General features: G+C 41.8%; 27 protein-coding genes and 5 pseudogenes (1 of these 32 only partly in view). 25 read left to right on the plus strand and 7 right to left on the minus strand.

Features of this window, described 5'->3' with window-relative positions; genetic code table 11:
• The coding region (locus ACFFAP_RS00090; RefSeq protein ID WP_375509307.1) for a peptidoglycan-binding protein at nt 1-672 on the plus strand (672 nt) is incomplete at its 5' end.
• 90 nt (nt 673-762) lie between these two features.
• On the opposite strand, the gene sbcC is transcribed toward ACFFAP_RS00090, so the two are convergent.
• Nucleotides 763-3,789 carry an exonuclease subunit SbcC gene (sbcC, locus tag ACFFAP_RS00095; RefSeq protein ID WP_375509308.1) on the minus strand — a complete coding sequence of 1,009 codons (3,027 nt, stop codon included), beginning with the start codon at nt 3,787-3,789 and terminating at the stop codon, nt 763-765.
• Nucleotides 3,790-4,137: 348 nt separating this feature from the next.
• Nucleotides 4,138-4,359 carry a hypothetical protein gene (locus ACFFAP_RS00100; protein ID WP_375509309.1) on the minus strand — a complete coding sequence of 74 codons (222 nt, stop codon included), beginning with the start codon at nt 4,357-4,359 and terminating at the stop codon, nt 4,138-4,140.
• Between the two features lie 161 nt (nt 4,360-4,520).
• Here ACFFAP_RS00100 and ACFFAP_RS00105 point away from each other — a divergent pair, with 161 nt between their 5' ends.
• Nucleotides 4,521-4,886, plus strand: a complete 366-nt coding sequence (locus ACFFAP_RS00105) for a hypothetical protein (protein WP_375509310.1) — start codon at nt 4,521-4,523, stop codon at nt 4,884-4,886.
• Here ACFFAP_RS00105 and ACFFAP_RS00110 read toward each other — a convergent pair.
• Nucleotides 4,855-5,526, minus strand: a complete 672-nt coding sequence (locus tag ACFFAP_RS00110; protein WP_375509361.1) for an MFS transporter — start codon at nt 5,524-5,526, stop codon at nt 4,855-4,857. The two genes, ACFFAP_RS00105 and ACFFAP_RS00110, sit on opposite strands and share 32 nt — an antisense overlap.
• Here ACFFAP_RS00110 and ACFFAP_RS00115 point away from each other — a divergent pair.
• Nucleotides 5,518-5,835 (plus strand): annotated as a pseudogene (locus tag ACFFAP_RS00115) (transposase); the annotation flags it as partial. The gene ACFFAP_RS00110 and the pseudogene ACFFAP_RS00115 sit on opposite strands and share 9 nt — an antisense overlap.
• Before the next feature lie 333 nt (nt 5,836-6,168).
• On the opposite strand, the gene ACFFAP_RS00120 reads toward ACFFAP_RS00115, so the two are convergent.
• The 4 genes from ACFFAP_RS00120 to ACFFAP_RS00135 all read right to left on the minus strand — a co-directional run bounded on the left by ACFFAP_RS00120 (nt 6,169) and on the right by ACFFAP_RS00135 (nt 12,288).
• Nucleotides 6,169-7,467 (minus strand): MFS transporter, encoded by a 1,299-nt coding sequence (locus ACFFAP_RS00120; RefSeq protein WP_375509311.1) that lies wholly within the window; start codon nt 7,465-7,467, stop codon nt 6,169-6,171.
• 609 nt (nt 7,468-8,076) lie between these two features.
• Entirely contained in the window at nt 8,077-10,683 is a 2,607-nt protein-coding gene (locus tag ACFFAP_RS00125) for a TonB-dependent siderophore receptor (RefSeq protein ID WP_375509312.1), read from the minus strand.
• Between the two features lie 50 nt (nt 10,684-10,733).
• Entirely contained in the window at nt 10,734-11,897 is a 1,164-nt protein-coding gene (locus tag ACFFAP_RS00130) for a PepSY-associated TM helix domain-containing protein (protein ID WP_375509313.1), read from the minus strand.
• 148 nt (nt 11,898-12,045) lie between these two features.
• Nucleotides 12,046-12,288 (minus strand): hypothetical protein, encoded by a 243-nt coding sequence (locus ACFFAP_RS00135; RefSeq protein WP_375509314.1) that lies wholly within the window; start codon nt 12,286-12,288, stop codon nt 12,046-12,048.
• Nucleotides 12,289-13,110: 822 nt separating this feature from the next.
• Between ACFFAP_RS00135 and ACFFAP_RS00140 the strand changes: the two are divergent.
• The 22 genes and pseudogenes from ACFFAP_RS00140 to ACFFAP_RS00245 all read left to right on the plus strand — a co-directional run.
• A pseudogene (locus tag ACFFAP_RS00140) lies at nt 13,111-16,515 on the plus strand (condensation domain-containing protein); the annotation flags it as partial.
• 203 nt (nt 16,516-16,718) lie between these two features.
• Nucleotides 16,719-17,768 (plus strand): TauD/TfdA family dioxygenase, encoded by a 1,050-nt coding sequence (locus tag ACFFAP_RS00145; protein ID WP_375509315.1) that lies wholly within the window; start codon nt 16,719-16,721, stop codon nt 17,766-17,768.
• Nucleotides 17,769-17,791: 23 nt separating this feature from the next.
• Nucleotides 17,792-21,073 (plus strand): amino acid adenylation domain-containing protein, encoded by a 3,282-nt coding sequence (locus ACFFAP_RS00150; RefSeq protein WP_375509316.1) that lies wholly within the window; start codon nt 17,792-17,794, stop codon nt 21,071-21,073.
• A gap of 15 nt (nt 21,074-21,088) precedes the next feature.
• On the plus strand, nt 21,089-22,366 hold the full coding sequence (locus ACFFAP_RS00155; RefSeq protein WP_375509317.1) for a glycosyltransferase: 1,278 nt from the start codon (nt 21,089-21,091) through the stop codon (nt 22,364-22,366).
• A 43-nt stretch (nt 22,367-22,409) separates the two neighbouring features.
• A complete protein-coding gene (locus tag ACFFAP_RS00160) occupies nt 22,410-23,291 on the plus strand; it encodes a hypothetical protein (protein WP_375509318.1) in 882 nt (293 codons plus the stop codon).
• A 58-nt stretch (nt 23,292-23,349) separates the two neighbouring features.
• Complete coding sequence (locus ACFFAP_RS00165) at nt 23,350-24,243, plus strand: TauD/TfdA dioxygenase family protein (protein WP_375509319.1); 894 nt, start codon at nt 23,350-23,352, stop codon at nt 24,241-24,243.
• Nucleotides 24,244-24,291: 48 nt separating this feature from the next.
• Nucleotides 24,292-25,749, plus strand: a complete 1,458-nt coding sequence (locus tag ACFFAP_RS00170) for an aspartate aminotransferase family protein (protein WP_375509320.1) — start codon at nt 24,292-24,294, stop codon at nt 25,747-25,749.
• Nucleotides 25,739-28,936, plus strand: a pseudogene (locus ACFFAP_RS00175) (beta-ketoacyl synthase N-terminal-like domain-containing protein); the annotation flags it as partial. The gene ACFFAP_RS00170 and the pseudogene ACFFAP_RS00175, both read left to right, overlap by 11 nt.
• 219 nt (nt 28,937-29,155) lie before the next feature.
• Nucleotides 29,156-29,800 carry an FkbM family methyltransferase gene (locus ACFFAP_RS00180; protein ID WP_375509321.1) on the plus strand — a complete coding sequence of 215 codons (645 nt, stop codon included), beginning with the start codon at nt 29,156-29,158 and terminating at the stop codon, nt 29,798-29,800.
• Between the two features lie 27 nt (nt 29,801-29,827).
• Nucleotides 29,828-30,694: a 3-hydroxyacyl-CoA dehydrogenase family protein gene (locus ACFFAP_RS00185; protein ID WP_375509322.1), complete on the plus strand. Its 867-nt coding sequence runs from the start codon at nt 29,828-29,830 to the stop codon at nt 30,692-30,694.
• Nucleotides 30,695-30,784: 90 nt separating this feature from the next.
• A complete protein-coding gene (locus tag ACFFAP_RS00190) occupies nt 30,785-31,036 on the plus strand; it encodes an acyl carrier protein (protein ID WP_375509323.1) in 252 nt (83 codons plus the stop codon).
• An 8-nt stretch (nt 31,037-31,044) separates the two neighbouring features.
• On the plus strand, nt 31,045-32,259 hold the full coding sequence (locus ACFFAP_RS00195) for an acyl-CoA dehydrogenase family protein (RefSeq protein WP_375509324.1): 1,215 nt from the start codon (nt 31,045-31,047) through the stop codon (nt 32,257-32,259).
• A 4-nt stretch (nt 32,260-32,263) separates the two neighbouring features.
• Nucleotides 32,264-33,334: an HAD-IIIC family phosphatase gene (locus tag ACFFAP_RS00200; RefSeq protein ID WP_375509325.1), complete on the plus strand. Its 1,071-nt coding sequence runs from the start codon at nt 32,264-32,266 to the stop codon at nt 33,332-33,334.
• 54 nt (nt 33,335-33,388) lie between these two features.
• Nucleotides 33,389-34,975, plus strand: coding sequence for a condensation domain-containing protein (locus ACFFAP_RS00205; RefSeq protein ID WP_375509326.1), 1,587 nt, complete (start codon nt 33,389-33,391; stop codon nt 34,973-34,975).
• Between the two features lie 23 nt (nt 34,976-34,998).
• Entirely contained in the window at nt 34,999-36,045 is a 1,047-nt protein-coding gene (locus ACFFAP_RS00210; protein WP_375509327.1) for a TauD/TfdA family dioxygenase, read from the plus strand.
• A 55-nt stretch (nt 36,046-36,100) separates the two neighbouring features.
• The gene (locus ACFFAP_RS00215; protein ID WP_375509328.1) at nt 36,101-40,696 is read left to right on the plus strand and encodes an amino acid adenylation domain-containing protein; all 4,596 of its coding nucleotides are present in this window, start codon (nt 36,101-36,103) and stop codon (nt 40,694-40,696) included.
• Nucleotides 40,697-40,708: 12 nt separating this feature from the next.
• Entirely contained in the window at nt 40,709-44,779 is a 4,071-nt protein-coding gene (locus ACFFAP_RS00220; RefSeq protein WP_375509329.1) for a condensation domain-containing protein, read from the plus strand.
• A gap of 183 nt (nt 44,780-44,962) precedes the next feature.
• A complete protein-coding gene (locus tag ACFFAP_RS00225; protein WP_375509330.1) occupies nt 44,963-45,724 on the plus strand; it encodes a class I SAM-dependent DNA methyltransferase in 762 nt (253 codons plus the stop codon).
• A gap of 5 nt (nt 45,725-45,729) precedes the next feature.
• Nucleotides 45,730-48,954, plus strand: a complete 3,225-nt coding sequence (locus ACFFAP_RS00230) for an amino acid adenylation domain-containing protein (RefSeq protein WP_375509331.1) — start codon at nt 45,730-45,732, stop codon at nt 48,952-48,954.
• A 38-nt stretch (nt 48,955-48,992) separates the two neighbouring features.
• Nucleotides 48,993-51,671, plus strand: a pseudogene (locus tag ACFFAP_RS00235) (type I polyketide synthase); the annotation flags it as partial.
• A 306-nt stretch (nt 51,672-51,977) separates the two neighbouring features.
• Nucleotides 51,978-57,284: an amino acid adenylation domain-containing protein gene (locus ACFFAP_RS00240; protein ID WP_375509332.1), complete on the plus strand. Its 5,307-nt coding sequence runs from the start codon at nt 51,978-51,980 to the stop codon at nt 57,282-57,284.
• Between the two features lie 84 nt (nt 57,285-57,368).
• Nucleotides 57,369-57,671: pseudogene (locus ACFFAP_RS00245) on the plus strand (type I polyketide synthase); its annotated part runs 2,418 nt beyond the window's last position; the annotation flags it as partial.

Below are 57,671 nucleotides of genomic sequence, written 5' to 3' on the forward strand. Positions count from 1 at the left end.
AGAGATGCTGTAATTGCATTCCAGCGAAGTTATCGCCTACCTGTTGATGGCATCGCCAATGCCCAACTTTTGGAGTCAGTGCGTAGAGCCTCCACTGGTGGATATACTACTCAACAACCAAGCAGAAATTATCTGACTGTAGGCGATCAAGGAGAAAATGTCAGATTAGTTCAAGAGCGTTTGTCGCAGTTGGGTTTCTCTAATACTAATCCTGATGGCTTTTTCAACGATTACACCAGAGAATCTGTGATTGCATTCCAGCAATCTTCTCGACTTAATTCTACTGGAAATGTAGATTGGCAAACTTGGGAAGCATTAGGGTTGAATAGCTCGAATGTGGGGAATTCTGCTGAGGCTAATGGTTATGTATTCGCTGAGACTAATGACTATGTAGCACCTCAAAATAATCGCTATTTACCTCCTACTAATAACGTAGTGCCTGTTACCAATGGCAACACATTAGTTGCTAATAATCCCTACAGAGTAATAGTGCCAATTTCCAATAATGATACTCTGAGTAAAGTGCAACAATATATACCTAATGCTGTCACGGAGCAATCCCATCTAGGTGATTATGTGAATGCTGGGGCATTTAGCGATCGCGCACAAGCAGAAACGCTATCAAAAATGCTCCGCTCTTATGGTCTGGATGCACGGGTAAAATACAATTAACTAATTCGTAATTCGTAATACTTCGGCTCCCTTCGACTTACTTTGACTACGCTCAGGGCAAGTCGCTCAGTACAAGTTCGTAATTTGTAATTAAATTGACAAACTCAACTGCGAACCTTCCTGAGTTTTATTCACTTCAATCCTGGCTTGGAAAGCTTCTTTGAGGTGGGGCATGTGAGTAACAGTGAGGATGCAAGCGAAATCGGAAGCGATCGCATTAATCGCTGCAATCAAGCGATCGCATCCTTCAGCGTCCTGTGTGCCAAAACCCTCATCCACAATCAACAATTGCAACGCCGCCCCCGCCCGTTGCGCTAATAATTTTGCCAAGGCTAAACGGATGGCAAAGTTAATTCTAAAGGCTTCCCCACCAGAGTAAGTTTCATAAGCTCGCGTTCCTCTTGAATCGGCGATTAAAATATCTAGGGTGTCTATCAGCTTGGCATTTTTCTTGGTTGATTTAGCACTACGTCCAGCTTTTTGAGTAATAAATTGTACATGAAACTGGTTACCACTCAGCCGCGAAAGTAATTGATTTGTCTCGGCTTCCAGTTGCGGCAACACATTTTCAATCATCAGTGCTTGGATACCATTTTTACCAAAAGCTTGCGCTAATTCCTGATAAATACGATATTCTTGCTTGCAAGATTGTAGTTGCTGCTGCTGTTGTTCGTACTGAATTTGCAGCGTTTCCAGTTGATGCGCCAGCTGTTCTAAACGCCCCAACTTGGCTATTTGCTCATCAAGTTGCCGTCTGCGTATTGCTAGCTGCTGCTCTAGATCTGGAATTTGGGCAGATGGGTTAGCTGTGGCTTGTAGTTGCTGGATAATACTTTCGATTTGTCCGCCGAGTTTTTGCCGCTCCGTTATTCTGGCGCTTCTGGATTCCTCTAACTCTTGCAATCTCGTCTGGAGTTGGGGATACTGCTGCTGGGCTGATAGCAGTTGTTGATACCGCAAATGCCAAGATTGAGCTTGGCGTACAGCCATCCGCAGATTGTTGTGCTGCTCGGAACTATAGCCAATTTCGGCAATGTGACGCTCAAGAGCCGCGATTTGTTTAGCACATTCAGAATCAGTCTGATCCTGCTGGATTTTGGCTTGTAATTGAGCAATTTGGGACTGAAGTTCTGGTTTTCGGGCTAATAGTTGCGCTTGTCGCTTAGTCGCATCTTTAATCTGCTGGAGTTTAATTTCTGCCCATCGCCACCGCTCAACTTCGCTCCGGGCGAGGGAGTGGTCTTGTTCATTATAATTAACTTGTTGCAGATATTGGTCTAGCTGCCGTAGTTCGGCTTGTTTATCAGGAGCGTAATCACCAGCTTGGAGCGATCGCTCTAAATGTTGTTTTTCGGCAGCAATTTGTTGTAACTGTTGTTGCACATCAGTTGTAGCTTCTAACTGTGCTGCCAACTGTCCCCGTTGTTCGCGTAAACCATCGTAACTCGCTAATTGTTGGGAAATTTCCCGATATTCCTGCCTAAGTACCTGAATTTCTCTGTCTGACACAGCCATTTGTTCCCGCACTACCCAAAACTGCCCTTGAGTATCCTCTATCTCAGCCTGAGTTTTTTCCACCACACGACTCCAGTGATGTTCATTTAGGGGACGCTCACATAATGGACAAAGTGCTTCAGGATTTTGGAGCATTTGCAATTTTTGCTCTAATTCTCCCAGGAGTTTTTCATAGTCGCGTTGATGAGCTTGCAGACGTTCGATAAAGTGACGCCTTTCTTGCCCTTTTTCTTGGACTCGTTGCAAATAAACCCGCTTTTTCTCCAGTTCCTCAATCTGGATTGCTACATCCATCACCGCTTGTTGTAGTTGCGGTTGGCGGCGGTGCTGGCGTTGTAATTGGTTCTCAGTACTTTGGAGTTGTTCGAGTCGCGCTACTAAACCAGCATGAGTGCGATCGAGTTGGCTTTGTAAAGTTGCTCGTTGTTGCAACAAGGGAGTAACTTGCATTTGCAGTTGATCTAGGCGAGCAACATGGTGACGGGCTGCGGCTAGTTGTGACAAAGCAGCTTCTACTTCACCTGATTTAGTCAGAGTTTGCTGAATTTCTCGCTCTTGTTGCTGCAAAGCTTCGATTTGGGCTTGGGCTTGTTGCAGTTGCCGTTCGATTTCGTGAATTTGTTTGGTAAGCTGTTGTTGCTTTTGTTGGCGAGTCTGCCCAGCGCGGGTATATTCTTCAAATTTGGTAGCAAAGGCTTCTTCTTGAGATTGTAGACTTTGATATTGGGCGTATCCAGCTTTAATTTCAGCTTCTTGGTGTAATATTTTTTCTAAATCTGATAGCTGAGAGCCAATAGCTGATTGTTCTTGTTGGAGGCGATCGCAATCTTGGGTAAGATTTTGGTATTGCTGCTTTACAAAGCTGAGTTGTTGTTCCCAATTTTGGCGCTGGTGCTGGACAACTTGCAAACTTTGTAATTGAATATTATCAAAAGCTTGTACCTGTTGCAGTTGGTTGAGTTCGGCTTCTAACTCGACTCTTTGCGCTTGGGTTGTCTCGCGTTGTTGCAACTGAATTTTGATCGACTCTAAAGAACGCTCTAGCTCTACTGCCCTTGCTTTTAACTGACGAGAAGATTCCTTTGCCCGTTCTTCCAAATCATCATACTGATTGAGTTTTAACAACTCCGCTAAAATTTCTTTGCGTTCCGTGGGGCGTTTGAGCATGAACTCATCTGCACGGCCTTGACGTAAGTAGGCAGAATTAATAAATGTATCGTAATCGAGCTTGATATGTTCTAAAATCAAATCTTGGGTTGCTCTTACCCCTTTGCCAGTGAGTGAGCGAAACCCAGATGGTATTTCTATTTGAAATTCAAGAACGCTAGTACCTCCCCGAATTCGGGTACGAATCACCCGATATTTTTGCTGGTTGCTTTTGAAAGTAAAATCAACTCGAACTTCTTTCGCCCCAGAATAGATCACATCATCTTCAGCAGTGGCGCGGCTTTCACCCCAAATTGCCCAAGTGATTGCTTCCAAAAGTGAAGATTTACCCGCACCATTGGAACCCGAAATACAAGCCGTATGCAAACCACGAAAATCTAAAGTTGCATCACGGTAACTAAGAAAGTTTTTGAGGATAAGTTGTACTGGGATCATTCACGCTATAGCGCCACATCTACTTTTAATAATTAACAGTACAGATGCACTGTTTGTTAGTTTAGCTATCTAAATATCAGGTTTCTAGTCTTGAAGACATCAAATTTACAAAAATTAACAATAGGTTGAGTAAATTTTTCTTGTTGGATGAAAAAATTTTGCTGTCTTCGGAGAAAAATGAAACTCATCTGGAGGCTTTTAGTTATTTCTTTTTGTTGTCTGAGAAGAAAACATTCTTATTTGATTTGTGAGAATTGAAAGTTACAGATCCCTGACTTTTCAAAGAAGTGGAGGATCTTATCTCTTACGAATGATTTAGCATTGCTATAGTGGCCAAGACAGAATTTGTCATTGGCTAATTGCGACGCCGAATAGCCCGTCGTAGACATCGTTTGACCTAGACCAAGGTATCAACAATCCAATATATGTACCGACAGCAAATTTTGTGAAATCTAGAAATGGAGGACGACTTGTCTCGTCGATAACTGCAAGAGTGAGAGAACCAATCACCATAATCAGCGTTACGACAGCCAGCACTTCATCTCTTGAAGGAAATTTCTTGGATAACATTGACCCACTGCCAAATCGTTTGAATCACTACATCCCTACTTTACAGGCGAGTGCTTGTTGTAGGCTTAAATACAGGCTTGTGATATGAATAACTTGTGTATGCGATGGGGATGAATTGCCAAATTGGCAGTTAGAATCAGCAAAAGTGTAGTGGTTAGCTGATGTCAGGGCGATCGCTTTCCTGTTGTCCAGAAGGTATCCAAAAAGCCAAAAGAGCTTTAATTTGCTGTTCCTTAACTCAAAAGCCATTAGCTGAAAATTTAGAAGTAACTCGCCAGCCGATCGGAAAATTCTTTAGAGGTAAACCTGTTGACTGCAATCTGTTTGTCCAGATTTGCGACAGGCTAGATTTAGAGTGGGAAGAGATTGTTGCTGAACCAGTTAGTGAAGCAGAGGTCAATCAAGACAACAGCATTGATATTGATGCGATCGTGCAAGTGGTACGCGAAAAAGATAAAACCTTTGATTCAAGAGCGCTGCGGCACAATGCGGGTGCTAGATATGACTCAACCCATTGGGTTGAATGACATTTACACCAGCGTCAATATATAGTCCTGGGCGTACGGCAACATAGCGCCAGCCAAAATAGAGATCCTGCTTCAGGTTTGTGCTATCACGCGTACCCGCTTTTGTAATCGTAGGTTGTGGGATACGTACTAGCCACAATGTGAGTAAAGCGATCGCAAAAGTAATGATATCAATAATTAAGATGCCAACAATACCAATGACTACATAGAGGACACCTGCCAATGCTGGTGCGATGATAATAGAACTAGAAGTTGCCAGAAAGCTGATGCTGCTAGCGCGACTATACTGCTGCTTTGGCACCATCATTGATACTGAGGCTGAGAATGCTTGTGTTTGAAATTGTTGAAAAGTCCCTTTGACACCTACAGCTAAGTATAAATGCCATAATTGCAAATTATGAGTTATGTAAAGTAGTAAGACTGTTATGGTCAATAGCCCGCTTACTGTGTCACCAACCATCATTAAGTATTTACGGTTCCAGCGATCTACAATCACCCCAGCGATGGGAATAATTAAAATTTGTGGCACTTGTCCAAAGAACCCAAACAACGCTAAAGACGTAGCCTGACCCGTCAGATACCATACCCAGATAGTGAAAGTAAATCCGGTTATGCTAGTGCCAACGATTGTGCCACCTATGCACTAATGGAACTGTTGGAAGAACGTCCAGAGATTTTGGAACAAGTTGAGGTGATGTGGGTTGATGCAGGCTATGACGGTGATCGGTTTGCACTTTCTGTCTGGCTGATGATTCAAGCTCGCGTTGAAGTAATGCATCGTTTAGGATCTGAGTTTGAGGTCTTGCCTAAGCGTTGGGTTGTAAAACGAACTTTCGGATGCTTCAACCAGTATCGTCTTAGCAAGGATTATCAACGACTTCCTGAAATGAGCGAGGCTGCTATCTATGCTGTGATGACAGGGATTATGTTACGTCGTTTAGCTGTCTAAAGATTTACTTTATAAATGGTCTCTAAGAATAAATAAAAATTTTGAATTAATTATCCTTCAAGTCAGAGCCAATACTGATTTTTTAAATCAGTGGTCTACAATCAGTGGCAGGTTTCAAGCCCCCACTGATTGCAATTTTGAATTAATAATTTTGAATTTTGAATTGTTTTGACAAAAGCTTAGACCCCGCTTTTTGGAAGTTGAGCCAATAGGGTCTTCACCATTAGCTCTAGAGACAACACAGCAAAAACGGCTATTACTTAGAGAATCTTGCCTCATCATGTTCACTTCTGGGAGCAAAGATTTTAAGTTTATGTTACACCCCACCACTGACTACTCTGTACTGGCATCATGGTCTGGCAGAATTTTTTCTACGTTACGCAACACACTAAAGGCATATCCACCTAAGCCAACAACTAACATGCATAGCGAAGAAATGACATACAGGAGTGCTATGCCTGCACCACCTTTAGTGCCAAATATCCAACCCAACATGGGGGCAAGAGTACCATCAGGCTTCATTGCAGGTACAAAAACACGATCAGCTAATGGTCCAGCTATTAAGTTTGCTAAAGCCGAACTTACTGACATCACCATAGAGCGCATCGCAAAAACACGCCCCTGGATCTCAGGTTTTACCTTATTCAGCCATATAGCGTCATTAGCACTTCCCATTATTGGGAAATTGAGAGATGAACACAATTGGGCAGGAATCCAAATCAACGGTGTTATCCCAAGACCAAACACTGTTTGGCTCAAACCAGCACCTACCATACCCAGCAGTACTCCATGTATTCGCTGCTTGGAACTACCCCAAGTGACCATAATCAAAGCCCCAATAATGCCGCCCAACCCTTCTGCTGAAAATACAGCACCTAATACTTTAGTATCATTACCAGTGCGTGCCAGAATTAAGGGAGTAGCAAGCGAACCGCTAAATTGATAGGCAAAGGAGAACAACAACATTAATATTAGCATAGCAAGTAGGCTAGGGCGTAGGGCAACATAGCGCCAGCCAAAGTAGAGATCCTCCTTCAGGTTTGTGTTACTGTGCATACCCAGTTTTGTAATAGTAGGTTGTGGGATATGTACTAGCAGCAGTGTGAGTAAAGCGATCGCAAAAGTAATGATATCGATAATTAAGATGCCAACAAGACCAATGACTAGGTAGAGGGCACCTGCCAATGCTGGTGTGATGATAATAGAACTGGAAGTTGCCAGAAAGCTGATGCTGCTAGCACGACTGTACTGCTGCTTTGGCACCATTATGGATACTGATGCCACGAATGCTAGTTCTTGTAATTGCTGAAAAGTCCCCTTGACACCTACAGCCAAGTATAAATGCCATAATTGCAAATTATGAGTTATGTAAAGCAGTAATACAGTTATGGTCAACAGCCCGCTCACCGTGTCACCAACCATCATTAAGTATTTACGGTTCCAGCGATCTACAATCACCCCAGCTATAGGAATAATTAAAATTTGCGGCACTTGTCCAAAGAAACCAAACAAAGCTAAAGACGTAGCTTGACCCGTCAGTTCCCACACCCAGATACTGAAAGCAAATCCGGTCATGCCACTACCAATGATGGAAACTATTTGACTAAGCCAGATGATAATGAGAGTACGCACTTGTATCAATTTTAGATTATAAATTTGCGGTGATTAGCTATCAGTTAATTTCAAAGCTTCTTTGATAGTTCTAAGACAGGAACTCTTCTACTAGTAGTCTGTCAGCTTTAAATTGAGGCGTAAAGAAGTTGGTAGTAAGGACTTTAGTCCTTGATTTTCTAAGCACGCTTTGCACTTCCTACAAACTTTTCATTACTAGCTTGACAGACTACTAGTGGTCTATCTCATTAAATTTGAGCGATAAAAGAACGAACCGCGAACGCGAGTGCGTCTCTAAGAGTTGGACGCAAAGAGCACGTACCTCTGCGGGGAAGCAAGCTACGTGTAGCGTCTCACAGAGAAAAAAGAAGAAAAGAAGAGAAATTGAAATTTGATTCACCTATGAGAATTAATGGGACAGACCACTAGTGCAGCAAGGCGGAAATAACTATCCAGTTCAAAAAGGTTAAAAAGCTTACTGTACAAACGTTTATTTCGTTACAAACGTTTATTTCATTCTCATATTATTCACGATCGCAGCTCCTAAGTTGGATTTTTACCCCCTTAATCCCCCCTTAGAAAAGGCTTGTATGTACACTGTGGCTTTATAAGGAGAGCGTTAGGGTTGGGTCAAAACTCTACAGAAATGGTTCCTTGTAAAGTAAATGGTGCTTGGGGGAAGGTGAGGTAGTCGTTTGATTCGTAATATTTGACATTGAAGATGTTTTTAAAGTTGAGTGCAGCCCGCCAATTATCACGTTTATAAGAGATAGAAGCGTCGGTTCTGACATAAGAGGGAAGGGTTAATGGATCGTCAATGTTGGCAATGCGATCGCCTACAAAAAACATCCCTGCCCCAATTCCCAACCCTCTCAAGTCACCCTTTGGAAATTCATAGGTTGTCCACAAACTCGCTCCCTGAGTTGGTGCATTTGTCAAGCGGCGACCTTCGGGAAGACGGTTATCTTTGCTCACAAACGCATCATTTAAGTAGCCAGAAGCAATAACTCTCCAGCCTGATGAAATTTCCCCTGCAATATCCAATTCAATCCCTCGGCTTTTCACTTCTCCAACTGCGATAAAGTATTCCTGATTATCAGTGGTATTCTCAAGGTCTGTAGTCGGAATGTTGGTTTTGCTGATGTCATATGCTGCAAGCGTGGCTGACAATCGTTTATCAAAAAGTTCAGCTTTAATGCCTACTTCATACTGAATCCCGCGCGAAGGCTCTAGCAGTTGTCCACTGATAGTTCTAGAATTATTGGGAACAAAGGAACTACTGTAGCTGGCATAGAGCGAAATCGGTTCAATCGGTTGATAGACAATACCAACGCGGGGTGAAAAAGCACTATCATAAAATTCAGTCGGTGCGGATTGACCGTCGCCACTACCGTATTCGACAAAATCATATCTACCGCCTGCTAGTAATTTGAGATTTGGGAGCAATGTCACCTGATCTTGTAGGTAGATGCCGGTGGTGGTAGTAGTTTGCTCGAAGAAACTATTGGGATTTGCTATGCGTGGTAAGCCATAGGCTGGATTTAAAATATCGAATGACCCTTCATAAACCCCACCGATACCCTGATCAGCCTGATACCTTTTGCGCCATTCCAACCCCAACAGCACTTGATGGGCGATCGAACCGGTTTTGAAGTCACCAATCAAATCCGTTTGCAACGCATAGTTGTCAACGTCAGTCGCACCGCCAAAGTACGATCGATCTGTTAACGTGCGACCGTCTGCGGCCAGTTCTCCAGGTTGAGTTACAAGACTGTTGTACTTCTCAGAGAGGTAGAGAAAGCCGCTTCTCAGGCGTAGATTCTGATTAAACCGATGATTCAGCGTTAAATTGAGGCGATGCTCCTCGTTGTCTTGAAAATCATCAGGTTCGCCGATATTCAGATTTATGGGCACTTTTAAAAAAGCAGAGACAGGTTGGAAGCCGCGATCAAACCCTAGTTTCGCGTTTAGATATTCATAGGCTAAGGTGATGTCGGTTGAGTCGCTAACCTGATAGGTGACAACGGGAGCGATAAAAACGATATCATTGTCAATGAAATCTCGGTAGCTACCGGAGTTTTCATAGGAAACATTCAAGCGGTACAGCAATCGTTTGTCATTGCTAAGGGGCCCAGTCAAATCGATCGTACTTTTGTAAAAATCGTAGCTTCCGGCAGTTAAATCTACTGCATAGAAAGGAGTGCTCAAGGGTTTCTTGGTGACATAATTCACGATTCCACCTGGCTCTAATGCCCCGTATAGCACGGAAGCAGGCCCCTTTAGCACCTCTACTTGTTCAATATTGCCGCCATCGACGAAGAAAGGCTGAGTGGCAAATCCATCTCTTAAGAAACCACTAGAGAAGCCACGAACACGGACATCTCCGATCAGGTTGCCGTAGCCAGATGCGATCGTTGTGCCTGAAACGTTGCGAGTCGCATCGGTAATTCGTGTGATTCCTTGATCCCTGATCACCTGTTGGGGAATCACCTGAATCGACTGGGGAATATCACGTAAAGGTGTATCAGTTTTAGTTGCAGTACTTGCATCTGGCACAGTATATCCATCTTGCTCACCCGTCACCACCAGTTCAATCGGTTCATCACCCTCTGTTGATGGAAGACTAGGCTGTGTCTGTTGTGACCCCTCACTCTGTCCCGGAGGGGTGGGGTTTTGCGTTTGAGGCTGTTGCTGCGGCTGTTGTGCAGAAGATGCAGAACTAGCCACAGAGAAGATAATACCCTCATCTGGACTGTCAAACAACTCAACAATGGGTGCACCCGCCTCACCCGTCACACTCACCCGGATAGTCTGAGCATCAAAGTTCGTTACCGTTATTTCGCTAACACCTGCAATTGGTTTAGTAGAGCGAAATGTAAAAGCGTCACCATTGGGTAAACGCAATTGAGCATTGGGAATGTCAGCAATAAAGTTATCGCCCGAACTGCGATTCACTACTTGCAATTGTTGCCCAATGGAAGTTTGTAAAATCACCTCCACACCTTTATCGGTGGGATTTGCCTTCACTGAGGTAACTTGTACAACTTGACTCTCCTGTTTCCCTCCTTGGTCAGGGGGGTTCTGTTGTTCTATCTGAGCTAACCATTCTTTGACTGTTCTTGCGGAACGGTTTAGTTCCTGTACACGAGAAATTTCAGTTACTTCCTTTGCCTGAGTTGGTTGTATAATCACAGCAATAAAAAAACAGGAAATAAACAGCGATCGCAACAGTTTCATACTCCACACACCGAAAAGTACTTCTTAAAACAAAGCCGATTATTTGAGAATTATTTTATATAACTCTGTTTATGAGAATAATCATCTTTCTGCTTGGGTTTGCGATACCACCACATCACAAAGCCAGTAATAAATAGAATTAACGGAGCCAGACCAACGAAGACATAGAGAATGCGGGTGGGTAAGCCGCCGAAAGTGCCGTAGTGCAGTGGCTCGAAGGAATTGAGAATCTTATCGCCTAACGATGCCTTTAACGAATTATCAACTCGTAAAACCTGACCACCGTATTGATCCAGATAGACATTGCTCTTGCCGTATTCCTCCCGCTCTTGGGGCAGCTTCATCCGCAATCGCAGAGGCGCTTTCGGATCTGTAGTTAAGTCAATGCTCCGCAATGCTCCGTCAGGTAGGGCAAGTTGAGCCGTTTTCATCTGCTGGCTCAAAGGTAGAGGAGATTGACCTGCTAACGGCACAGAGACAAGTTCAGGCAGCGAAGGACTGAAGGTAATGGCGCGAATTAGAGGGTCAACATAGCCCAAATTCCAGGCAAATCCAGTGAAAAATGTGAACAGTAAAAATATGGCGGTAGTAATACCAGATACCTTGTGTAGATCGAAGTTAAGCCGCTTGGGGTGGGCATCCCACTTAATTTTGAAACCTGCCATCAGCTTGCGCCAACCTGGCCACAGGATAATTCCCGTGATCACAACGATGCACATCACCAAACCCACAACACCGAGAATCTGTAAACCCAGATCGCCCAATTTTAACGACGTGTGGAGTTCATAAACAATCTGGAGAAAGTGCTGTACTGCATTGGGATGCAGACTGTTGCCCAAAATTGCCCCCGTATAAGGGTTGACATAGACTTGTACCCAATCGTTGCCCGGAATTGAGATGACGACACTAAAGAAATCATCCGGTTTAGTTGGGAAAGAAACCCTTTGCAATGCCATTTCTGGCAGATTGGCATAGGCAGTTTTGACAATATCCAGAACGACTTCCAGCGATAAGCGTTCCTGCTTCAGGTTGCCGTAGGCATCGCCTTGGGGTAGGATAGCATCAAACTGCTGATGCAATTGAAACTCGTTGATTTCACCTTGGAAGACGATAAGGCTCCCAGTTAAGCTAAGTAGGATGGCAATCAATCCGATCGCAAAACCCAGGATGCGATGCAGAATAAAGGTCAGATGACGGAGCTTTTTCGCGGACATGGTAGAGACTACTTAAGCAAAAATAACAGCAGATTAAGCAGCAGAAATCAAGGTGATCAAAACTGCACGGTTACTGAATCCGATAATCCTAAACTTGCACGATTTCTTCAGAAGGCGCTGTTTATTGTGTTGGCGACTGCACCAACAACTATTGAGTACTCTTGGCTGGATTCTCTATCTGACTTACTTGCCGAATTTGTCGGATTGCATCAACAGTCTGTCCTTTGATAATCAGGCGTGTTTGTTGAGTAAAGTCTTCCTTAGCGTCGGTGGACACTGTACTCTTATGAACTCTAAGTGATGATATTTCCTCACTTTTAGTAGGTTCTGTCACCAACACCACGAGCGCACCTATCAGCAATAGACCAAGAACAAACTGTTTAGACTTCATTATTGTTTTCTGACTCCGTTACACCACTCAATATATAGTTGACAAATACTAGCATTTCAAGAGTATTGAAATCTATTTGCATTAAAAAAGCAAGCTTAATGAAATAAAAACAAATAATAATTTACACAATCGAAAAAAAAATTCAAACATACTACTGCCTATATTAAGTAATAATTAATACTAACATTTATAGTGTCAAGTCGATATTCTGATATCTTGTACCTGAGTGTATAAACTAGACTAGGCTAAAAGCAGAGCGATCGAGTTAGATTAATTTTTGGGAATTTTCTTGATAAATTAGAGGTTTATAGCTTAATACTGAGTGATTAAATTATGTAATATTTTGGGTAAAATGGCAGTATTAAGAAAGCTTTTATCATACACCTTCATTTCTGCTCACCATATACACAAAGAATTTTATCGAATAGTTGCAGTTATTATATTAACTATTATTGATAAGTATTCTCTATTAATATAAAGTTGCTAAAGGCAGCAAAGTTGCTATATAGTGCTAGTGCTAATTAAAAATAACTCTCAATATACCTGAGCCAAGATTTACGTGAGTGACCGAAAAGGAGGGCACTTGAAGCTGGGTCGGTTGGGAAGGCTGGGAGAGAAAACTCTCCGTAGATGGTCACAGAGCAACTAACTTTATTTATGGAAAAAGGAAAAAGATTTGAACCAAGATTGCTTGCAACAAGCTTTCTTAATGTCTTTTTACTGAGCCGCCTAGATTTATCAATGGCGTTCTCCCCCCTGCTCTGATTTCACTTCCCTGATTCCACCATTGTTTACGTGCATCTGAATTGCTTGAGGCGGAAAATGTCTTCAATTCTCAATAGATTTCTACAAATTTCCCATCAGTGTGCGACAGTCGTTGATCTTTTGCGCGATCGCAGTTCCACACAGCCGCACATACAAGCGTTCACCTTTCTCGAAGATGGAGAAACTCAGGAATCAACGCTAACTTACTATGAGTTGGATCGTCGCAGTCGGGCTATAGCATCTCAACTCCAAGCCCTTGGTTTAAGTGGGGAACGTGCTATATTGCTCTATCCTGCGGGACTGGATTACTTAACAGCATTTTTCGGTTGCCTATATGCTGGAGTTGTGGCAGTTCCGGCTTACCCGCCGCGCAATCAACGTAATACGCCCAGAATTCAGGCAATTATCGCAGATGCACAAGCAGCAATTATTTTAACGACAACAGCGCTCCTCCCTAACGTAAAGTCTTTACTGACAAAACACACACACCAGGGAAATTTACGTTGGCTGACTACTGACAACCTAGCACAAGGCATAGAAGATTCTTGGCAACAACCTGCAATTGACGCGCAGATACTAGCGTTTCTGCAATATACATCTGGTTCTACAGGCACCCCTAAAGGTGTCATGCTTAGTCATGGCAACCTGCTACATAATGCTGCCGTGACTTATCAAATCATGGAACATTCGCCTGAGAGTCAGTTTGTCTCTTGGCTACCTGTTTACCATGACATGGGGCTGATTGGTGGAATACTGCAACCCTTATATGGAGGGTTTCCTTGCGTCTTGATGTCTCCTACCTCATTTTTACAACGTCCATATCGATGGTTGCAGGCAATTTCTCACTATCGTGGCACAACTAGTGGTGGCCCCAACTTTGCCTATGAGTTGTGTATTCAGAGAATTACTCCTGAGCAAAGGTCTACTCTTGACTTAAGTAGTTGGAGGGTCGCCTTTAATGGTGCTGAACCCATCAGAATAGAAACTCTAGAGCGATTTTCAGCAACTTTTGCTGAGTGTGGCTTTCGTCCAGAAGGGTTCTATCCTTGTTATGGTATGGCAGAAGCAACTCTGATGGTTTCCGGTGGGATCAAGAAAGCTTTACCTCCTTGCAAAACAGTTGCAAAATCTGCATTGGAGAAGCATCAAGTCATTGAAGCAGCCACTAGTGACGATATCCAGACCTTTGTCAGTTGTGGTCAAAGTGTTCCACAACAGCAAATTGTCATTGCACACCCAGAAACTTTTAAGCGTTGTCAACCCGACGAAGTGGGCGAAATCTGGGTATCAGGGCCCAGTATTGGTCAAGGTTATTGGAATCGTCCTCAGGAGACAGAGCAAACATTCCACGCCTCCCTCGAAGGCCCAGATTCTAAGCTATTTTTACGCACAGGTGACTTAGGTTTTTTGGACAACGGAGAACTATTTATCACAGGTCGAGCCAAAGATTTAATCATTATCCGTGGTCGCAACCTTTATCCGCAAGACTTAGAGTTGACTGTGGAACGTAGCCATTCATCATTGCGTTCAGGTAGTAATGCAGCTTTCTCAATTGAGGCAGAGAATGAAGAACGCTTAATTGTGGTACAAGAGTTGGAGTTTCGCGCCAAACCAAATATTGAAGAAGTCATTGCAGCAATTCGTCAAGCTGTGGCTGAGGAGCATGAGATACAACTATACGCAGTGGTGCTGATTAAACCAGGCACTATTTCCAAAACCTCTAGTGGTAAGATTCAACGTCGTGCCACAAAAGCCGACTTTCTGGGAAGCAAACTAGAAGTCGTTGGTAGTAGCATTCAGAAAACTATTAATATTGATGGAAACGAAAATAGGTTACAGCGTGAAGCTCTTTTAGCCCTCACTCCACACAAGCAACAGCCACTGTTAGAGTCTTATCTTCAAGAACAGATAGCACGGGTACTTGCAATTCCACTGCATGAAATCAACCTTCAACAGCCACTAACCTCCTTAGGACTCGATTCTTTAAGAGTCATTGAGTTAAAAAACAGGATTGAGGATGATCTGGAAGTTAGCGTACCCATAGCAGACTTTTTTGAAGGTATTCACATCACTCAACTAGCGACAAAGATACTGGCCAAACTGACAACGGCAGCTTGTTTACCGTCAGTAACCCTTACCCAAATCCGAAAACCCACAGACTTTCACCCTCTATCTTTTGCCCAACAGCGACTGTGGTTTCTTGACCAATTGCAACCAGGCAACCCTTTCTATAACATTTCTGTTGTCATCCACTTCCAAGGTGTACTCAATGTAACAGCGCTAGAGCAAAGCTTCAATGAAATCGTCCGACGACATGAAGCCTTACGAACGGCGTTTACTACTGTAGAGAGGAAGCCAATGCAAGTAATTTGCTCAGATTTCACCTTAACCTTGCCTGTGGTAAATCTGCGGGATCTTCCTGAAATTCACCGTGCAGCCGAGGTACATTGGCTAGCTACTCAGGAGGCTCGGCAGCCTTTTGATTTGACTCAGGGATCATTGCTACGAGTGACTCTTCTACAGTGCGGTGAACAAGAACATATGATGTTGTTGACAATGCACCATATTGTCTGTGACGGCTGGTCTATGGGAGTCCTCTTTCGGGAACTGACAATACTCTATGAAGTTTATTCTAACGGACAGCCCACGCCTTTACCTGAGTTGCCCATTCAGTATGCAGATTATACAATCTGGCAACGTCAGTGGTTAGAAGGGGAAGTATTAGAGTCACAACTAACTTACTGGAAAAAACAACTGAACAATCTCCCGATACTACAACTGCCCACTGACCATCCCCGACCAGCAGTTCAAACTTTCCAAGGTAGACGACAATCTTTAGTGCTGTCTAAGTCGTTGACGGATGCTCTCAAGGTGCTGAGTCAGCAGCAGGAAGTGACGCTATTTATGACATTGCTAGCAAGCTTTAAAATGCTGCTGCATTGGTACACAGATCAGGAAGAAATTGTGGTCGGTACAGATATTGCAAACCGTAATCAAGCGAAGACTGAACCACTGATCGGGTTTTTTGTCAACCAACTGGTATTACATATTAACCTGTCTGGGAACCCCACTTTTGAGGAGTTATTAGAGCGAGTGCGCCAGGTAACTATAGGGGCTTACACACATCAGGAGATGCCCTTTGACAAGTTAGTGGAGGCATTGAACCCACAACGGACTTTAAGTAGTACACCCCTATTTCAAGTCAAGCTTGTGCTGCAAAATGTACCCATGCCGCCTTTAGCGCTTTCGGGTTTAACTGCGAGTGTCACGGAGGTTGATAGTCAAACTGCAAAGTATGACTTGCTGCTGAATCTGACGGAGACAGAGCAAGGTTTGATGGGTTGGATGGAGTACAGCACAGATTTGTTTGAGGCTGTTACTATCACACAGTTATTGTCACATTTTAAAACACTTTTACGTACCGTTGTAGTTAAACCCAAGATCAGGTTGAATGCCCTCAAAGAAATTTTAGTTGCAGCAGACAGAGAAAAACAAATTGCCAAAGAACGAGAAATCAAACAAGCTGGTCTTCAAAAATTTAAGAATGTGAAGCGGAAAGCGATTGAAGAAGAGTTGGTATTAGAGAAAAATTGAATCTCAAAAGTTTGAGGTCAAAGAGTTACCAGCTAATTAATTATAGTATTAATTCCCAGCAGTCAGTAATTATGAAAAAATATCCAACCGACAAGTTTGAGATCAAAAAGTTGCCAAGCCTAAAACGGCATGCTATGAGTTTGTCCCAAGAAGGATTAATCAAAACAGAATTTCTTCATATTGAAAAGTTTTTGCCTTTAATAGTCCAGCCTACTGTTGAAGGAGTCAATCTGGCAGTTTGGGCTACACGCAATTGGTCTTTTATCGAAACAGAATTGCTGAAATATGGAGGAATACTTTTTCGGAACTTCAAGGTAAATGGAGTGGCTGAGTTTGAGGAGTTTATCGGATCTATATCGGGAGAGTTACTAAAGTATCAAGAACGTTCCTCGCCTCGCAGTCACGTAAATGGTAATATTTATACGTCAACTGATTACCCTGCGAATCAAAGTATCTTCCTACACAATGAAAATTCTTACCAGCATACATGGCCTTTAAAAATCTTCTTTTTCTGCATCACAGCGCCGCAGCAGGGAGGAGAAACACCAATTGCCGACGTGAGAAAAGTTTTTCAACACATCAACCCAAAAATTAGAGAATTATTTATCCAAAAGCAGGTGATGTATGTTCGCAATTTTGGCAACGGATTTGGCCTTCCCTGGCAAACGGTTTTTCAAACTACGAACAAGCTAGAAGTCGAAGAATACTGTCGCAAAAATGGCATTGAGACTGAATGGAAAGACGGTAATTGCTTGAGAACAAAACAAGTTCGACAGGCTGTTAAAAAGCATCCAAAAACTAATGAAATGCTCTGGTTTAATCACGCTGCTTTTTTTCACATATCCAGCTTAGAATCAACAATGCGTGAGTCTCTTTTAGCAGAGTTTCGAGAGTCAGACCTTCCCCAAAATACTTATTATGGTGATGGCTCGACCATTGAATCTTCTGTGTTAGACGAGATTCGCTCTTGCTATCAACAAGAAACGGTGACTTTCCCGTGGCAGGAGGGAGATATTTTAATGCTAGATAATATGCTAGTGGCTCATGGACGTGCACCATTTGTCGGTTGTCGAAAAATTGTGGTGGGAATGGCTGAACCCTATAGTCATAGAGCCATTTAGGGCAAAAAATACAGGCTAGAGATATGCAAAAGAAAGTTATCAGAGGTTTTCGACTTTCACCACAGCAGAAGCATCTATGGTTGTTACAGCAAGGAGAGGCAACGCTACCTTATCGTGCTCAGTGTGCTATCCAAATTGAGGGAAATTTCAACAGAAAAATTTTCGAGAGGGCTTTAGAGAATGTCTTAAACCGACATGAAATTTTGCGTACTACTTTTCGTTGTTTGCCGGGTATGGATATCCCCCTGCAAATTATTAGTGATCCGCTACCTGTGGGAACTGTTGGTAACGATCGCGATCGCATATTTCCATCAATTCATGAGCATAATTTTAGGGGTCTGACTCCGCAAGCACAAGAAGTTAAAATTCAGGCACTTTTTCAGGAAGTAAGTCAGCTACCTGGCAATTTTGAGCAAGGTTCACTTTTGCATCTGGACTTGGTTGAATTGTCCGATGATAGACATACGTTGCTAATCAGTTTGCCTGCTGTCTATGCGGATGCAGAAACGCTGAAAAATTTAGTACATGAAATCAGTGTTTCATACGCAGCTTGCTTGCATGGCGAACAGCTATTTGATGAACCGATACAGTATGCTGATGTATCCGAAATTCTCAATGACTTACTTGAGTCAGAGGAGACAAAAGCCGGAAGAGAGTATTGGTGTCAGCTAGATTTTGCTGATCTTTTTACTTTAAAGCTCACAAGCGAGAATCAGCCTCCGGTCGAACCAGGATTCTCGCCTCAGTTTGTCGTCGGTGCGATCGCTGATCAGTTAGCAGCAGAGATTAAAGCGATCGCCCAGAAGTATGAAACTACTACAGAAGTCGTTTTACTAACTTGCTTGGCAATTTTGCTCTGGCGACTCACACAACAGCCAAAAATTCTGATTGGTACTGCCTGTGACGGTCGAAACTATGAGGGGTTAGAGTCAGCTTTCGGGCTATTTGCAAAATATTTACCGCTTGTTTGTCATCTCGAAGAAAACCGGACATTTAGCGAGATTTTGCAGCAAGTTAACGAATTTAGCCGTCAGAATGCTGAATGGCAGGAGTATTTTACCCCAGAACAGACTGCGGAAGCTACTTCCTTCTTCCCCTTTTGTTTCGAGTTTGAACACAGACAACCAAAGTATTCTGTAGACAACAATTTATCACTTTCTATTTATCAGCAGTCCGCATATATTGACAGATTTAAAGTAAAACTCTCTTGTCTGTGTCAGGAAGATTCTTTGGGTTACGAATTTCACTATGATTCCAATCTATTCCCAACTGAGGATATCAAATATTTGGCGGAGCAATTTCAGACTTTGTTAGAAAGCGTCGCCAACAATCCTCAAGCAGTAATTAGTTGCTTAGAGATTCTGAGCGATCGCCAGAGGCAGCAATTGCTGATTGAGTTCAACAATACAAAAACCACTTACCCAAATGACAAGTGTATCCACCATCTGTTACAACAACAAGTAGAGCGAACCCCAGATAACATCGCCGTGATATTTGGGAAGGAGCAACTAAGCTATACTTCGCTCAACGCCAGAGCAAATCAACTCGCGCACTACCTACAGCGACTGGGAGTTGGGCCAGATGTACTGGTGGGGATTTGTATAGAGCGAAGCTCCTCCGAAGCCGCTTCGCTAACGCCACTGATGATGGTTGCAGTGTTGGGAATTCTCAAAGCCGGTGGAGCCTACGTGCCGATTGAAGCAACCTATCCACTGGAACGACAAGCCTACATCATAGCAGATAGTAATGTACCGATACTGTTGACCCAGCAGCGTCTAGCAGCTAGCTTACCCACAAATGGAACCAAAGTCATTTGCCTAGATACTAATTGGGAAGACATAGCCCAGGAAAATATAGCCAACCCGGTCAGTCAAACAACCCCTGAAAACTTGGCCTATGTCATCTACACCTCTGGCTCCACTGGCAAGCCCAAGGGAACATTGATTCCCCACCGAGGGGTAGTTAACTACCTAAGTTGGTGTACGCAAGCTTACACAGTTGAGCAAGGAACAGGGACGCTAGTTCACTCACCTTTAGGATTTGACCTCACAATTACGAGTCTATTTTCACCCTTACTAGTGGGTTGTCAGGTCAAGTTGCTGCCAGAAAACCAAGGCATCGAGACGCTTTACACTGCTCTGAGGGAAAGCTCTAATTTAAGCTTGGTCAAACTTACACCTGCTCACTTGGAGTTGCTTGGTCAGCAGTTCTCTCCTCAAGAAGCAGCAGGTCGGACGCGAGCTTTCATCATCGGGGGCGAAAACCTGTTGGCACAGAACATTGCTTTCTGGCAGAAGTTTGCTCCTGATACGATACTAGTGAATGAATACGGGCCAACCGAAACTGTAGTTGGCTGCTGCATTCACCAGGTAAATGACAAGGAGCAGTCAGGCTCAATTGCCATTGGTCGTCCAATTGCCAACACCCAGCTTTACGTGTTAGATCGACACTTGCAACCAGTGCCAATCGGCCTTGTGGGTGAATTGCACATTGGCGGCCAAGGAATGGCACGAGGTTATCTGAACCTGCCGGAACTGACAGCCGAAAAGTTTATTCCCAACTCCTTCAGCAACAAACCAGGGGAGCGTTTGTACAAAACAGGCGACCTGGCTCGTTATCGTTGTGATGGGACTCTTGAGTTTCTGGGACGGATTGATAACCAAGTCAAGCTTCGAGGTTTCCGCATTGAACTAGGAGAAATTGAGGCGGCTCTTTTAAAGCATCCGGGTGTACAAGAGTCTGTAGTTGTGGTGCATGAAGATGCCTCAGGCAACCAACGTTTAGTTGCATACATTGTTTTGAGGGCATTATCGACTTCCATCAGCGAACTGAGTCAATTTCTCAAACAAAAGCTACCTGAGTACATGGTTCCCTCAGTTTATTTACAACTTGATGCATTGCCATTAACCTCTAATGGTAAAATAGATAGGAAATCCCTCTTGGTCGTGGAAAAGTTTCGACCAGAGTTGAAAGTTACTTATTTACCACCCACTACTGAGGTGGAACAAACAATTGCTGCTGTTTGGCAAGAGGTACTTCACCTAGAAAAGGTGGGTATTCATGACAACTTTTTTGACATAGGTGGTCATTCGTTATTAATTGCTCAAGTTCATAGCCAACTTAAGGAACTGTTGGAGCAAGACTTATCAATTATTGAACTGCTTGAGCATCCAACTATAGATTCGTTGGCGAAATATTTAAATGAGGGAAAAGACGCACAGCTAGAAATCAAGCAAGTTCGCGATCGCGCTGGGAAGCAAAAAGAGGTGATAAATCGCCAAAAACAACTTCGCACCAAGAGATAAAGATTATTTAGAAATATGCGTATCACTATTGTTACAGGTGGTTCCCTTGGCGATCTTCAACCTTATGTTGCTTTAGGACTGGGATTGCAACAAGCAGGACATGTAGTAAAGCTAGTTGTTTTTACTAATCAGGCTCGTCAGGAATTTATCAGCCGATGGGGTCTGGAATGTGTTTGCATGGATCTACATGCAGAAGAATTTTCCACAAAGCCATTCTGGAAATGGTTCCATCCCAACCCCTTTTACATCTTTAATAATATTAGGAGTGTTTTGCAACCTCTAGAAGATAGCTACCTGTTTAAACTCCTCGATCTTTGCCAGGGAGCAGAGGCAATTATCTTGAGTCAATTTTCATTGCTGGGTTATGACACCATAGAAAAACTGGGTGTACCTTGCTATGCAGCCTGTATCCCACCGATTAGTCCAACACAGGCTTTTCCTCACCCTGCTGCACCAATTGAATTGCGTTTAGGTGGAATCTACAACAGGCTAACCTATTTCTTATTCGATCAACTCTTATGGCGATCTGTTAGACAGCCAATAAACCGGTGGCGACAGGAAGTCCTAAAATTAACTCCTACCGCTTGGTGGTTAAGCCCAGTTCATCGTCTACACCAGCAAAAAGTACCTTTTCTTTATGGCTACAGCCCATCTTTACTACCTAAACCGTCTGATTGGCCTGATTGGTTGCACGTTACTGGCTACTGGTTTATGGATTGTCCGGAAAGTTGGCAGCCACCTATAGACCTAGTAGATTTTATTGCAATTGGGTCGCCGCCAGTGTACGTTGCTGGTCGTGGTTTAACAGAAGAGGAACTGAAATTGGTCTTGTCAGCGATCGCTCAGACAGGTCAAAGGTGTATCTTACAAGTACCAGGAGAACTTACTGGCGAAAACAGCCTCAGTGAGGATTTTGATTTATCAGATAAAGTCTTTAAACTTTCCGAATGGGTGCCATTTGATTGGCTATTCCCGCAAATGGCAGCACTTGTGCATCATGGAGGTGCTGGTACATTAGCTTATGGCGTGCGATCGGGTGTCCCTTCTATAACCATACCCAGCGGAGATGACCGATTTTTTTGGGCGCATCGTGTAGCAGAGTTAGGTCTAGGCCCAAAGCCGATTTTGCCACACCAATTATCTGCCCAGCGGTTAGCAGATGCGATTCGACTAGCCACTAATGATCAGTCAATGCAAGCCCGTGCATCTGCAATGGGGCGAAAGATCCAAGCAGAAAATGGAGTGGTTCGAGCAATCGAGGCTTTTCATCGCCATTTGCCAAACAAAGTATAGGAATCAACTTTTCCTACAGATAATTTTTAGAGGAGTAATAACAATGAACCTAAACAGTAATCAAGAAAACTTCTTCAAAAAATTACAGCGTCAAGTTGTGCCATTCGTCTACCGCAATAACTTAATGAAATTGGCGACTTTTTATGGTACTGATAAATGGAATTCTCATTGGTATGCTCAACATTATGCAAGGCATTTTGCTCCGTTAAGACTCAAAAAACTGAAGATTCTTGAAATTGGTGTAGGCGGTTATGACGACCGCAAATCTGGTGGGGAATCTTTAAGAATGTGGAAGTCATATTTTCCTAATAGTATGATTTATGGTATAGATATTGTAGATAAAACTTATCTTGAAGAACATCGCATAAGAATATTTCAGGGTAGTCAAGATGACGAAGATTTTTTAAATAAAGTTGTAGCAGAGACTGGAGAATTAGACATTATCATTGATGATGGTAGTCATGTTAATGAACATGTAATAAAATCATTTAATATACTTTTTTCTGCACTCAAAAATAGTGGTATATACGCAGTGGAAGATACATTGACTTCTTATATACCAAATCTTGAAGAAAAACGATTAAATACTGGCAGCAGAGGTGTTTTAGAAAATTGGCCAAGAGTTGGTGGTAGCTTAGAGCTAAATGACCCTAAAACCACGATGAATTTTTTTAAAAAACTGGTTGATTGCTTGAATTATCAGGAAATTTTGAGACCAGGTTACTCTTCCTCTTATTTTGATCAGCATATTGTTGCTATGCACTTTTACCATAATCTAATTTTTATCTATAAAGGAAACAATAATGAAGATGGATATTATCTAGAAAATAACACAATTAAGCCATACTTCTTGAATTATCTGAGCATAAAATCAGTAGAAGAACTTGGTATAGAATTTCCCATTGTTGATAAATCAATACAATGAACATAATAAATGCACACTATTTTTAATCATTAAGTTTTAGCAGTTTTGCAGTACAACTATGACAATTCAAATCGATTCACTAGAAACCAGCACCAAAAAAATTATCTATAGCAATGAATGCAAAGAGATTCTTAACCTCTCTGTTGCGAAAATTCAGGAGATGTTCAAGTCATCTGGGATTATTCTGTTTCGAGGGTTTGAGGTAACTCATGAATTGATGCAAGTATTTGCAGAACAATTTAGTTCTAGATTTACGCGAGATGATGATAAACCTCTGGTTGATCCAAACGGGTTTGTCAGTTCAGTAGATATAGGAATGCATGAAATTCTCCCTCATCGTGAAAACGGTAGTTCTCCCTTTTCACCTGATGCTGTTTGGTTTTGCTGCACCATACCAGCAGCACAAGGGGGCGAAACTTTGTTCTGGGATGGTATTCAAGTCTGGCAGAAATTCAGTGAAGAGTTAAAAGAGTTATTTATTTCTAAAAAAATCAAGTTTGTTCATAAATTTCCTGCTGATAAATGGAAGCATTTTTTGGGATCAGATGCTACTATATCTGATGCCAAACAAGTGTTAGATGGTTTTAATAGTGTAAAATACCAAATCGACGAGGAGGAGTCTATATATACAGAATATATTTGTTCAGCTGTGATTCAAACAAAATATAGTAATCAAAATGCCTTTGTCAACGACATTATCACAGGTAATAGTAACCTGAAAGGCTGTGCAAATTTGGAATTAGAATCAGCACTAACTTTTGAAGATGGTTCGTTAATCCCTGATGTAGTTATAGAGAAAATTGAGAAAGTCATGTACAGCTTAACTGAAGAGATCCAGTGGCAAGCGGGTGATTTAGTAATGATTGATAATTCTAGATTTTTGCATGGTCGCAGAGCATTTAACGATAGTCGTCGGCGTTTGTTTGCTCTGCTAAGTTACCTTAACTTTTGATATCTATCAGTGCATAGATAAGGTTTTTTATAACAAAATGTAAATATCATGAATGAACAAAAAAATCAGTTACAACAGAGATATTTAGAAGCGTTCACTGCACGCTACAACGAGCGGACAAAAAAATCAAAACAACTTGCTCAAGCTTATCGCCCGATTATTACTAGCAATATGGGGCCAGTAGGTTTTAGTTTGTCTTGTAAAGAAATGTGCTACCCTATTGCTGTCAAGCGCTCTCTGGGTTCCAGGATATGGGATGTTGATGGCAATGAATATATAGACTTCATGATGGGATTGGGAGTCAATCTTTTTGGCCACAATCCACCTTTTATCCAAGCAGCCCTCAAAGAACAACTTGAAAAAGGAATACAAATTGGCCCGCAATCAGAACTTACTGGCGAGGTAGGTGAATTAATTTGTGAACTGACAGGAATGGAGAGAGTTGCCTTTAGCAATACAGGCACAGAAGCAGTGATGGCAGCAATACGTTTAGCACGAACAACAACAGGACGTAACAAGATTGTGCTATTCTCTGGCTCCTATCACGGTCATTTTGATGGAACGCTAGTTAAGACAGAAACGCTAGACGGAATTTCACGTACTGTACCAATAACTCCAGGAATACCGCAAAATATTGTTGAAGATTATTTAGTTTTAGATTATGGAAATCCTCAATCACTAGATGCAATCAGAGCTAATAAGCACGAATTGGCTGCTGTTTTAGTTGAACCTGTACAAAGTCGCCGACCAGACTTGCAGCCTAAAGATTTTCTCTTGCAGCTGAGACAATTGACCAAAGAATTAGGGATAGCATTAATTTTTGATGAAGTGATAACTGGCTTTCGTGTTCATCCAGGTGGCGCACAGGCGTGGTTTGGTGTTGAAGCAGACATAGCTACCTATGGAAAGATTGTTGGTGGCGGAATGCCGATTGGAATTATTGCTGGCAAGGCTACCTACATGGATAGAATTGATGGCGGGATGTGGAATTATGGTGATGCATCTCAACCTCAAGTCGAAACAACATATTTTGCAGGTACATTTCGTAGGCATCCACTAGCTATGGCTGCGGCACTAGCTGTGCTTAAACATCTAAAAATGCAAGGATCACAGTTACAACAGCAGTTGAATCAACGGATGTCACAACTAGTTGAAACATTAAATGCTTACTTTGAAGAAGAAGAAGTTCCTTTACGTCTGAGGAATTTTAGCTCGTGGTTTAGTCCTGCTTTTTTAGAGAAATTTTCACTTTTAGAATATGCTACTCCATCCGAGTTGCGAGAACTTTTATATTATCACCTTCTAAATCAGGGAGTTATGTTGGGAGGACCTGGAGGCTACCTTTCTACAGCTCATACAGATGAAGATATTAATTATATAATTCAGGCTTTTAAAGCTAGCGTTAGGGAACTACGTAAAGGAGGTTTTTTACCTCCTACTGCTCCACAAAATTTGGTGAAAGAATTATCATTGGAAACGAGGGAGCAGATAGCCGATGTCCGTTAATGATACTTTCATAAATGAGAATATGGAAGGGATAGCTGTGATTGGCATGGCTGGTCGTTTTCCTGGAGCCAAAAGTATTAATGATTTTTGGCAAAACCTCAAAGATGGTGTGGAGTCAATTTCTGTCTTAACGGATGAAGATATATTAAATTCAGCAATTGATCCAGCTATACTGAATAATCCTCGCCATGTAAAAGCTGGGGCAGTATTAGAAGATATAGAATTATTTGACGCTGCATTCTTTGGTTTTAACCCAAGAGAAGCAGCAATTATGGACCCCCAACACCGCTTTTTTTTGGAGTGTTCGTGGCAGGCTCTGGAAGATGCTGGCTACGATTCTGAAAACTTTGCAGGCGAAATTGGCATTTATGGGGGTATGGCTTGGAACAGCTATTTGTTGTTCAACATTGCTTCCAACCGCAACTTACTCAGCTTAGAAATTGGTCAACAAACGCTACTCGGTAATGAAAAAGATTTCCTAACTACACGCACCTCCTATAAATTAAATCTAAAAGGCCCAAGTATTAATGTTCAAACTGGCTGCTCCACATCATTAGTTGCAATCTATTTGGCAAGCCAAAGCTTGGTCAGTTACCAATGCGATATGGCTCTAGCTGGTGGTGTGAGTATAAATGTCTTACAAAAAGCTGGTTATTTACATCAAGAAGGGGGAATAATGTCTCCCGATGGGCACTGTCGTACCTTTGATGCCAAAGCTAGGGGAACTGTGGGTGGCAGCGGAGTTGGAGTAGTAGTTCTCAAACGCTTGGAAGATGCTCTAGCCGATGGTGACTGCATTCATGCTGTTATCAAAGGTTCTGCTATCAATAATGATGGAGCTTTGAAAGTGGGTTACACAGCACCTAGCTTGGTTAGGCAAGCCCAGGTGATCGCACAAGCTCTTGCTGTAGCCGACATTGAGGCTGAGACAGTCAACTATGTAGAGTGTCACGGTAGCGGTACAGTTCTAGGAGATCCTGTGGAAATCAAGGCTTTAACAAAAGCCTTCGGTACAAGTACTCAGAAAAAAAACTTCTGTGCCATTGGTTCGGTAAAAACAAATGTTGGACATCTAGATGCAGCGGCAGGTATAGCTGGCTTCATTAAGACGGTTCTGGCTCTAAAACACAAGTTGATTCCACCTAGCTTACACTTTGAGCAACCCAACCCTGAGATTGATTTCAACAATAGTCCTTTCTATGTAAACACCAAGTTGTCTGAATGGAAAACCAATGGCATCCCCCGCCGTGCTGGAGTTAGTTCCTTCGGTATTGGGGGAACTAATGCACATATAATTCTGGAGGAAGCCCCGGTTAGGGAGCAGAGGAGCAGGGGAGCAGGGGAGCAGGGGAGGAAATATCAGGTGTTGGTTCTTTCTGCGAAAACGGAATCAGCACTCTTATCAGCTACGGCAAATCTGGTTAATCACCTGAAACAGCATCCCAATTTAAACTTAGCTGATGTGGCTTATACCCTGAAGGTGGGTCGCAGGGCTATGGGCTATCGACGGGTGGTTGTTTGTCAGGATGTTGATGATGCAATGAATGCACTGCAAGATCCAAAACGAGTTTTGACCAGTATTCAAGAGACAAGTGAATACACTGCATACACTCCCAGCCCTGCGGACGGGTTGCACGATCGCGATCGCCCCATCGCTTTGATGTTTCCTGGGCTGGGAACTCATTATATTAACATGGCTCTTGAACTTTACCAAGTTGAGCCGACGTTTCAACAAGCAGTTGACAGATGTTGCCTATTGCTAAAACCTCTCCTTGGTCTGGATCTGCGGGATGTGCTGTATCCCAAAAATAGTTCTCAAAAACATAACCCACCTAAACCAGGTCTGGATTTGCGAAAGATGCTTGGTCGTGGTGAAGAACCAGCAGATGAAGCCACACAAAAACTAAATCAAACCTTTCTCGCCCAACCAGCCATCTTTGTCATCGAGTACGCTTTGGCTCAGTTGTGGATCGAGTGGGGAATTCGTCCTGTTGCCATGATTGGCTACAGCATCGGTGAATTTGTAGCGGCAACTTTAGCAGGAGTTTTGTCTCTGGAAGACGCTCTGACTCTTGTTGCCAAAAGAGCGCAAATGATTCAAGAGTTGCCAGCAGGGGCAATGCTTGCTGTTCCCCTGACAGAACAAGAGGTACAGCCTTTCCTAAGTGAGAAACTTTCCCTCTCAGCAATCAACGGCTCATCTCTTTGTGTAATTTCGGGTTACACCGAGGCTGTGGATGAATTGGAACGCCACCTAACCCAAAAGGGTTTGGCGTGTCGGCGGATTTTTACTTCCCATGCTTTTCATTCAAAAATGATGGAGGCGATCGCACCCAACTTACACGATCTAGTTAAAACATTCAATCTCCAACCACCTAAAATTCCCTATTTATCCAATGTCACAGGAACTTGGATTACAGCAGAGCAAGCAACAGATCCCAACTACTGGGTTAAGCATATGTGCCAAGCTGTGCAGTTTGCTTCGGCAGTGCAAGAATTGTCCAAAAAACACAATCCGGTTCTGTTAGAAGTTGGTTCTGGACAGACATTGAGCAGTTTAGCACTCAGTATTTTACAGAGCGATCGCCTAGCAGATCGAGTTGTGCTGCCATCGCTGCGGCATGCTTACGAACGTCAATCAGATATTGCCTTTTTGCTGAATACACTAGGTCAGCTTTGGCTTGCAGGAGTGCAGATAGATTGGGCAGGATTTTATTCTCATCAGCGTCGCGATCGTTTGCCCTTACCAACCTATCCGTTTGAGCGTCAGCGTTATTGGATTGAACCACACAAACAAACACAAGTTGTCGCCATCTCGCAGACATGCTCACCAGAAAACTTTCAAGGCGGCGAAGCCCAGGAATATCAATTACCAACGAATAGCGAAACAGTATCAGAGCTTTCGCTACACTCGCGCCCACATTTACGGAATTCGTATGTTGCTCCTAGCAGTGAACTCGAACACAAAATTGCTAACTTCTACCAACAATTGTTGGGCATCGAGCAAGTAGGTATATATGACAACTTCTTTGAATTGGGAGGAAATTCCCTAATCGGTATTCAGGTGATTGCCCAACTTCGCAAAAACTTCCAATTAGAACTATCCCTTCGTGCCCTCTTTGAAGCACCCTCTGTAGCTGAGTTGGGTTTATTTATTGAAGAAATGATTATAGCGGAGTTAGAAGAATTAACTGAAGACGAAGCTCAGGAACTTGTATCTGTTGTTACTAAAAAGCAACAAGCACCGATAACTAACAGTCAGCCGAGCAAAGCTACAGATTGCCGAACAATCTAGAGATTGTGCATCTGGGCAAAGCAGAAACTGATTACTTCTACAAGGACATTTTGGAAAATTAAGTCTATCTCAAGCACGGAATTACTCTCAACAATCGGGACTGGATTTTTGATGTCGGCTCTCACATCGGTTTGTTTACGCTGTTTGTCAATCAGCAATGCAAAAATCCCAGAATATTATGCATTTGAGCCGGCTTTGCCTCTGTTGGAAATTTTACGCGCGAATACAAAACGCTATGGGATGAATGCCAAACTGTTCAATTGCGGATTGTCTGACGAGTCAAAAGCCGCAACATTAACGTTTTATCCCAATAGTTCTGGAATGTCGTCATTCTATGCTAATGGAGAAGAAGAAAAATCAGTTTTAAAAGCGATCGTCCTCAATCAATTGCAAAATAATCTCAAGAGTTGGGAAAACCTGATACAATATTCTGGTGAATTGCTAGAAGAAAGATTTAAAAGTCAGTCTTTTTCTTGCCAACTGAGAACCCTCTCTGATGTCCTTGGCGAACAAAACGTCGAACGCATAGACTTACTAAAAATTGATGCGTATAAAAGCGAACTTGATGTCATCAAAGGTATCAAGAATGAAAATTGGAAAAAAATCAAGCAGATTGTCATAGGAGTAGGCGATAAACAGGGGCGGCTAGAGCAAATTACTGACTTGCTTAAAATCAAAAATTATAACGTCGTAATAGAAAAAGAAAACTTGTATGAAAAGTCAGCGATGTACTATGTTTACGCTAAACGAAAATGAACAATGAAATTCTAAAAATAGGTAGCAATGAGAGAAATTCAGACAGTTGGTGTTGTCGGAGCGGGTGTTATGGGAATCGGGGTTTCACAAAACCTCGCTCAAACAGGTCATCAGGTGATTTTAGTAGATATTTCAGAAGATATTCTGGATCATGCTAAACAAGAAATTAGAAATAATGTCCGTTTTCAGGGTTTTTTCCAGAAAAACAGTGAAGCAGAGAGTCCTAACGACATACTGCATCGAATTAAGTTTTCAAGTAACTATAAATTCCTTGAAGATGCAGAATTTGTGATTGAAAATGTCACGGAAAAGTGGGATATTAAAAAGGAGGTCTACGCGCAGCTTGATGCCATTTGTCCAGAGAAAACAGTATTTGCAGCTAATACATCAGCTATCTCAATTACCCGCATTGCTTCAGTGACCAAGCGAACACCACGAGTCATTGGTATGCATTTTATGAACCCCGTGCCAATGAAACCGATGGTTGAAATGATTCGTGGGCATCATACATCTGATGAAACAATCGAGACAGCAAAAAAATTGTTGGCTCAGATGGGCAAGGAATGCATCATCGTTAATGACTCACCGGGTTTTGTTTCCAACCGCGTGTTGATGTTGACTATTAACGAAGCTATTTTTATCCTGCAAGACCAAGTTGCTTCAATAGAAGAGGTGGATAAAATCTTTAAAACCTGCTTTGGTCACAAAATGGGCCCACTGGAAACAGCCGATTTAATTGGTCTAGATACGATTTTATTTTCCATCGAAGTTTTGTATGAAAGTTTCAACGACAGTAAATACAGGCCATGTCCATTGCTTAAGAAAATGGTAGATGCGGGATTGCATGGTCGTAAAAGTGGCAAAGGGTTTTATGCATATAGCAATCCTAAATGATTTGTAAAATTATTTTTTATTTTTTCTGATTAGATATCAATAAATTAGAATATTACTATGAATAAAAAGTCACATAAATAGTGTTAAATTATGAAAGAAACCACAACAAGAATTAAAACCTTCCTTTGCCGATTTTTTGGTGACCATGACTTGCAGTTAGATGAAGATATATTTAGTCTCGGTTTTGTTAATTCAATGTTTGCCATGCAACTAGTCTTATTTTTAGAACAAGAATTTCAAATTACTATTGAAAACGAGGATCTGGAGTTTGATAACTTTAAGACAATAAATGCTATGAGCAATTTAGTACAACGTAAAACAGCTTTGCTTACCTACAAATAAACCAAAAATTGACGGTATTTATCTACCTCAGTGATGTGATGAAACTAGAATTAACTCCTCAGCAAAAAAACGCTCAGGTTGAATTTAGAGAATTTGTAGATGCAGAGGTTGTACCTCAGGCAAATCAATACGATCAACAAGAACGTACCCCTCCAGACCTAGTTAAAAAATTCGCTCAAAAACGATATTTAGGTGCTGTTTTACCTAAAGAGTTCGGTGGCGAAGCTATGGATATGATCACCTATGGCTTGCTGAACGAAGAAATTGGACGCGGGTGTTCTTCGCTGCGGAGTTTGCTGACAGTTCATTGCATGGTTTGTCATGCTCTTTGCAAGTGGGGCAATAAGTCTCAAAAAAACTATTGGCTTCCTAAATTAGCCTCTGGTGAAATAATTGCTGCTTTCGCTTTGAGTGAACCTAACGTGGGTAGTGATGCCAAAAGTGTGGAAACTACGGCAACACTTTCTGGGGATGCTTACATCTTAAATGGACACAAAAAATGGATTACCTATGGACAAATTGCAGATGTCTTTTTAGTGTTTGCTCAATGTGAAGAAAAACCTTCTGCTTTCTTAGTTGAAAAGAATAGCCCTGGACTCTCGATCAAACCAATTTTTGGGATGCTAGGTGTCAGGGCTTCGATGTTAGCAGAATTGCACCTAGATAACTGTCGCATTCCCCAAGAAAATCTTGTGGGTAGGCTGGGTTCTGGTTTCTCTTATGTAGCATCCTCTGCACTGGATTATGGCAGATACAGTGTAGCATGGGGGTCTGTAGGCATTGCACAAGCTTGTTTGTCGGCTTGCATTCGTTATACAAGCGATCGCAAGCAGTTTGGCGTTTATTTAAAAGAACATCAATTAATTCGCCAAATGATTACTAACATGATTGCCAATGTCAAAGCAGCAAGATTGCTATGCTATCAAGCTGGCTATCTCAAAGATATTGGCGATCCTAGCTCCATTATAGAGACTTCAATTGCCAAGTATTTTACATCCACAATTGCTTCTCAAGTAGCAAGTGATGCCGTACAAATTCATGGTGGTAATGGTTGCAGTAGCGAATACCCGGTTGAAAGATATTTGCGAGATGCCAAAATCATGGAAATCATTGAAGGTAGCACTCAAATTCAACAAATTACTATTGCTGAGTACGGTTATCAGGAGTACTTATCACCACGCACTGGCGCTGTGATGGTGCAAAACTTAGCAGCAAGGATATAAATACATGATTAGCACTCAAATTGAATCTTCAAATAACAAGCAAGAAGACAAAAAAATCATTAAGTGCGTCGTTTGGGATTTAGATAACACGCTATGGCATGGTGTGTTATTGGAGGATAACTCTGTTTACTTGCGAGATGATATTCTAGATATCATCAAAACTTTGGATAGTCGCGGGATATTACAATCTATTGCAAGTAAAAATGATTGTGTTCTTGCCATGAACAAACTTCAAGAGTTTGGTTTGCAAGAATATTTTCTGTATCCTCAAATTAATTGGAATTCCAAAGCTGCTTCTCTTCAAGAAATCGCTAAATTAATTAATATTGGGAGTGATGCGATCGCCTTTATTGACGATCAGCCATTTGAACTGGAAGAAGTTAACTTTTCCCTGCCGGAAGTCCTCTGTATCAACGCATCTCAACTGGCGGATCTATTAGATATGCCAGAAATGAATCCGCGTTTTATTACAGAAGATTCCAAAATTAGAAGGTTAATGTACATTAGTGATATAAAGCGTCAAAATACTGAAAAAGAATTCGTTGGGACACCCGAAGAGTTTTTAGCCACCCTTAAGATGAGTTTTACCATCTCTTCAGCAAAAGAAGAAGATTTACAACGGGCAGAAGAATTAACAGTACGTACTAACCAATTGAATACAACTGGTTATACATACTCTTATGATGAACTCAATCATTTTCGTCAATCAGAAAATCACAAACTGTTTATTGCTAGTTTAGATGATAAATATGGAAGTTACGGTAAAATTGGGTTAGTTCTGATAGAGTGCCAAGAAAGCGTCTGGACAATAAAACTTCTGCTGATGTCCTGTCGCGTCATGTCCAGAGGGATCGGCACAATTATGCTTAACTATATTATGAATCTAGCTAAAAACAACAAAGTTCGGCTGTGTGCTGAGTTTGTTTCCAATAATCGCAACCGGATGATGTATATCGCTTATAAATTTGCAGGTTTCAAAGAAATTGAAAAGCGGGGTGAACTGGTGACTATTGAAAATGATTTAACGCGGATTCAAGCTTTTCCAGACTATATAAAAGTACAGATACTGAATTAGAAAGAGTTTAAATTTCTAGGTAGATATTGCTCAATAGGATATAGAGTTAAACAAATGACTTTTCGGAACGATAGTATAAGCTTTGAGCAGAAAAAAGATGAACTTTCCCAGCGACGTTCTCAGCTTTCCGTTGTTAAGCAAACGCTGCTGAAAAAGCGGTTGTGCGGATTTGAATCTAATGCTCAATTACAACTTATTCCTCGACGTTCCCAGCGCGAATCAGCACCTCTATCCTTTGCTCAACAGCGGATGTGGTTTCTCTACCAATTGGAGCCAAACAGCGCTGCCTATAATCAAGTTGCATCTATACACATAACGGGTTCACTCGACCTAGCAGTGCTGGAGCAGAGCCTAAATGAAATAATACGCCGTCACGAAGCTCTACGCACCACGTTTGCGATCGCAGAAGGAGAATCGGTTCAAATCATTGCTCCAGTCTTGACCATAACTCTGCCGAGAGTAGACCTGAGGAAGTTGCCGGAAGTTAAGCGTGAGCAGGAGGTTCAGCGACAAACTACTCAGGAAGTCCAACAGCTTTTTGACTTAGAACAAGGCCCATTGCTGCGGAGCATGATACTGCATCTGACCGAGACAGAGTATTTGCTGCAAGTCACTATGCACCACATCATCACCGACGGTTGGACATGGGGCGTACTCGTTCGTGAACTGGTAGCGCTTTACGAGGCTTTCAGTATTGGTAAGCCCTCTACGCTGCCTGAACTCTCTATTCAGTACGCAGACTTTGCTGTTTGGCAGCGGCAGTGGCTGGCGGGAGAGGTATTAAAGACTCAAGTCGCTTACTGGAAGCAGCAGCTGCATAATCTTCCGACATTGCAGTTGCCTACCGACCGCCCTCGACCTACAGTTCAAGCCTTCCGAGGGGCTAGACAAACTCTAATGTTACCAAAGGCTTTATCAGAGGAGCTAAAAGTCCTGAGCCAGCAGTCAGGGATAACGCTATTTATGCTACTGCTAGCGACCTTTAAGACTCTGTTGCACTGGTACACAGACCAAGACGACATAGTTGTGGGTACTGATGTCGCCAACCGCAACCGACCAGAGGTTGAAGGGCTAATTGGGTTCTTTGTGAATCAACTGGTATTGCGGACAAACCTCTCAGGAAATCCTACCTTTCGAGAGTTGCTTGGACGGGTGCGCGATTGTACTTTGTCAGCATACGCCCATCAGGATTTACCGTTTGAGAAACTGCTGAACGCCCTGAAACTGGAGCGAACCCGAAGCCGGATGCCACTGTTTCAAGTCAAACTTGTTCTCCAAAATGCTCCATTACCACCTTTTGAGATTTCGGGTTTAACGGTAAATATTTTGGATCAGGTAGAAACAGAGGAAACCAAACTTGATTTGTTCTTGGAACTAAGAGAGACAGAGCAAGGATTGAAAGGATTATTAGAGTACGATACAGACCTATTTGATGCTAGTAGTATTACCCGGATGCTGAAGCATTTTGAAATAATTTTAGCGAGTGTTGTTACACAGCCAGATGCGAAACTAAATGAACTAGAAGAAATTTTTAACAAAACAGATAAACAACAGCAGATGCTCCATAAAATCAAACAAAAAGAGGTGTCTTACCAAAAATTAAAAAATGTTCAAAGGAAGGTTATTAGTGAGAAATTATAAAAAAAATTAATAAAGTGGGTTTTATGAAAAACTTAAAAAATAAAAAATCTAGCTCTATAAAATTAGAGACAGTGCGACGAAAGACAATTAATTTGTCAGAGGCAGAATTTATCAAGATAGATTTTCTTACCCCTTGGCAAACACTTCCGATCATCCTAAAACCTAATATTGACTATCTCGATTTAGCCGATTGGATTGAGAGCAGCCAAAATTTTATAGAAACAAATTTACTAAAATATGGTGCGATATTATTCCGGGGATTCAATGTAGATACTGCACCAGCATTTGAGCGAGTTTGCTTGACTCTTTGTTCAGACTTGTTTAATGAGAATGGTGAACATCCCCGGAAAACTGTTAGCGGTAACGTTTATACTCCAGTATCTTACCCTGCTGATAAAAAGCTCTTGTGGCATAACGAAAATTCATTTAATTATTGTTGGCCAAGGAAAATATTGTTTGGTTGTCTTCAGCCTGCACAGCAGGGAGGAGAAACACCAATTGTTGATAGTCGGATAGTTTTTCAGCTAATCGATCCTCAAATTAGAGAGCGATTTATTGATAAGAAAGTTATGTATATCCGAAACTACGGGGATGGATTAGGATTAAACTGGGAAACAGTTTTTCAAACTAGTGATCGCTTAGAAGTAGAAGCTGCATGTACAAACGCAGGAATTGATTTTGAATGGAAAACAGGCAATCGACTGAGGACTCGTGTTGTTCGACCAGCAGTTGTCAAACACCCTCAAACTGAGGAAATGTCTTGGTTTAATCAGGCGCAACATTGGCATCCAGCTTGCTTAGATTCACAAACTCGTGAGTCGCTTTTGTCAATGTTTAAGCAAGAGGATTTGCCACGAAATTGCTATTACGGTGACGGCTCTCCTATTGAAGATTCGGTGATGCAAGAAATCTGTGCAGTATATCAGCACTCAGAAGTTAGCTTTCCTTGGCAAAGTGGAGATTTATTAATACTAGATAATCTATTAACTGCTCATGGAAGGAATTCCTATGTGGGAGAAAGGCAACTCTTAGTTGCAATGGGCGAAATGGCAAAATTTGATGATATTTAACATTATTAGGAGTACCTAAAGTAAATAAATACGCTATCAAGCTTGAGCAGGATAAATGCAAAAACAAATTCATGGATTTCAACTTTCCCCGCAACAAAGACGGTTGTGGTTATTACAACAAGACAGTCAATCTTATCAGGCGTATTGTGCTATTCTCCTAGAAGGGAATTTGCAATATGAGGTTTTAAAAGCAGCTTTACACCAAGTAGTAAATCGACATGAAATTTTACGAACGACTTTTCATCGTAGCCGTGGTATAAAAATTCCTATTCAAGTAATTAATCAGCCTACCTTCCTATCCTTAAATGAATATTCGTGGGAAAATCAAGAGGCTTTAGGAGTAGAGATAGAGCAGCTGTTTCAATCAGAAAGTCAGCGGAGTTTTGATTGGGAGAAAGCACCCCTTTTACAAACAACGCTTGCTACTATCTCACCACAAAAACATTTATTACTTGTCAGTTTGCCTGCTTTGTGTGCGGATACACCTACTCTGAAGAATTTAGTTTGTGAACTGAGCAAATGCTACGCGGCTTGCTTACGGAGCGAAACAGTTATTGAGCAACCTTTACAATATGCCGAAATTGCTGAATGGCAAAATGAATTGCTGAAAGCAGGATATTTGGAATTAGAAACAGATTACTGGGGAAAGCTAGATATTTCTAGTCTTAGTGGTTTACGGCTTACTTTTGCAAATCAGCAAACTGAAAACTCGGAATTTCAACCCCAATGGTTCAGCAGGAAAATTGCGCCTGATTTGGTAGCAAAAATAAATGCTATCACTCCGGGTAAAAAAATTAATAAAGATACATTTTTTATAACTTGTTGGCAAATTCTGTTATGGCGACTCACCGAACAATCAGACATAGTTATTGGAACAGCTTGTGATGGTCGCGGCTACGAAGAATTGCAAGAATCGTTGGGACTAATTGTTAAATATTTACCTCTGCGGTGTCATCTGGAAGATGACTACAAATTCAATGATCTCTTGGTTCAGGTTGCAGAAGCTACAGAGGAAATATCTGAATGGCAAGAAAGTTTTTGTTGGGAAAAAAGTGTTGAATTAGGTAATAGTCCAGAGCAGTTATTCTTCCCATTCTGTTTCGATTTTGAATCTCTCTCGGCTAAACATTTGGCTGGCGATGTCTACTTTTCAATTTATCAGCAGTACACTTGTGTTGATAAGTTTCAGGTTAAACTAACCTGTGTTAGTCGGGATGATAGTATAGCCGCTGAATTTCACTACGATGCGAATGTTTTGGCTTTAGAAGATATTCAGCGTCTAGCGAATCAATTTGAGACATTGTTAGCTAGTGTGGTTAACAATCCCGAAGGAGCGATCGCTACTTTCAATATCATCAGTCCTATCGAGCGTCAGCAACTCTTAGCCGAATTTAACAACAGCCAAACCACTATCTTACCCTACCAGTGCATCCATCATTGGTTTGAGTTACAGAGCGATCACACACCAGAAAATATCGCCGTCAGATTTCAAACCCAGCAATTAACCTACGCCGAACTCAATACTCGCGCCAATCAGCTAGCTCACTACTTACAAAAACAGGGTGTTGGTTCCGATGTGCTAGTGGGCATTTGCGTAGAGAGGTCTCTAGAAATGGTCATCGGAGTCTTAGGTATCCTCAAAGCAGGTGGAGCATACGTGCCCATCGATCCAATCTATCCCAAGGAACGCCAAGCCTTCATTCTTGGGGATACTCAAGCTCCTGTGCTGCTTACCCAGCAAAGTTTAGTAGCCGAAATACCAACAGAGGGAATCAAAGTCATTTGCCTAGACACCGACTGGGAAGTTATAGCTGACGAATGTGCAGAAAACCCAACCAGTCAGACAACTGCTCTCAATCTAGCCTACGTCATCTACACCTCCGGCTCCACTGGTAAACCCAAAGGAACGTTAATTCCCCATCAAGGTTTGGTAAACTATCTCAACTGGTGTACGCAAGCTTATGCAGTCGAGCAAGGAGACGGGACGCTAGTTCACTCTTCCCTAGCATTTGACCTGACGATAACTAGTCTGTTTTCACCTTTACTGGTAGGGTGTCGGGTAGACTTGTTACCAGAAGATCAAGGCATCGAAACCCTGAGCAACTCGCTACGTCACCACTCAAACTTAAGCCTGGTTAAAATTACACCTGTTCATCTGGAATTGCTCAACCAGCAAATATCACCAAAAGAAGCTGGTGGACGAACTCGCGCTTTCATTATTGGGGGTGAAAATTTATTAGCCAACAGCATTACCTTTTGGCAAAAGGCTGCTCCTGACACCATGCTTGTCAATGAGTATGGCCCAACAGAGACAGTTGTGGGATGCTGCATTTATAAAGTGCCAAGTAGCGAACAGCTATCAGGGTCGGTTCCAATTGGTCATCCAATCGCCAATACCAAGCTGTATGTACTTAACCAACACTGTCAGTTAGTGCCCATTGGCATGGCGGGTGAACTGTACATTGGCGGTCTGGGAATCGCCCGAGGCTATCTGCATCGCCCTGATCTGACCGCAGAAAAGTTTGTCCCCAACCCTTTTAGCAATGAACCTGGGGAACGTCTTTATAAAACTGGCGACCTAGTTCGTTACCGAGCAGATGGAACGCTGGAGTTCCTGGGACGTCGCGATGACCAGGTGAAGATTCGAGGCTTCCGCATTGAGCTAGGGGAAATTGAGTCTGTACTCTCTGAGTATTCGGGAGTACAAGAAACAGTAGTCATAGCGCGGGAGGATGTTCCAGGTAATCAGCGTTTAGTGGCATACATTGTATGGAACCATGAATCACCCTCGCTTAGTGATCTGCGAAGTTTCCTCAAACAGAAGCTACCTGAATACATGATGCCCTCAGCCTTGATATCGCTGAAGGCACTGCCATTAACTTCTAATGGCAAAGTAGATCGACGCGCACTACCAACACCAGACACAACCAGACCTGAACTAGAAGCAACTTACGCTGCACCGCACACTGCTGTCGAGGAGATATTAGCCCAAATCTGGAGCCAGGTACTTGGTGTTGATCAAGTGGGCATTTACGATAACTTCTTCGACTTAGGCGGAGATTCTATTCTCAGCATTCAGGTGATCGCCAAAGCCAAGCAGGCTGGTATACAGCTAACTACCAGTCAAATTTTCGATCACCAAACGATCGCTGAATTAGCCGCAGTGGCAGGAAACACTCCAACAATCCAGGCGCAACAGGAAGCGATCGTTGGTTCATTACCCGTGACGCCGATCCAAGCGTGGTTTTTAGCACAAAATCAGCCTGATTCGCACCACTGGAACCAGTCAATCCAACTGGAAGTGAATCAAGAACTCGACCCATTGATTATAGAGCAGGCGCTACAGCAATTGCTCATCCACCATGATGCGCTCCGCCTGCGTTTTATGCAGACGGAATCCGGTTGGCAACAGTTCAACGCTAGCCCAGACGAGATTTTATCTTTTATTAGACTGGATTTGTCGGTGCTGTCACCAGAAAAACAAGAATCTGCCATTGAAGAAGCAACGGAAATAGTACAGGCGAGCCTGAACCTATCGTCCGGGCCGCTTTTGAAGGTGGCCTTTTTTGAACTAGGTGTGCAAAAGTCAGCTCGAATGTTGGTTGTTATGCACCACTTGGTAGTTGATGGCGTCTCTTGGCGAATTTTGTTGGACGCTCTATATACAGTTTGTCAACAGCTTTCTCAGGGTGAAGCAATTAAGCTTCCACTAAAAACTACTTCGTTTCAACGGTGGTCGCAACGACTAGAGCAATACGCGCAGTCAGCAGAATTAAAGCAAGAATTACCCTATTGGCTCTCAGAATCGCGGAAATATATTTCTTCTGTGCCAATGGATAATGATCAAGGGGACAACCTGATGGCTTCTGCCGAAACTGTGTCAGTCAAACTCAGTGCAGAAGAAACCAAAGCATTGCTCCAAGAACTTCCTCAGGTTTATCTAACCCAAATTAATGACCTGTTAATAACCGCAGTTGCACAAACTTTGGCACAATGGAATGGAGAGCGAATCTCCACAGGAGACGCTTCGCGATCGCTATTAATCGACTTAGAGGGTCACGGGCGAGAAGACATATTCGACGATATGGATTTATCGCTTACCGTAGGTTGGTTCACAACCATCTTCCCAGTTGTCTTAGAACTGGGTGAGGAAATCTATCCAGAAAATACCTTAAAATCAGTCAAAGAGCAGCTTCGCAAAATTCCCAACCAGGGCATTGGCTATGGCGTACTGCGCTATATGAGCGAGGATGTAGAAATAGTTGAGCAATTACAAGCCCTTCCTCAAGCTCAAGTTATTTTCAACTATTTGGGTCAGTTAGATCGAATTATTCCAGAGAATTCTGAGTTTCGATTATCCCACTTGATCCCCGGACTAAACCGTAGTCCACGAGGAAGCATGAGCCATTTACTGGAGTGTATTGGCTTTGTTATGGGTGGTCAGTTGCAACTAGATTGGATCTACAGCAAGAACATTTATCAACGGGCCACAATTGAGGGTCTAGCTCAAGGTTGTGTAGAAGTGCTACGTGCTCTTATTGTCCGCAGTCAGTCTCCTGATGCATTTGGCTATACTCCTTCTGACTTTCCTGATGTTGAACTAAGCCAAGAAAAATTAGAAAAGGCTTTTGCCGAAATAGACTTTTCTTAAGTGGAGGATAAAATGAACAAGAAAAATATTGAAGCAATTTATCCCCTTTCGGCTCCACAGCAAGGTATGCTGTTCGAGACGCTGTATGCCCCATCAGGCATCCATATTGAGCAATTGACCGGTGTTTTTCAGGGAAATTTAGATATTTCTGCCTTTGAGCGAGCATGGCAGCGGGTTATAGACCGCCACTCAGTCTTGAGAACATGTTTCATCTGGAAAGAACAGGACGAGCCGCTTCAGGTAGTACTTCGACAGGTGAAAGTACCGCTAGAACAACTAGACTGGGGTCAGCTTTCATCATCTGAAGTGAAAGAGCAACTAGAAGCTTTTCTTCAGAGAGAGCGTCATCAGGGTATAAACCTTTCCAAAGCACCACTGATTCGCCTAGCTCTGATCCATTTGGGTGAAGAAAATTATCAATTTATTTGCAGTCATCACCATATTTTGATGGATGGATGGTCTGTCTCTTCAATCTTTCAAGAATTTTTTGCTTTTTACGAAGCGTTCTGTCGAGGTCAAGACCTACATTTAGAAAAACCTCGTCCCTACAGAGACTACATCGCTTGGCTGAAAAAACAAGATTTGTCCAAACCAGAAGCATTCTGGCGCAAAACTCTACAGGGTTTTACCAGACCAACTCCACTCGGAACAACAGTAGAGTCGCCAAGTGTCTCTGACCCAGAAGAGATTTACGGGGAACAGAAAGTTTACTTGTCAGCAGCTGCTACAGCTACCTTGCAATCTTTGGCAAGGCAATATCGCTTAACCCTGAATACGGTTATTCAGGGAGTTTGGGCATTGCTTTTGAGTCATTATAGTCAGCAAGAAGATGTCGTCTTTGGCATCACCGTCTCTGGTCGTCAGTCAGACTTAGAGGGGGTTGAATCAATGACTGGAATGTTCATCAATAGCTTACCTATACGGGTAAAGGTTTCCCCTAGAGCATCTTTCTGGTTTTGGCTCAAAGACATCCAGACCTATAATATAGAGCTACAGCAGTATGAATATAGCCCTGCTGGTCAAATTCATCAATGGAGTGAAGTTCCGGGAGCGTTGCCTCTTTACGAAAGTCTTCTAGTTTTCGAGAACTTTCCAGATATATCAAGACAGCAATCATCAGTTTTAAGTATCAATATCAGTCAAACTCATTTTAAAGGGGCACAAACTAAATATGCCCTGACGTTGCTTGTAGTTCCAGATTCAGAACTCAGATTTGATCTGATCTACGATACACGTCGCTTCAACAGAGCCGACATCACCTGCATTCAAGACCATTTCCTCACCTTACTTAAAAGCATAGTTACCGCTCCAGAAGAACAACAGATAACAACACTTTTAGATAAAATTCCAGTCAGTCAAATCCCGAAAATCAGGTTGCTTCCAAAACATGAGCCAGACAATTTTGGTCATGTCTTTGTGGCACCGCGTAATCCTGTTGAGGAAGTCCTAGCCGGAATTTGGAAGCAAATTCTTGGTGTTGAGCAAGTGGGAGTTGACGACAACTTTTTTGAATTGGGTGGACATTCTTTACTTGCCACCCAAGTTATGTCCCGCATACGCGATGCTTTTCAGCTTGAACTACCACTGCGTCACTTATTTGAATCACCTACTATAGCTAGCCTAGCTAAACAGATTGAAATCGTGATGAAACTGGAACAGAAGCTAGAAACTCCTGCCATCACACGCGTTTTCCGAGATGGCAATTTACCACTGTCTTTTGCTCAAGCTAGATTGTGGTTGCTGGAGCAACTATACCCTGGCAGCTTAACCTACAACGATCTATCTGGCTTACACCTTGTTGGTTCCCTAAATTTAGCTGTGCTGGAGCAGAGTTTGCAGGAAATAATCCGTCGTCATGAAGCGTTGCGTACTACCTTCTATATAGTAAATGGGCAACCATTTCAGGCGATCGCTCCCAGCCTAACTATTAGAATACCAATAGTAGACTTGCGGGAGTTACCAGAAGCACAGCAAGAAGGTCTTGTTCAACAACTGATTACAGAAGAATCGCAACGCTGTTTTGACCTAGTGCAAGGGCCATTACTAAGATGTACTCTCCTGCATATCCACGAGCAAGAACATATTGTATTGTTTACAATCCACCATATTGTCTCAGATGGCTGGTCAATGGGTGTGTTTGTTGAAGAATTAGCAACATTGTACCAAGTCTTCTGTGCCGGAAAACCTTCTCCACTTTTAGAACTACCCATACAGTATGTAGACTTTGCAATCTGGCAAAAACAGTGGTTGCAGGGGGAAGTATTAGAAAAACAACTTAGCTACTGGAAAAAGCAATTAGGAAGCAACCTTCCTGTACTGCAATTACCTACAGTTCGCCCACGGGCAGAAGTTAAAACTAGCCCTTGTGTAACTCAATTCTTCGACATTCCCTTTAACCTATCTCAAGAACTGCAAGTGCGATCGCGCCAAGAGGGTGCCACTTTATTCATGACCCTATTGGCAAGTTTTCAAATATTACTACAACGTTATACCCAGCAGGATGACATCATTGTTGGTACTGATGTTGCTAATCGTAATCGAGCCGAAATTGAATCATTAATTGGCTTTTTTGTGAATCTGCTGGTCTTACGCACCGATCTGAGCGGAAACCCCAGTTTCCGTGAGTTACTTGGGCGAGTCCGCGAGGTAGCATTAGGAGCCTATGCTCATCAAGATTTGCCCTTCGAGAAATTAGTAGAGGTTTTGCAACCTGAGCGAAATTTGAGTAACACATCGCCACTATTTCAGGTGTTGTTTGTCCTTCAGAATGCCCCAATGCCAACCTTAGAATTGCCAGGACTGACCTTAAGTTTGTTGGAAATTGAAAACAAAATAGCCAGGTTTGATTTAGCACTATTTTTAACAGAAACAGAGCAGGGAATCTTGGGTAAGTGGCAGTATAACTCTGAACTTTTTGATGCTGCTACCATCACTCGGATGACAAACCACTTCCAGACACTGCTCAACAGCATTGTGTCCCAACCTGATGTGCGGATTGGCAATTTAGAAATGCTGACTAAAGCTGAAAGAAAACAACAAGTTAGGCAAAAAAGAGAGCGCAAAGCATTTAATCAGGAAAAGTTAATCGGCATTACTCCTAAGGCTGTTAGCTCGTTGCCAGAAAGATTAGTCAAAACTGATTACTTTCAAACAGGACAAACATTTCCTCTAGTAATTAAGCCTGCTAGTAACGATATTGATTTGATTGCTTGGTCTAAAATTAACCAGGAATTTTTAGAGAGAGAATTGTTAAAACATGGTGCAATTTTGTTTAGAGGTTTCAATGTAAAATCAGTATTAAATTTTGAAAGTTTTGCCCAGGTAATTTCTCCAGACTTATTTGATGAATATGGTGATTTACCCCGGACTGGAGAGGGTGGTAAAGTTTATGGTTCTACTCCTTACCCGCCTGAAAAAGCCATCCTCTTTCATAACGAAAGTTCTCACTTACATCAGTGGCCTCTAAAAATTTGGTTTTTCTGCATCCAAGTAGCACAAAAAGGGGGAGAAACACCGATTATAGACTGTCGAAAAGCTTACAAAATAATCAATCCAAAATTGAGAGAAAGATTAGCTCAAAAACAATTAATGTACGTCCGTCACTATACCAAATGTCTGGATGTAAGCTGGCAAAACTTCTTTCGTACCAATGATAAATTAGTTGTAGAAAATTATTGCCGTCAAGTTAGGATTGATTTTGAATGGTATGATGATAATAGTTTAATTACTCGCCAAGTTCGTCCAGCTTTAGCAGTACATCCAAAAACTAGTGAATCTGTATTTTTTAATCAAATTCAGTTACACCATATAGCATATTTAGACGCAGAAGTTAGAGAATCTCTATTGTCTACATTTGGAGATAAACAGTTACCACGTAATGTTTATTACGGAGACGGCACTCCTATAGAAGACTCAGTTATTGCAGAAATTAATGAAGTTTATCAGCAATCTCAAACGAGCTTTACTTGGCAGCAAGGCGATATTTTGATGTTAGACAATATGCTGATTGCCCACGGACGGAATCCTTATGTAGGTTTTCGTAAAATTGTTGTTGCAATGGGCGAAATGATTAAAGAAACATAATTAATGAATTAATTAAAAGGGTAAAATTAGTTGAGATGTATTTAAGCATCCAAAATACTTAAGACCAGTTGTTACGACTCTGTTAATCCACTATATCTACCATATAATAATTATTTTAAATTTGATTATGCAATTGAGAGGAATTTTCAGCTTATTAATCGCTATCTAAAAAGGATAAACATTATGATGCATTCAAAACAACGCAATACCAATCATGATACTATAGCTTCTATGTATGACTTGAAAGGTATAGAACATCATGAGATTACATTAAATTGTATAGATAGCTTAATCCTAAAAAATATTCCTGAAGAAGCACACATTTTTGACCTTGGTTGCGGTACAGGGCAAATTACACAACGATTGCTGAAAAGAGGGTATCAGGTAACAGGACTTGATAGTTCTGAAGGAATGCTTAAGGTTGCAAGGGAGAATGCACCCGATGGTAAATTTATTTTAGATGATGCCCGATTTTTTACATTACCACCAACTTTCCATGCAGCTATTTCGACAGATGTTGTCCTCAACTATATCCTCAGCATTGAAGAATTGAAAGATACATTGCAAAATGTGTATAATGCACTGTTGGGAAATGGGATTTTTGCTTTTGAATTGTATCTGGAAGAATTGTGTGAATTAGATTGGAAAAATAGTGATTCTGGTGGTGGTGTCAAAGATAATAATGTCTGGGTGGATATTTGGAGTTACGATACAGAAAAGAAAATTGGTCGAAAGGATACGACTAGATTCCAATTACTAAATGGTCTTTGGCAACGTTCAGACAGGAGTTTTTTCTTAAAAGCTTATTCAACAACAGAGGTTAAATCGGCTCTAAAAGAGGTAGGATTTCGAGAAATTACCATATATGATCTAAAGCGTGATTTGGGAGTAGAGCAAGGGTCTGATACTGCCGTCTTTGTATGTCATAAACCGTTAAGTGAGTAGATAATATGCCAAATCAAATAACTCAGGGGTTTCGGCTTTCTCCTCAACAAAAGCATCTTTGGTCATTACAGCAGCATAGTTTAGCTTACTTTGCTCAATGTACTATTCTTCTTAAAGGCAATCTCAAACCAGAAGCATTAAAAACTGCTTTAGAGCAAGTCGTAATTGGACATGGAATTCTGCGTACAACTTTTCACTATCTACCTGGAATGAAAATTCCTGTGATGGTTTTAGGAAATAGGAATGTTTTATCGTGGCGTGACATTGACTTGAGTCATTGCAAACCAAAAGAACTCTCAAGCAAAATAGAATATTCTTTCCAAGAAGCACGCAGTTTTTCTCTCGATTTTGAGCAAGGGCCGGTGTTGCATGTATCTCTACTTACGCTATCAGGAAACAAGTACATTTTACTTATCAGTCTGCCTTCACTTTGTGCTGATACATGGACACTCAAAAATTTTGTAACTGAAATCAGCAATTCCTATTCTGTTTGCTTAGAACAAAAAACAGTATCAGAAGAAGTTGTACAATATCTCCAATTTTCAGAATGGCAGAATCAATTACTCGAAGATGAAGATGCAGAATCAGCTAAGAAATACTGGCATGAGCAAAATATTTCGACACTTGCCTCTTTAAAATTGCCTTTTGAGAACAAACTATTACAGCCATCAAAGTTTGAAATAGACTGTTATCGGTTAGATATTATTCCTAACATAACAGCCAAAATTGCCACCTTAGCTCAAAAGTATAATACTTCCGTTGCTGTGGTTTTACTAGCTTGCTGGCAAACGCTGATTTGGCGACTTACAAGACAGCCAGATATCCTCATCGGTATGGCTAGCGATCGCCGAGATTATGAAGAACTACATAACTTACTAGGACTTGTTGCTACTTGGTTGCCAATTAAAAGTTATTTGACATCAGATTTACGTTTTAAAGAAGTTGTAAAACTAGCTGATCAGACTATAGAAGCTAGTGCAGAATGGCAAGATTATTTTGTGCCAGAACCCATAGAAAATCATCAACTGGCTTTTCCCATCGGTTTCGAGTTTGAGCAGCTACCAGAAGAACTCGTTGCTGGCGACGTATCATTTTCTCTGGAGCAATATTACAGTTGTATTGAACAGTTTAAAGTCAAACTTACTTGTACTCAACGCGAGCATTCTTTAACTACAGAATTTTACTACGATATCAATTATTTCTCAGATGAGACTATTGAACATATAGCCAGACAATTTCAAATTTTCTTAACTAGTGTAACTGCTAATCCAGAAGAGAAAATTAGCCAATTAGAGATTCTCAGTCCAAGCGATCGCCAACAATTATTAGTCGAATTTAATCAAACACATCTTGACAAGATACAAGATAAGTGCATTCATCAAATATTTGAAGCACAAGTACAAAAAACACCGAATAAAATTGCCGTTGTCTTTGAAAACCAGCAATTAACCTATGCACAGTTGAACAGCAAAGCCAATCAACTTGCTGACTATTTACAGCAGCAAGGAGTTAAGCCAGAAGTTTTAGTGGGACTTTGTACAGAGCGATCGCTGTTGATGATTATTGGACTTTTGGGCATCCTCAAAGCTGGTGGAGCCTATTTACCGCTAGATCCAACTTTACCCAAAGATGGTTTTGCCAGCCGATTGCAAAATACCCAAATACCAGTAATCTTGACACAACAGCGATTAGTAAATGCCCTACCAACGCATACAGCACAGATAGTCTGTTTAGACACAGATTGGGATACCATTGCTCAACACAAAGATCAAAATCTCAGCAGTGAAGTGACAACTGAGAATTTAGCTTATGTTTTGTTCACCTCCGGCTCTACTGGTAGACCAAAAGGAGTCGCGATCGAACATCAACAACTTCTAAATTACCTTAACGGAATTACCCAAAGGTTAGACCTATCAACCACAACCAACTTCGCCACTGTTTCTACCTTAGCCGCAGACTTAGGTAATACTAGCATCTTTGCTGCTCTTTGTACTGGTGGATGTCTGCATGTATTGTCTGCTGAGTGTGCTACTGACTCAGCAGCCTTGGCAAAATACTGCCGCACACATCCTATCGACTGTCTAAAAATTGTCCCTTCTCACCTTGCCACGCTTCTCGCTGCTGCACCATCGGATTCCATCTTGCCCCGCCAGCAATTAATTCTGGGTGGCGAAGCTGCAAATTGGCAATTGATTGAACAGATTCAGCAGCAAGCACCATCTAGCTTAATTTTCAATCACTACGGCCCTACAGAAGCCACTGTGGGGGTTACTACCTTTGCGGTTGATCGGCAAATTAGTCATGCACAGACAGTACCCCTTGGTCGTCCACTTGCCAATACGCAGATTTATCTACTAGATGAGCAACTGCAACCTGTACCCATTGGCGTACCGGGTGAATTGTACATCGGCGGTGCAGGATTAGCTAGGGGTTATCTGAATCAATCTGATTTAACAGCAGCACAGTTTATTCCCAATCCTTTTGCAGATACGGGATTAATTGCTTCTAATTCAGGTTCACGATTATACAAAACTGGTGACTTAGCTCGCTACTTACCTGACGGTAATATTGAGTTTCTTGGACGAGTCGATCACCAAGTAAAAATTAGAGGCTTCCGCATTGAACTAGGAGAAATTGAAACTACACTGTGTCAACACCCGCAAGTGCAGCAGGCTGTAGCTTCTATCCGAGAAGAGGATGGCAACAAATCCTTGGTAGCCTATGTTGTTCCTAAGCAACAGCAAACACTCAGTGTTAGCGAATTACAAAGATTTCTGAGAGAGAAACTGCCGGAATACATGATGCCTGCAACTTTCATCATGTTAAAAGCTCTGCCACTGACACCCAATGGCAAAGTGAACCGTAGAGAGCTCCCAGAATCAAATGGCGATCGCCCAGAATTGGCAGCAACTTATCAGCCACCGCAAACTGAAGTAGAGCAAGCGATCGCTAATATCTGGCAACAGATGCTTCATGTTGAAAAGGTAGGTATTTATGATAATTTCTTTGATCTCGGTGGTCATTCATTACTTCTTGTGCAAATTCACGCCAAACTACGAGAAGTTTTGCACACCGATATATCAGTAATTAACCTATTTGAATATCCAACCATTAACTCATTAGCTAAATATTTAACACAAGAACCAACTGAAACATCCTCTTTTGAAGAAAGCACTCAGCGTGCTGAGAGCCGTACTGCTTCTAGACAGTCAAGAGCGCAATATAGATAAATATTTCTAAAAATAACTTAAACCTTTATTAATTAAAAATGAAAAATGACAACCTTCAACAAAATAAAATAGGCGATTTAGACATAGCTATTATTGGTATGTCTGGACGATTTCCTCAAGCTAAAAATCTTGATATTTTTTGGCAGAATTTACAAGAAGGTTTAGAATCAATTTCATTTTTCTCAAACCAGGAACTGGAGTCTATAGGGGTAGACACAAGTACACTAAACGATCCCAATTATGTGAAAGCAAATGCTGTACTGGAAGATGTAGAATTATTTGATGCTTCATTCTTTGATTACTCTCCCAAAACAGCAGAAATAATGGACCCACAGCATCGTCTGTTTTTGGAAACAGCATGGGAGGCTTTGGAAAGTGCTGGTTATGATTCTAAAACCTATAAAGGTCGGATTAGTGTTTACGGTAGTGCCAGTATTAGTAGCTACTTTTTATTTAATCTTTTTTCTAACAGTGAACTTATAAAATTAGTTGGTCTTGACCAAATTAGACATAACAATCGTACAGATAATCTAACTACAAGAGTTGCCTATAAATTAGACCTGAAAGGGTCAGCTATCACTGTTCAAACTGGATGTTCAAGTTCCTTAGTTGCTGTTCATTTAGCATGTCAAAGTTTAATAGATCGTGAGTGTGATCTAGTCTTAGCAGGTGGAGTTTCTGTAACTACCTTACAAAAGACAGGCTATTCTTATCAAGAAGGGGGAATTTTGTCTCCCGATGGACACTGCCGCGCCTTTGATGCCAAAGCACAAGGAACTGTTGGCGGCAATGGTGTAGGTATAGTAATTTTAAAACGATTAGCAGATGCGATCGCCGATCGAGATTATATCTATGCTGTAATTAAAGGTTCAGCAATTAATAATGATGGTTCAGCCAAAATTGGCTATACAGCTCCCAGTATTGATGGCCAAGCCAAAGTAATTGCAGAGGCTCTTGCCATCAGCAGAATCGAACCCGATATGGTCAGTTATGTAGAAGCTCATGGCACCGGCACAGTTTTAGGAGATCCGATTGAAATTGCAGCACTAACTAAATCTTTTCGTGCCAAAACTCAGAAAAAGAATTTCTGTGCCATTGGTTCGGTAAAGACGAATATCGGACACCTAGATACCGCAGCTGGTGTTGCTAGTTTAATCAAAACTGTTCTTGCACTCAAACACAAGCAAATACCACCCAGTTTGCACTTTGAACAGCCCAATCCCCAGATTGATTTTGCGAACAACCCCTTTTATGTTAACGACAAGCTATCAGAATGGAAGTCAAACGGACACCCTAGACGCGCAGGAGTCAGTTCCTTCGGCATTGGTGGCACTAATGCTCATGTGATTCTAGAAGAAGCTCCCGTAGAGAAGCAGGGGCAGCAGGGGAGGAAATATCAGCTGTTAGTTCTTTCTGCGAAAACGGAATCAGCACTCTTATCAGCTACAGCAAATCTGGCTAATTACCTCAAACAGCATCCTGATTTAAACTTAGCTGATGTTGCTTACACTCTGGGGATAGGTCGTCGAGCTTTTGATCATCGTCGAATGGTAGTTTGTCAAGATATTGAGGATGCAATCAAAGTTTTAGAGACAAAAGACCCGCAACGAGTTCTCACCCACTATCAAGAACCAGGTGAGCCAGAGGTTGTGTTTATGTTTCCTGGTCAGGGGTCGCAGTCTGTAGGGATGGGTCGAGAACTGTACCAAACTGAGCCAATTTTCCGGGAACAAATTGATGATTGCTGTGAACAACTCAAACATATATTAGAGCTAGACTTACGGACTATTCTGTATCCCAGCGAAGAACAAACTCAATGGGCGACACAGCAGTTGACCCAAACTCATATCACCCAGCCGGCGCTATTCGTGGTTGAATATGCCCTAGCACAGTTGTGGTTGGCTAGGGGAGTGTGTCCTAGTGCAATGATTGGTCATAGTATAGGAGAATATGTCGCCGCTTGTTTAGCTGGGGTATTTTCTCTAGAACATGCATTGATGCTAGTTGCCAGACGTGGGCAATTGATGCAGCAACTACCTTCAGGAGCAATGCTAGCTGTGGCGCTACCGGAGACAAAAGTTATACCTATGCTAAGTGCTAAACTCTCCTTAGCAGCAATCAACGCACCAGAACGTTGTGTAGTCTCAGGATTAAGTTCAGAGATAGAAAATTTGCAAAACCGCTTAACTGAGCAAGGAGTTGACTGTCGTCTTCTTCGTACCTCCCATGCCTTTCATTCTCAAATGATGGACTCGATCATTGAGCCATTTATGAATTTGTTAGCAAAAGTCAATCTTAATCCACCAAAAATTCCGTTTTTATCTAACGTAACTGGCACTTGGATTACTACAGGAGAAGCAACCGATAACAGTTATTGGGTTAAGCATTTGCGGTCATCAGTACGCTTTTCCGATGGCATTAGTGAATTGTGCAAACAGCCAAATCGGATTTTTTTAGAAGTTGGGTTTGGTCGCACTTTAAGTACTTTAACTAAGCAACAATCACAGGGACAATTGGTGCTTTGCTCCATAGGTCATCCTCATGATCAACAATCTGATGTTGCTTTCTTGCTGAATACCTTGGGGAATTTGTGGCTGTACGGTGTACAAGTTGATTGGTCAGATTTTTATGCTCATGAAAAACTTTATCGACTACCTTTACCAACTTACCCATTTGAGCGTAAAAGATACTGGATTGAGTCTACTAAAGTTAATGAGTTGAATCAACTGCGGAATGAAAAAAATAATCATTTGATAGATAAATCACAAGATGTGTTTGTTGAATCTCATCAAAATAATATCCTCCAACTGAGTAGTAAAAGTGAAAAATATAATAATTCTCTTGAAAAGCTCATCAATAAACAAATTGCTGTTATGTTTCAGCAGTTAGAGGTGTTAGAAAAAGATATGTAGCAATTCTCTATAATACCGCCAAGAGCGTCAATAAAAAAGTAAATATTTTATAAATTATTTAGGACTGCTATTAAATACATTTAGTGATAAATAAATTTTAAAAATAACCTTATGAATAAAGATTCGCAATATCAAAAATTAATATTAAGGCTTAAAAACATTGTTAGTGAGTCCTTGGGTGTCAAATCATCTGGAATAGATATTCATACTCGTTTTCTAGAGATGGGTGTTGACTCTCTAATATTGCTGCAAATAAACCGCGCCATTCAAAAACAGTTAAGTATTAATATTCCTTTTCGTTTATTACTTGAAGATTTATCAACAATTCATGCCTTAGTAGCACACATAGCGCAAGAACTACCTTCAGAAGATATCATTACAGAGACTTATTTTGAAGAACCAACACTTGCTGTTAAGGCTTCAGATATACAAGAGTTTGAGCAAGAAGATGAAAAATCTGTAACAGGTACAATGGTGGAACAGGTAATAGAACAGCAGCTTCAGCTAATGTCTAAACAGCTAGATATTTTGCAAAAAGCAGGTTCATCTAAGAAGATATTACCTTTACAAGTAGCAATGCCATCTGCTCCTGTTCAGCATGAAGTAAAACAAGTTGCTCAATCCCTAATTAATAAATCTGGTTTTCAAGAAAAGAAATCATCGATTCAAGCTGAGTTTAATCAACAACTCATCAACCAAACAATTGAGCCTCAAATTCTGGCAAATGCCCAACAGCTTGAGTCAGAATCAAAGATGTTAACTCCCCATCAACAAAAACATTTAGATTATTTAATTGCACGTTTTGTCAAGCGGACTTCAGAATCTAAGCGACTCTCACAAGTTTATCGGTCTTACCATGCTAATAGCAGGGCGGTAACAGGGTTCCTGCCCTCAATTAAAGAGATGTTATATCCCATCCACGGACAGCGTGGAGAGGGAGCCAGGCTCTGGGATGTTGATGGCAACGAATACGTAGACATTTCTATGGGGTTTGGTGCGCTTTTATTTGGCCATTCGCCTTCATTTGTCATTGATGCAATTCAAGAACAAATAAACCAAGGTATACTGCACGGCCCACAATCGCGTCTTGCCGGTCAGGTTGCGGAGTTAATTTGTCAACTGACAGGCGCAGAACGGGCAGCTTTTTGTAACGATGGTTCAGAAGCCGTGATGGGAGCAATACGCCTAGCACGCGCTACCACAGGACGCTCCAAGATTGCTTTATTCGCTGGCTCTTATCACGGTATATATGATGGGATATTGGTGCGAGGAGTAACATCCAACCAAGGAACGCGGCATTCTATCCCTAGAGCTATAGGTATTCCATCTTACATTGCGGATGATGTTATTGTACTCGACTATGGCCAACCTGAATCCCTAGAGATTTTAAAAACTCATGCTCACGAACTGGCGGCAGTTCTGGTAGAGCCGATACAAAGCAGTCGGCCAGATTTGCAACCCAAAGAATTCCTGCTCCAACTCAGACAACTAACTCAAGCAACAGGAACCGTATTAATTTTTGACGAAGTGATTACCGGCTTTCGGATGCACCCAGGTGGTATTCAAGGATTATGGGATATTCAAGCAGATTTAACCACCTATGGTAAAGCCGTTGCTGCTGGGATGCCAATTGGGGTGATAGCTGGCAAAGCAGCTTTGATGGATACGCTAGATGGTGGGATGTGGAACTATGGAGATGAATCTTATCCTCAAGCGGAAACCACGATGTTTGCGGGTACTTTCTTTAAACATCCTTTGGTAATGGCTGCGGCTTGGGCTGCACTCAACCATATTAAGAACATTGGCCCAAAGCTACAGCAGGAGTTATCTCAAAAAACAACGAAATTAGCTCAGACACTTAATAGTTACTTTGAACAAAGGCAAATTCCTATTCAAGTAGTCCATTTTGGTTCGCTGTTTCGTTTTATCGCCTCATCTCCTCTCAAGTTTGGTCAATTGTTTTTCTACCATCTGCTGGAAAAAGGTGTTTATGTTTGGGAAGGACGCACCCTTTATCTGTCTACGGCTCATACCGATGCAGATATTGAACATATAATTCGAGCAGTCAAGGAAAGCATAGTAGAAATGCAACAAGGGGAATTATTACCATCTGCCCCGATTTCAACAACGCTCAAAATTCCTCTGACGGCAGCACAAAAAGAATTGTGGTTTTTAGCACAAATGGGAGATGAGGTCTCCCGCGCCTATAATGAATCGAGAACTATTCACCTGCGGGGAACTTGCAATTTATTGGCAGTACGTAAGGCGGTTCAGGAAATTATCAATCGTCACGAAGCGCTGCGAACTACTTTTAGCCCAGAGGGAGATGAGCAATTGATTCATTCCACTTTGACTATAGACATTCCTGTGAGCGACTTTTCAACTTTAGATAAAAGTCAACGAGAAGCACAGCTATCGGAGTTGTTAACACAAGAAGCTCAACAAATTTTCCATCTGGAAAAAGGGCCATTACTGGGTTGCCACATAGTTAAGTTAGAGGAAAATCATAATCTTGTGGTTCTGACGAATCATCACATTATTGCTGATGGTTGGTCGATTGGTATTTTGCTACGAGAACTAGCAGCAATTTATTCAGCAGAGTGCCAGGGCATTCCTAGCCATCTTCCGCAACCGATGAAATGGAGTGATTATGCTCTGTGGCAAGTACAAAGGCAGCAGAGTCCAGAGATGGCAAAAGCTGAAGCTTATTGGTTAGGTCAATTTGCGAGTTCAGTGCCTGTGTTGGAATTGCCAACTGACCGTCCTCGACCACCAATCTTTTCGTACACTGGTGCGCGAGAAAATCTCATCCTTGATTCAACATTGTATAACGCTCTAAAAAATTTAAGCGGACAACGTGGTTATACTTTATTTACGATTCTTTTAGCAGCATTTATAACTTTATTACAACGATTGACGAATCAACAAGATATAGTTGTTGGTATTGCTTCAGCCGGACAGTCAGCGATCGCAGGCGAATCTCTTGTTGGTCACTGTGTTAATCTATTGCCTATACGTAGCCAAGTTATTGGCAACCCAGGATTCACGGAGTATTTGAGTGCAATCCAGCAAGTATTGTTAGATGCTTATGAGTATCAAATTTATCCATTTATTAAACTAATTGAAAATTTAAAGTTACCACGAGATCCTAGCCGTACCCCTCTCTTTACCACAGGGTTTAATTTGGACAAAGCTCAATTTGAGTCAAAGTCCTTAAAGCAAGAATTTGAGGTTGCTAAAAATTCTACCAGTGCTACTAAGCTTGATATTAATTTAAATATTTTTCAGACAGATAATGAGCTACTAGTAGAACTGGAATATAATACTGATCTATTTGACTCCCAAACAATCCAACGTTGGCTCAGACATTACGTAACTTTACTAGAAAGTATTGTCGCCAATCCGGAGCAGCCCCTTGCAGAATTGCCTCTATTGACGAAAACAGAACAACAACAGTTATTGGTGGAATGGAATAATACTCAAACTAACTATTCTGGTGAGTATTGTATCCATGAGTTATTTGAAGTTCAAGTGGAGCGATCGCCCGATGCCATTGCCGTAATCTTTGAAGACCAACACCTGACCTATCGAGAGCTAAATCACAGGGCAAATCAACTCGCGCATTATTTGCGATCGCTCGGCGTAGGCCCAGAGGTACTGGTGGGAATTTGCGTAGAGCGCTCAACAGATATGGTTGTGAGTATCTTGGGAATTCTCAAGGCTGGTGGGGCTTACGTCCCTCTAGATCCTACCTATCCTCAGGAGCGTCTAGCCTTCATGCTGGAAGATGCCCAGGTTTCGGTATTGTTAACCGAGGATAAATTTCTCGAAGGTTTACCTGAGCATCAGGCGCAGGTGGTTTGCCTAAACCAAAACAGTGAGGCTTGGCGTCAAGAAAGGGTAGATAATCCGGTTAGGGAGGTAACTACAAATAATCTAGCTTATGTAATTTACACCTCCGGCTCGACTGGTAAACCCAAAGGCGTTTTAGTCAATCATCAGAACGTGATTCGGCTGTTTACCGCCACACAGTCATGGTTTAACTTTAGCGATCGCGACGTGTGGACAAATTTTCACTCTTATGCATTTGACTTCTCCGTTTGGGAAATTTGGGGATCTCTCCTCTATGGGGGACGGCTGGTAGTTGTTCCTTACTGGATTAGCAGGTCGCCAGAGGCTTTCTACAAATTGTTATGCACTCAGCAGGTAACAGTACTCAATCAAACTCCATCCGCCTTCCGTCAATTAATGAATGCAGAGGAGGAAGCGGCAGGCAAAACTGGAACCCTAGCTCTGCGTCTCGTGATTTTTGGGGGCGAAGCCCTGGAACTCGATAGCTTGCAGCCCTGGTTTGAGCGCCACGGTGATGGCTACGCAGTGCCGCAACTAGTCAATATGTACGGTATTACAGAAACGACCGTACATGTAACCTATCGCCCCATAAATATGGCAGATTTAAGTCAAAGAAATGGTAGCCTAATTGGGCATCGTATTCCTGACTTGCAAATATACTTATTAGATTCACAACGGCAACTAGTTCCAATTGGGGTTGCTGGTGAACTCTACATTGGTGGTGCGGGTGTGACTCGTGGTTATCTCAATCGCCCAGAGCTAACAGCTGAACGGTTCATTGTCAACCCCTTTAGCGAAGTAACTGATGCTTATTTATACAAATCTGGCGATTTGGCTCGTTACTTGCCCAATGGCGAACTTGAGTACTTAGGACGCATTGACCACCAAGTTAAAATTCGAGGTTTCCGCATTGAGTTAGGAGAGATTGAAACGGCACTGAGAAAACATGTAGCAGTCCGAGAAGTAATAGTCCAGGCTGTTGAAGAGAGTTATGGTGAGAAGCGTTTAGTAGGCTATGTAGTGCTGCATGAGAAACAGGCAGTTACAATCGGTGATTTACAGCGATTCCTGAAAGAAAAGCTACCAGAATATATGGTGCCTTCTGCCTTTATCTTACTCCCTGCTATGCCGCTAACGGCCAACGGCAAGCTTGATCGGCGATCGCTACCTGCACCAGAAACTATTCGCCCAAATTTGTCAGATGCTTATGTCATGCCCCAAACACAGATGGAACAAACTATCGCTACTATTTGGCAAAAGGCTCTCAATATCGAGAAAATAGGCATTCACGACAACTTTTTTGAACTCGGTGGGCATTCATTACTTATGGTTAAGGTTCATAGCCAATTACGTGAAATCTTTCAAACTGATTTATCAATGATCGACATGTTTAGATATCCAACCATCAGCTCTCTAGCAGAATGCTTTGCCACAATCAAAAATCACACATCATCCTTTCAGAAAACTGATATAAAAATTGAGACGATTAAAGATGGTAAAACTCAACAACAAAAACGTCTGCAAAAACTAAAGTCAATTAGTAAAAGTTTAGGAGTTAAGGAATAATCCTTCAAAAGTTCCTGCAAATACTAGCTTATAAATAGTAATTGTCGATAGATTATTCAGAAATACTAAAGGATTTAAAGAATCATGAATGATTCAACAACAGATACCACCAAAACAGGCTCAGAAATAGCGATTATTGGTATAGCCGGAAAATTTCCTGGAGCCAAAAATACTGACGAGTTTTGGCAAAATCTCAAAAAAGGTGTAGAGTCAATATCTGTTTTTACTGATGAAGAACTATTAGCTTCTGGGATAGACGCAGCGACACTCAATAACCCAAAGTTTGTCAAAGCACGAGCTGTATTAGAAGATGTAGAACTTTTTGATGCTTCATTCTTTGGCTTCAATCCTAGAGAAGCTGATATTACTGATCCACAACATCGTCTA

The organism is uncultured Nostoc sp. (assembly GCF_964245575.1).
Lineage (GTDB): Bacteria > Cyanobacteriota > Cyanobacteriia > Cyanobacteriales > Nostocaceae > Nostoc.

Excerpts from the sequence above, each read along its gene's own strand:
- ACFFAP_RS00190 (WP_375509323.1), top strand. The coding sequence starts at position 30,785 with ATGAAAGAAACCACAACAAGAATTAAAACCTTCCTTTGCCGATTTTTT.
- ACFFAP_RS00230 (WP_375509331.1), top strand. The coding sequence starts at position 45,730 with ATGCCAAATCAAATAACTCAGGGGTTTCGGCTTTCTCCTCAACAAAAG.
- ACFFAP_RS00150 (WP_375509316.1), top strand. The coding sequence starts at position 17,792 with ATGCAAAAGAAAGTTATCAGAGGTTTTCGACTTTCACCACAGCAGAAG.
- sbcC (WP_375509308.1), bottom strand. The coding sequence starts at position 3,789 with ATGATCCCAGTACAACTTATCCTCAAAAACTTTCTTAGTTACCGTGAT.
- ACFFAP_RS00185 (WP_375509322.1), top strand. The coding sequence starts at position 29,828 with ATGAGAGAAATTCAGACAGTTGGTGTTGTCGGAGCGGGTGTTATGGGA.
- ACFFAP_RS00165 (WP_375509319.1), top strand. The coding sequence starts at position 23,350 with ATGACAATTCAAATCGATTCACTAGAAACCAGCACCAAAAAAATTATC.
- ACFFAP_RS00145 (WP_375509315.1), top strand. The coding sequence starts at position 16,719 with ATGAAAAAATATCCAACCGACAAGTTTGAGATCAAAAAGTTGCCAAGC.
- ACFFAP_RS00100 (WP_375509309.1), bottom strand. The coding sequence starts at position 4,359 with ATGTTATCCAAGAAATTTCCTTCAAGAGATGAAGTGCTGGCTGTCGTA.
- ACFFAP_RS00215 (WP_375509328.1), top strand. The coding sequence starts at position 36,101 with ATGCAAAAACAAATTCATGGATTTCAACTTTCCCCGCAACAAAGACGG.
- ACFFAP_RS00210 (WP_375509327.1), top strand. The coding sequence starts at position 34,999 with ATGAAAAACTTAAAAAATAAAAAATCTAGCTCTATAAAATTAGAGACA.
- ACFFAP_RS00205 (WP_375509326.1), top strand. The coding sequence starts at position 33,389 with ATGACTTTTCGGAACGATAGTATAAGCTTTGAGCAGAAAAAAGATGAA.
- ACFFAP_RS00170 (WP_375509320.1), top strand. The coding sequence starts at position 24,292 with ATGAATGAACAAAAAAATCAGTTACAACAGAGATATTTAGAAGCGTTC.
- ACFFAP_RS00180 (WP_375509321.1), top strand. The coding sequence starts at position 29,156 with ATGTCGGCTCTCACATCGGTTTGTTTACGCTGTTTGTCAATCAGCAAT.
- ACFFAP_RS00225 (WP_375509330.1), top strand. The coding sequence starts at position 44,963 with ATGATGCATTCAAAACAACGCAATACCAATCATGATACTATAGCTTCT.
- ACFFAP_RS00130 (WP_375509313.1), bottom strand. The coding sequence starts at position 11,897 with ATGTCCGCGAAAAAGCTCCGTCATCTGACCTTTATTCTGCATCGCATC.
- ACFFAP_RS00105 (WP_375509310.1), top strand. The coding sequence starts at position 4,521 with ATGTCAGGGCGATCGCTTTCCTGTTGTCCAGAAGGTATCCAAAAAGCC.
- ACFFAP_RS00135 (WP_375509314.1), bottom strand. The coding sequence starts at position 12,288 with ATGAAGTCTAAACAGTTTGTTCTTGGTCTATTGCTGATAGGTGCGCTC.
- ACFFAP_RS00125 (WP_375509312.1), bottom strand. The coding sequence starts at position 10,683 with ATGAAACTGTTGCGATCGCTGTTTATTTCCTGTTTTTTTATTGCTGTG.
- ACFFAP_RS00220 (WP_375509329.1), top strand. The coding sequence starts at position 40,709 with ATGAACAAGAAAAATATTGAAGCAATTTATCCCCTTTCGGCTCCACAG.
- ACFFAP_RS00155 (WP_375509317.1), top strand. The coding sequence starts at position 21,089 with ATGCGTATCACTATTGTTACAGGTGGTTCCCTTGGCGATCTTCAACCT.
- ACFFAP_RS00200 (WP_375509325.1), top strand. The coding sequence starts at position 32,264 with ATGATTAGCACTCAAATTGAATCTTCAAATAACAAGCAAGAAGACAAA.
- ACFFAP_RS00160 (WP_375509318.1), top strand. The coding sequence starts at position 22,410 with ATGAACCTAAACAGTAATCAAGAAAACTTCTTCAAAAAATTACAGCGT.
- ACFFAP_RS00240 (WP_375509332.1), top strand. The coding sequence starts at position 51,978 with ATGAATAAAGATTCGCAATATCAAAAATTAATATTAAGGCTTAAAAAC.